The organism is Halomonas denitrificans (assembly GCA_019800895.1).
Taxonomy (GTDB): Bacteria; Pseudomonadota; Gammaproteobacteria; order Xanthomonadales; family Wenzhouxiangellaceae.
Genome location: JAHVKF010000002.1, coordinates 975,601 through 1,030,490 on the forward strand (window position 1 = coordinate 975,601; position 54,890 = coordinate 1,030,490).

General features: G+C 68.2%; 58 protein-coding genes and 1 pseudogene (2 of these 59 only partly in view). 18 read left to right on the forward strand and 41 right to left on the reverse strand.

Annotated elements, in window-relative coordinates; genetic code table 11:
* Positions 1-582, forward strand: the end of a protein-coding gene (locus KUV67_08360; GenBank protein MBY6204891.1) for an efflux RND transporter permease subunit. The gene continues 2,529 nt to the left of window position 1, outside the view; the window shows 582 of its 3,111 coding nt (coding positions 2,530-3,111); its start codon lies off the left edge, out of view; the stop codon is at positions 580-582.
* Between the two features lie 45 nt (positions 583-627).
* On the opposite strand, the gene KUV67_08365 is transcribed toward KUV67_08360, so the two are convergent.
* The 4 genes from KUV67_08365 to rlmJ form a co-directional block, all read right to left on the reverse strand.
* On the reverse strand, positions 628-2,043 hold the full coding sequence (locus KUV67_08365) for a zinc-dependent metalloprotease (GenBank protein ID MBY6204892.1): 1,416 nt from the start codon (positions 2,041-2,043) through the stop codon (positions 628-630).
* 142 nt (positions 2,044-2,185) lie between these two features.
* Complete coding sequence (locus tag KUV67_08370; protein MBY6204893.1) at positions 2,186-2,776, reverse strand: hypothetical protein; 591 nt, start codon at positions 2,774-2,776, stop codon at positions 2,186-2,188.
* Entirely contained in the window at positions 2,773-3,369 is a 597-nt protein-coding gene (locus tag KUV67_08375) for a hypothetical protein (GenBank protein MBY6204894.1), read from the reverse strand. The genes KUV67_08370 and KUV67_08375 overlap by 4 nt, the downstream gene beginning before the upstream one ends.
* Positions 3,370-3,430: 61 nt before the next feature.
* Positions 3,431-4,231: a 23S rRNA (adenine(2030)-N(6))-methyltransferase RlmJ gene (gene rlmJ / locus KUV67_08380; GenBank protein MBY6204895.1), complete on the reverse strand. Its 801-nt coding sequence runs from the start codon at positions 4,229-4,231 to the stop codon at positions 3,431-3,433.
* A gap of 143 nt (positions 4,232-4,374) precedes the next feature.
* On the opposite strand from rlmJ, the gene KUV67_08385 reads away from it, so the two are divergent.
* Positions 4,375-5,763: a TIGR00366 family protein gene (locus tag KUV67_08385; GenBank protein ID MBY6204896.1), complete on the forward strand. Its 1,389-nt coding sequence runs from the start codon at positions 4,375-4,377 to the stop codon at positions 5,761-5,763.
* 93 nt (positions 5,764-5,856) lie between these two features.
* On the opposite strand, the gene KUV67_08390 is transcribed toward KUV67_08385, so the two are convergent.
* Positions 5,857-6,939 (reverse strand): transporter substrate-binding domain-containing protein, encoded by a 1,083-nt coding sequence (locus KUV67_08390; protein ID MBY6204897.1) that lies wholly within the window; start codon positions 6,937-6,939, stop codon positions 5,857-5,859.
* A 219-nt stretch (positions 6,940-7,158) separates the two neighbouring features.
* Here KUV67_08390 and KUV67_08395 point away from each other — a divergent pair, with 219 nt between their 5' ends.
* The 3 genes from KUV67_08395 to KUV67_08405 all read left to right on the forward strand — a co-directional run bounded on the left by KUV67_08395 (position 7,159) and on the right by KUV67_08405 (position 10,227).
* Entirely contained in the window at positions 7,159-8,091 is a 933-nt protein-coding gene (locus KUV67_08395; protein ID MBY6204898.1) for a hypothetical protein, read from the forward strand.
* A gap of 182 nt (positions 8,092-8,273) precedes the next feature.
* Entirely contained in the window at positions 8,274-9,707 is a 1,434-nt protein-coding gene (locus tag KUV67_08400) for a diguanylate cyclase (GenBank protein MBY6204899.1), read from the forward strand.
* 49 nt (positions 9,708-9,756) lie between these two features.
* Positions 9,757-10,227, forward strand: coding sequence for a DUF1643 domain-containing protein (locus KUV67_08405; GenBank protein MBY6204900.1), 471 nt, complete (start codon positions 9,757-9,759; stop codon positions 10,225-10,227).
* Positions 10,228-10,359: 132 nt separating this feature from the next.
* On the opposite strand, the gene KUV67_08410 is transcribed toward KUV67_08405, so the two are convergent.
* The 3 genes from KUV67_08410 to KUV67_08420 form a co-directional block, all read right to left on the reverse strand.
* Positions 10,360-10,944, reverse strand: coding sequence for a DUF3501 family protein (locus tag KUV67_08410; GenBank protein MBY6204901.1), 585 nt, complete (start codon positions 10,942-10,944; stop codon positions 10,360-10,362).
* Positions 10,945-11,020: 76 nt separating this feature from the next.
* Complete coding sequence (locus KUV67_08415) at positions 11,021-12,346, reverse strand: Fe-S oxidoreductase (GenBank protein MBY6204902.1); 1,326 nt, start codon at positions 12,344-12,346, stop codon at positions 11,021-11,023.
* Positions 12,347-12,436: 90 nt separating this feature from the next.
* Positions 12,437-12,853, reverse strand: a complete 417-nt coding sequence (locus tag KUV67_08420) for a rubrerythrin family protein (protein MBY6204903.1) — start codon at positions 12,851-12,853, stop codon at positions 12,437-12,439.
* Positions 12,854-13,181: 328 nt separating this feature from the next.
* Between KUV67_08420 and KUV67_08425 the strand changes: the two genes are divergently transcribed.
* A complete protein-coding gene (locus tag KUV67_08425; protein ID MBY6204904.1) occupies positions 13,182-13,739 on the forward strand; it encodes a carboxymuconolactone decarboxylase family protein in 558 nt (185 codons plus the stop codon).
* 51 nt (positions 13,740-13,790) lie between these two features.
* Here KUV67_08425 and KUV67_08430 read toward each other — a convergent pair whose 3' ends face one another.
* Genes KUV67_08430 through KUV67_08440 form a run of 3 tightly spaced genes read right to left on the reverse strand, consistent with a single transcriptional unit; the run spans position 13,791 to position 17,463 of the window.
* Positions 13,791-14,168 carry a diacylglycerol kinase gene (locus KUV67_08430; protein MBY6204905.1) on the reverse strand — a complete coding sequence of 126 codons (378 nt, stop codon included), beginning with the start codon at positions 14,166-14,168 and terminating at the stop codon, positions 13,791-13,793.
* Positions 14,165-16,213 (reverse strand): M3 family metallopeptidase, encoded by a 2,049-nt coding sequence (locus tag KUV67_08435; GenBank protein ID MBY6204906.1) that lies wholly within the window; start codon positions 16,211-16,213, stop codon positions 14,165-14,167. The genes KUV67_08430 and KUV67_08435 overlap by 4 nt, the downstream gene beginning before the upstream one ends.
* Entirely contained in the window at positions 16,210-17,463 is a 1,254-nt protein-coding gene (locus KUV67_08440) for an aminotransferase class I/II-fold pyridoxal phosphate-dependent enzyme (protein MBY6204907.1), read from the reverse strand. The genes KUV67_08435 and KUV67_08440 overlap by 4 nt, the downstream gene beginning before the upstream one ends.
* 84 nt (positions 17,464-17,547) lie before the next feature.
* Here KUV67_08440 and KUV67_08445 point away from each other — a divergent pair, with 84 nt between their 5' ends.
* Together KUV67_08445 and xth are read left to right on the forward strand one after the other, a co-directional pair.
* Complete coding sequence (locus tag KUV67_08445) at positions 17,548-17,991, forward strand: SET domain-containing protein (GenBank protein MBY6204908.1); 444 nt, start codon at positions 17,548-17,550, stop codon at positions 17,989-17,991.
* A 271-nt stretch (positions 17,992-18,262) separates the two neighbouring features.
* Complete coding sequence (gene xth, locus KUV67_08450) at positions 18,263-19,030, forward strand: exodeoxyribonuclease III (protein ID MBY6204909.1); 768 nt, start codon at positions 18,263-18,265, stop codon at positions 19,028-19,030.
* 78 nt (positions 19,031-19,108) lie between these two features.
* On the opposite strand, the gene grxD is transcribed toward xth, so the two are convergent.
* The gene (gene grxD, locus KUV67_08455; protein ID MBY6204910.1) at positions 19,109-20,023 is read right to left on the reverse strand and encodes a Grx4 family monothiol glutaredoxin; all 915 of its coding nucleotides are present in this window, start codon (positions 20,021-20,023) and stop codon (positions 19,109-19,111) included.
* Between the two features lie 89 nt (positions 20,024-20,112).
* Positions 20,113-21,150 (reverse strand): hypothetical protein, encoded by a 1,038-nt coding sequence (locus tag KUV67_08460; protein MBY6204911.1) that lies wholly within the window; start codon positions 21,148-21,150, stop codon positions 20,113-20,115.
* Between the two features lie 20 nt (positions 21,151-21,170).
* Between KUV67_08460 and KUV67_08465 the strand changes: the two genes are divergently transcribed.
* A complete protein-coding gene (locus KUV67_08465; GenBank protein MBY6204912.1) occupies positions 21,171-21,644 on the forward strand; it encodes a GNAT family N-acetyltransferase in 474 nt (157 codons plus the stop codon).
* A 116-nt stretch (positions 21,645-21,760) separates the two neighbouring features.
* On the opposite strand, the gene KUV67_08470 is transcribed toward KUV67_08465, so the two are convergent.
* The 10 genes from KUV67_08470 to KUV67_08515 all read right to left on the reverse strand — a co-directional run bounded on the left by KUV67_08470 (position 21,761) and on the right by KUV67_08515 (position 30,511).
* A complete protein-coding gene (locus KUV67_08470) occupies positions 21,761-22,327 on the reverse strand; it encodes a DUF1232 domain-containing protein (protein MBY6204913.1) in 567 nt (188 codons plus the stop codon).
* 138 nt (positions 22,328-22,465) lie between these two features.
* On the reverse strand, positions 22,466-22,996 hold the full coding sequence (locus KUV67_08475) for a hypothetical protein (GenBank protein ID MBY6204914.1): 531 nt from the start codon (positions 22,994-22,996) through the stop codon (positions 22,466-22,468).
* Positions 22,944-23,948: an ATP-binding cassette domain-containing protein gene (locus tag KUV67_08480; GenBank protein MBY6204915.1), complete on the reverse strand. Its 1,005-nt coding sequence runs from the start codon at positions 23,946-23,948 to the stop codon at positions 22,944-22,946. Before KUV67_08480 ends, KUV67_08475 begins: the two co-directional genes overlap by 53 nt.
* Positions 23,945-24,925 (reverse strand): ABC transporter ATP-binding protein, encoded by a 981-nt coding sequence (locus KUV67_08485; protein ID MBY6204916.1) that lies wholly within the window; start codon positions 24,923-24,925, stop codon positions 23,945-23,947. Before KUV67_08485 ends, KUV67_08480 begins: the two co-directional genes overlap by 4 nt.
* Before the next feature lie 46 nt (positions 24,926-24,971).
* On the reverse strand, positions 24,972-25,886 hold the full coding sequence (locus KUV67_08490) for an ABC transporter permease (GenBank protein ID MBY6204917.1): 915 nt from the start codon (positions 25,884-25,886) through the stop codon (positions 24,972-24,974).
* The gene (locus tag KUV67_08495) at positions 25,883-26,845 is read right to left on the reverse strand and encodes an ABC transporter permease (GenBank protein ID MBY6204918.1); all 963 of its coding nucleotides are present in this window, start codon (positions 26,843-26,845) and stop codon (positions 25,883-25,885) included. The genes KUV67_08490 and KUV67_08495 overlap by 4 nt, the downstream gene beginning before the upstream one ends.
* Before the next feature lie 14 nt (positions 26,846-26,859).
* The gene (locus KUV67_08500; protein MBY6204919.1) at positions 26,860-28,698 is read right to left on the reverse strand and encodes a hypothetical protein; all 1,839 of its coding nucleotides are present in this window, start codon (positions 28,696-28,698) and stop codon (positions 26,860-26,862) included.
* A gap of 134 nt (positions 28,699-28,832) precedes the next feature.
* Complete coding sequence (locus tag KUV67_08505) at positions 28,833-29,009, reverse strand: PLDc N-terminal domain-containing protein (protein MBY6204920.1); 177 nt, start codon at positions 29,007-29,009, stop codon at positions 28,833-28,835.
* A 156-nt stretch (positions 29,010-29,165) separates the two neighbouring features.
* Positions 29,166-30,092 carry a transporter substrate-binding domain-containing protein gene (locus KUV67_08510; protein MBY6204921.1) on the reverse strand — a complete coding sequence of 309 codons (927 nt, stop codon included), beginning with the start codon at positions 30,090-30,092 and terminating at the stop codon, positions 29,166-29,168.
* Positions 30,093-30,154: 62 nt separating this feature from the next.
* Positions 30,155-30,511 (reverse strand): Rieske 2Fe-2S domain-containing protein, encoded by a 357-nt coding sequence (locus tag KUV67_08515; GenBank protein MBY6204922.1) that lies wholly within the window; start codon positions 30,509-30,511, stop codon positions 30,155-30,157.
* Between the two features lie 37 nt (positions 30,512-30,548).
* On the opposite strand from KUV67_08515, the gene KUV67_08520 reads away from it, so the two are divergent.
* Positions 30,549-30,785: a hypothetical protein gene (locus tag KUV67_08520; GenBank protein ID MBY6204923.1), complete on the forward strand. Its 237-nt coding sequence runs from the start codon at positions 30,549-30,551 to the stop codon at positions 30,783-30,785.
* 53 nt (positions 30,786-30,838) lie between these two features.
* Here KUV67_08520 and KUV67_08525 read toward each other — a convergent pair whose 3' ends face one another.
* The 9 genes and pseudogenes from KUV67_08525 to KUV67_08565 form a co-directional block, all read right to left on the reverse strand.
* On the reverse strand, positions 30,839-32,518 hold the full coding sequence (locus KUV67_08525; protein MBY6204924.1) for a Na(+)/H(+) antiporter subunit D: 1,680 nt from the start codon (positions 32,516-32,518) through the stop codon (positions 30,839-30,841).
* On the reverse strand, positions 32,511-32,822 hold the full coding sequence (locus tag KUV67_08530; GenBank protein ID MBY6204925.1) for a hypothetical protein: 312 nt from the start codon (positions 32,820-32,822) through the stop codon (positions 32,511-32,513). Before KUV67_08530 ends, KUV67_08525 begins: the two co-directional genes overlap by 8 nt.
* Positions 32,819-34,285 (reverse strand): monovalent cation/H+ antiporter subunit D family protein, encoded by a 1,467-nt coding sequence (locus KUV67_08535; protein MBY6204926.1) that lies wholly within the window; start codon positions 34,283-34,285, stop codon positions 32,819-32,821. The genes KUV67_08530 and KUV67_08535 overlap by 4 nt, the downstream gene beginning before the upstream one ends.
* On the reverse strand, positions 34,282-35,754 hold the full coding sequence (locus tag KUV67_08540; protein MBY6204927.1) for a monovalent cation/H+ antiporter subunit D family protein: 1,473 nt from the start codon (positions 35,752-35,754) through the stop codon (positions 34,282-34,284). Before KUV67_08540 ends, KUV67_08535 begins: the two co-directional genes overlap by 4 nt.
* On the reverse strand, positions 35,751-36,182 hold the full coding sequence (locus KUV67_08545) for a cation:proton antiporter subunit C (protein ID MBY6204928.1): 432 nt from the start codon (positions 36,180-36,182) through the stop codon (positions 35,751-35,753). The genes KUV67_08540 and KUV67_08545 overlap by 4 nt, the downstream gene beginning before the upstream one ends.
* Positions 36,182-37,233, reverse strand: a pseudogene (locus KUV67_08550) (DUF4040 domain-containing protein). Before KUV67_08550 ends, KUV67_08545 begins: the two are co-directional and overlap by 1 nt.
* The gene (gene mnhG, locus KUV67_08555; GenBank protein MBY6204929.1) at positions 37,203-37,538 is read right to left on the reverse strand and encodes a monovalent cation/H(+) antiporter subunit G; all 336 of its coding nucleotides are present in this window, start codon (positions 37,536-37,538) and stop codon (positions 37,203-37,205) included. The pseudogene KUV67_08550 and the gene mnhG overlap by 31 nt, the downstream one beginning before the upstream one ends.
* On the reverse strand, positions 37,531-37,815 hold the full coding sequence (locus KUV67_08560) for a pH regulation protein F (protein MBY6204930.1): 285 nt from the start codon (positions 37,813-37,815) through the stop codon (positions 37,531-37,533). The genes mnhG and KUV67_08560 overlap by 8 nt, the downstream gene beginning before the upstream one ends.
* A 5-nt stretch (positions 37,816-37,820) precedes the next feature.
* Entirely contained in the window at positions 37,821-38,297 is a 477-nt protein-coding gene (locus KUV67_08565; protein MBY6204931.1) for a Na+/H+ antiporter subunit E, read from the reverse strand.
* Between the two features lie 205 nt (positions 38,298-38,502).
* Here KUV67_08565 and KUV67_08570 point away from each other — a divergent pair, with 205 nt between their 5' ends.
* Positions 38,503-39,015, forward strand: a complete 513-nt coding sequence (locus KUV67_08570; protein MBY6204932.1) for a BLUF domain-containing protein — start codon at positions 38,503-38,505, stop codon at positions 39,013-39,015.
* Positions 39,016-39,039: 24 nt separating this feature from the next.
* On the opposite strand, the gene KUV67_08575 is transcribed toward KUV67_08570, so the two are convergent.
* Entirely contained in the window at positions 39,040-39,618 is a 579-nt protein-coding gene (locus KUV67_08575) for an NnrU family protein (GenBank protein MBY6204933.1), read from the reverse strand.
* 71 nt (positions 39,619-39,689) lie between these two features.
* A complete protein-coding gene (locus KUV67_08580) occupies positions 39,690-41,132 on the reverse strand; it encodes a PLDc N-terminal domain-containing protein (protein ID MBY6204934.1) in 1,443 nt (480 codons plus the stop codon).
* 148 nt (positions 41,133-41,280) lie between these two features.
* Between KUV67_08580 and metK the strand changes: the two genes are divergently transcribed.
* The 3 genes from metK to metF all read left to right on the forward strand — a co-directional run bounded on the left by metK (position 41,281) and on the right by metF (position 45,112).
* Positions 41,281-42,501, forward strand: coding sequence for a methionine adenosyltransferase (gene metK, locus KUV67_08585; protein MBY6204935.1), 1,221 nt, complete (start codon positions 41,281-41,283; stop codon positions 42,499-42,501).
* Positions 42,502-42,616: 115 nt separating this feature from the next.
* Positions 42,617-44,077: an adenosylhomocysteinase gene (gene ahcY / locus KUV67_08590; protein ID MBY6204936.1), complete on the forward strand. Its 1,461-nt coding sequence runs from the start codon at positions 42,617-42,619 to the stop codon at positions 44,075-44,077.
* Positions 44,078-44,221: 144 nt separating this feature from the next.
* Positions 44,222-45,112 carry a methylenetetrahydrofolate reductase [NAD(P)H] gene (gene metF / locus KUV67_08595; GenBank protein ID MBY6204937.1) on the forward strand — a complete coding sequence of 297 codons (891 nt, stop codon included), beginning with the start codon at positions 44,222-44,224 and terminating at the stop codon, positions 45,110-45,112.
* Between the two features lie 126 nt (positions 45,113-45,238).
* Here the strand turns inward: metF and KUV67_08600 are convergent, their stop codons facing one another.
* Both KUV67_08600 and KUV67_08605 read right to left on the reverse strand, forming a co-directional pair.
* Positions 45,239-45,421 carry a CPXCG motif-containing cysteine-rich protein gene (locus KUV67_08600; GenBank protein ID MBY6204938.1) on the reverse strand — a complete coding sequence of 61 codons (183 nt, stop codon included), beginning with the start codon at positions 45,419-45,421 and terminating at the stop codon, positions 45,239-45,241.
* Between the two features lie 7 nt (positions 45,422-45,428).
* Positions 45,429-46,466, reverse strand: a complete 1,038-nt coding sequence (locus tag KUV67_08605; GenBank protein ID MBY6204939.1) for an isoaspartyl peptidase/L-asparaginase — start codon at positions 46,464-46,466, stop codon at positions 45,429-45,431.
* A 134-nt stretch (positions 46,467-46,600) separates the two neighbouring features.
* On the opposite strand from KUV67_08605, the gene KUV67_08610 reads away from it, so the two are divergent.
* Positions 46,601-47,026 carry an MAPEG family protein gene (locus KUV67_08610; GenBank protein ID MBY6204940.1) on the forward strand — a complete coding sequence of 142 codons (426 nt, stop codon included), beginning with the start codon at positions 46,601-46,603 and terminating at the stop codon, positions 47,024-47,026.
* Here KUV67_08610 and KUV67_08615 read toward each other — a convergent pair.
* Positions 47,011-47,559, reverse strand: a complete 549-nt coding sequence (locus KUV67_08615; GenBank protein MBY6204941.1) for an NUDIX hydrolase — start codon at positions 47,557-47,559, stop codon at positions 47,011-47,013. The two genes, KUV67_08610 and KUV67_08615, sit on opposite strands and share 16 nt — an antisense overlap.
* A gap of 184 nt (positions 47,560-47,743) precedes the next feature.
* Between KUV67_08615 and KUV67_08620 the strand changes: the two genes are divergently transcribed.
* Positions 47,744-49,252 carry a hypothetical protein gene (locus tag KUV67_08620; GenBank protein MBY6204942.1) on the forward strand — a complete coding sequence of 503 codons (1,509 nt, stop codon included), beginning with the start codon at positions 47,744-47,746 and terminating at the stop codon, positions 49,250-49,252.
* Positions 49,253-49,308: 56 nt separating this feature from the next.
* On the opposite strand, the gene KUV67_08625 is transcribed toward KUV67_08620, so the two are convergent.
* Positions 49,309-50,214, reverse strand: coding sequence for a hypothetical protein (locus tag KUV67_08625; protein MBY6204943.1), 906 nt, complete (start codon positions 50,212-50,214; stop codon positions 49,309-49,311).
* Positions 50,215-50,376: 162 nt separating this feature from the next.
* Here KUV67_08625 and KUV67_08630 point away from each other — a divergent pair, with 162 nt between their 5' ends.
* Positions 50,377-51,132: an SDR family oxidoreductase gene (locus tag KUV67_08630; protein ID MBY6204944.1), complete on the forward strand. Its 756-nt coding sequence runs from the start codon at positions 50,377-50,379 to the stop codon at positions 51,130-51,132.
* A gap of 17 nt (positions 51,133-51,149) precedes the next feature.
* Here the strand turns inward: KUV67_08630 and KUV67_08635 are convergent, their stop codons facing one another.
* Both KUV67_08635 and KUV67_08640 read right to left on the reverse strand, forming a co-directional pair.
* Entirely contained in the window at positions 51,150-51,629 is a 480-nt protein-coding gene (locus tag KUV67_08635; GenBank protein ID MBY6204945.1) for a hypothetical protein, read from the reverse strand.
* A gap of 23 nt (positions 51,630-51,652) precedes the next feature.
* Positions 51,653-52,021: a SirB2 family protein gene (locus KUV67_08640; GenBank protein MBY6204946.1), complete on the reverse strand. Its 369-nt coding sequence runs from the start codon at positions 52,019-52,021 to the stop codon at positions 51,653-51,655.
* Positions 52,022-52,247: 226 nt separating this feature from the next.
* Here KUV67_08640 and KUV67_08645 point away from each other — a divergent pair, with 226 nt between their 5' ends.
* A complete protein-coding gene (locus tag KUV67_08645) occupies positions 52,248-54,161 on the forward strand; it encodes an acetyl-CoA hydrolase (GenBank protein ID MBY6204947.1) in 1,914 nt (637 codons plus the stop codon).
* Between the two features lie 6 nt (positions 54,162-54,167).
* Here the strand turns inward: KUV67_08645 and KUV67_08650 are convergent, their stop codons facing one another.
* Positions 54,168-54,890, reverse strand: partial view of a sodium:proton antiporter gene (locus KUV67_08650; GenBank protein MBY6204948.1) — the final stretch only. 1,167 nt of this gene lie beyond the right edge of the window; only the last 723 of its 1,890 coding nucleotides appear in the window; its start codon lies off the right edge, out of view; its stop codon occupies positions 54,168-54,170.

Genomic DNA, 54,890 nt, shown 5'->3' on the forward strand with positions numbered 1-54,890 from the left:
CAGGCGGTATCGGTGGATATTTCGGGCGCGAGCGACCAATTGACCGAAACCCGCGCAGCGCTGGCCGACAACTACATCGTTGCCATCGTGCTGAGCTTCCTGGTGATGGTGGCGATCTTCAACCACTGGGGCTGGCCGCTGGTCATCCTGACCGCCGTGCCGCTGGGCGTTGCCGGGGGCATTGCCGGGCTGGCCGCACTCAACGCGGTCGGCGTGCGTCAACCCTTCGACATGATCACCATGCTCGGCTTCCTGATCCTGCTCGGCGTGGTCGTCAACAACCCGATCCTGATCGTCGACCGCACGCTGAACAACCTGCGCGACGGCATGGACGACATCGTCGAAGCGGTGCGCGAAGCGGTCGAGTCGCGGATCCGGCCGATCCTGATGTCGATGATCACCACGCTGTTCGGCCTCGCGCCGCTGGTGTTCATCCCCGGCGAGGGGACCGAACTCTACCGTGGGGTCGGGGTCGTGGTTCTTTCCGGCCTGCTGTTCGCGACGCTGGTCACGCTGACGTTTCTTCCGGCGCTTCTGGTCACCCTCCTCGGGTGGATTCCCCGTCGCACGGGGCCCGGCTGACGGGTCCGGGCAACCGCGCACTGCGGCATCGCGGGGTGCCGGAGGTCAGTCGGTCGTCCCCGACTCGAACCCGTCGCTGAGCATGGGCCCGTCCAGCGTCAGCGGCGTGGTCAGGCAGCCCGGGAAACTCGATTCGCGCTGGATCACGTGGCCGAGCATGCGATCGGGCACCCGCTGCGGGGCGTTGCCGTACTGGTGATCGAGACCGAGGGTCAGCGCGATGTTGGACATGCCGCCGGACTGCAGGTGGCAGTAACTCATCAGGGTTCCACTACCCTGGCCGGCCGGGCCGGGCAGCGACGCCGGGCCGGAATAGCAGCCGGCCTGCGCGCCGTAGCACTGGTCGATGTCGTTCGGGTTGCCGTCGATGCCCGCGTAGCAATGGGTGTGCGGCGAGCTGAAGTTGTGGCCGATCTCGTGCGACGTGGCCACGATGTCCCACACCGATTGCGGATTGGCCATGTCGAAGTTTCCTGCCAGGTTGCCGGTGACCCCGTAGTCGCCGCCGTAGAGGCCGCTGGGCGCCATCCCGGGGCAGCTGGCGCCGGTGTTGAACGCCCCCTGGCAGAGCACGCCGACCCAGGCAATGCCGCCGCCGAGATTTGCGCCGCTGAGAAAGTGGGCGAGGGTCCGATCGACGTCGTTGTTGTTCTCGTTCCAGTACGCACCGAACTCGCTGAGCCGGCAGCTGGCGCCGGTCTGCACCCATGGATCGTCGCCGGTCGTCCACAGGGACAGCGAAACGAGGCCCAGCGCCGTGTCGGCCTCGGCCTGGTAGATGGTGGAGGCGAATGCGATCAGGTCGGCGGCGTAGGCGGCAGCATCGTCGACGTTGCCGAACATCGAGTAGTACTCATGATCCGTTTCGAGTGCGACGCGGGCGGTGAAGCCTTCGATCGGCACGTCCTGCAGCACCGGCGTACCCTCGCGCTCGCCGGGCAGCGGGGGAGGCGTCAGGCTGGCGTCGTTGCCGCAGGAAAACGCGTTGCGCCGCGTATCCTCCGCGGCCGCCTGCATCGACAAGCCCCCTTCGGCAGTGCCGACCAGTGCGCGCAGGCCGTTCGCTCCGCGGACCAGTCCCCGCGTTGCGCCGTCCCTGCCGATGGCCAGGGTCACGCGGCTGCCGGGTTCGCCGACGATCCGACCGGTCAACCAGGTGCGATGCATGCGCAGCGGCACGGCATCGCCGCCGTCGATGATCAACGAGGCGTTGTCGGCGACCACCACCAACTTCGTCAACTCCAGCTCGGCCGGCGCGCGGTTCGAGCCGGACTGGCCAACGCCGGTCAGACGCAGGCTGGCGCCGAGCGGCAGGGCGTGGACGGTCGTGTGCCAGCCGTGCTCGGCAGCGTTCCGCTCGAAGGTGCTGGTGGCGTGGGCTTCGGAAACGTGGGCGAGCACCAGCACCAGGGTGGCGAACAGCGTGGTGGCATTGGACGAAGGAAGCCGGTCGAACAGCATCGGAACGAACCCCTTGATTGAGCGTCGGGTTCGAGCATAGACCAGCTGAAAAAGGGCTCCCCGCAGGTTTGCCCGCGGTTCGGGAAACGTACCGCGCGTTCACGGTAAAACCTTGATTCAGTTCGCGAAAAAAATTTTCCGCTCAGGTCTCGAGGCGGTCGAATTCGCGAATATTTATCAGCATTTCATGTAGATACGCCTCGAGCGCGTCGCGGTCCCGTGCCTCCGAAACGCGTCGGATGCTGTCGACGATGGCGATCCACCAGTTCATGTGCGTCGCGCTGAGCTGCGCGGCGACGGCGACCAGGTCACGCGCCAGCGACAGGGTCTCGTCGGCCTCGCGCTTGAGGGCCACGAGGCTGTCGATGTCCGGGTGGCTCGCTTCCAGTCGCGCCAGCATCCGGTCGACGAGCTGGGGTTCGGTTTCCAGCTGCCGCGACGAGGCCGGCTCCGCGTCGGGTTCGAGGAACGCGACGTCGAGCAGCGACAGGAGGCTGCGGAACGAGCCGCGCAGGCTCAGCAGCAGTTCCTTGCGGCGCGCCGATTCCCGCGACCGCTGGACCAGGGTCAGCAGGCCGACCAGGATGAAGCCCTCGAGGGAAAACCCGATCAGCTCCGGCAGCAGCGAGTCGTGGAACACCCCGCCGCCTTCGGTCGCGTAGAGCATCCACAGCAGCACGAGGCCGATCAGGCCGAAGACCACCATCGGTGCGAGGAGGAAGAAGCGGCTCATGCGCGGTCGGATCCAGGAGCGGTGCGGGGCGCGTCACCGGCTCCATCGCTGCTGTCATCGGCAAAGGCGAGCACGATGCGCGCGATCTTCTGCGCTTCTGCCCGACTCAGGTCCAGCGGCAGGTTGTCGATGTAGACCACGTGGTCGTCGCGCACGGAAACCGGAACGATCCGGCTCGGGTTCTCGGTGGCCTCCAGGCGGATGCGCTCGGCCGCCTTCTGCTCCTCGTCCAGCGCCGGATCGGATTGCGTTCCGCGCGCGAAATTGCGGATCCGCTCGCGCGCGGAGGGCTTGAAGCGGGCCGGCGAATCCAGCCAGTTGAGGTAGTCGGCCAATCCCTTCTTCAACCGGTCGCCATAGACCTCCAGCGTCTCGGGCCGGATGCTGGAGCCTTCGAGCTTGTGGAACCGCGACACCAGGACGTCGACGTCGAGCTCGCGGACGTCGGCGCGTTCGGCCGCGGTCAGCTCCCCGGCCAGGTGCTCGAGCGCGTTGCGCCGGGCGCGTGCGGTGGCCGGGTTGATCAGTCCTTCCATGCCGGCCTGCTTCAGGAACTGGCCCAGGGCCTCGGCGCTGTAGTCGGTTTCGCTCATCGGTGTCGGGCGCGTCGATCGAGGGGCCTGCGAAGAATCATCCGTTCTGGGGCACGAACAATCAAGGCCTCGCCGACGGCGCGTCGCAGCAGGCATGGATTCCGGCCATCGCTTCGCGCGCGCTCCACGGCGGGTTGACCAGCGCCATGCCGCAGCCGCTCATCCGACCGAGGCGCTGTTCGGGCCGGAACCGCACGCGCAGGTCGAGCCAGGCGTCCGGGGCCAGGCCGAGCCGGTCGGGCAGGGCATCCGGCGTCGTCGATCGGCCCTCGATCACCGGGTACCAGATCGCGTAGACGCCGTGACCGAACCGGCGCAGGGCCGCACTCAGCGCGACGACCAGGTCATCCAGCTCGCTCTTGAGTTCGAAGGGCGGGTCGATCAGGACCAGGCCGCGACCGGTTTCCGGCGTTCGCAATCCGGCCAGCGCCGCGTAGCCGTCGCCGGCGTGGATCTCGACCGCGCGGTCGCTTCCGAAGCGCGCGGCCAGCGCCTTCTGCTCGGTCGGGTGAAGCTCGCAAAGGGTCAGTCGGTCGACCGGGCGCAGCCGGTCGCGCAGCAGCTGGGACGATCCCGGGTAGCGCCGCAGGGTGCCGTCCGGGTTGTGCCGTCGCACCGCGTCCACGTAGCTCGCCAGTGCAGGCGGCGGGTCGGCCCAGACGGCGCCGATCCCGCGCTCGAACTCGCGATTCTTGCGCGCGAAGTCGTGGCCGAGGTCGTAGAGCGCGGGGCCGGCGTGGGTATCGAGAATCGAGATGCCTTTGGGCTTTCGCTGCATCGCGTCGACCACCGCCAGCAGCACCGCATGCTTGAAGACATCGGCGGGATTTCCTGCGTGGAAGCCGTGACGGTAGCTGAGCATGACGATCCGGAGGCGGCGACGTGACCGCAGATTATCGTTCAGACCGACTCGTTCGTCCGAGCCGACGGTGCGCCGGGCGCCGGGGCATGGTCGCGGAACGAGCAAGTCCGCTATCCTGAGCCGTCCCTTCTCGACGCCCCGCGATGCTCTCTTCCCTCGGCACCCTGTTTTCGACCCGTCTGCGGCGCTGGATTCCCGAACCCTTCGTGTTCGCGCTGGTGCTGACGGTGCTGGTCGGGGCGCTGGCCTGGAGCGCGACGGACCACTCCGTGGTCGAGCTGACCGGGCACTGGTACGACGGCTTCTGGATGCTGCTCGAGTTCGGCATGCAGATGGTGCTGATCCTGTCGACGGGCTTCGCGATCGCCCTGTCGCCGCTCGCCGCGCGCCTGATCGACCGGGTCGCCGGGCTCGCGCGGACGCCGGGCGCGGTCTACGTCCTGGTGCTCGTGGTCGGCGGCGTGTTCAGTCTCGTCAGCTGGGGCTGGGTGGTGCTCACGGCGGTGCTGGCGCGCGAGCTCGCGCGGCGCGTCGACGGCGTCGATTACGCCTATCTCGTCGCCTGCGTGTACATCTCGGGTCAGCCCTGGGTCGGCGGCCTGTCGAGTTCGATTCCCCTGCTGTTGAATACGGACGGCAACTTCCTGATCGAGAGCGGCGTGCTGGAAGCCACGATCGCTGCGTCATGGACGCTCGGCAGCGCATTGAACGCCGCGTACGTGGCGATGTACTTCCTGGTCGTTCCCGCGCTGATGTGGGTTCTGCGGCCTCGCGGCGAGCATGTCCGCCCGGTCGAAGAGCTCGCCGACGAGGGCGCGCGCGACGAGCTCGCGGTGGACGAGGAAGCCCGGTCGCTGCGCCTGGGCGGGGGCAGCCTGTCGGATCGCCTGAACAACGGCTTCGTCCTGCAGGCCGCGGTCGCGCTGCTCGCCCTGGCCTGGGTGGTGCGGCATTTCGCGGTCAACGGCTTCGACCTGGACCTGAACATCATGATCTTCGCGTTCTTCGCGATCGGCCTGCTCGTCCACCGCACGCCGATGCGCTACGGCCTGGCCATGAAGCGCGCCTGCGCGAACGTGTCCGGCATCGTGTTCCAGTACCCCTTCTACGCGGGGATCATGGGGCTGATGATGTTCTCCGGCCTGGGGGCGCTGGTGTCCGACGGGCTGGCCGGCGGCGCGACGATGGCGACGCTGCCGCTGATCGCGCAGTTCGCCGGCGCGGTCGTCAACTTCGCGATCCCGTCGGCCGGCGGCGAATGGGCCGTGATCGGGCCTTCGCTGACCGAGGCCGCCCTGAACGTCTCGGCGCACCTCTCGCCCGACGAGCAGCAGGCCTTCGTCGCGAAGATCGCCATGGCCGTGGCCTACGGCGAGACCTCGACCAACCTGCTGCAGCCGTTCTTCCTGCTGATCGTCCTGCCGGTGATGGGCGCCGGCGTCCTCATCCAGGCCCGTGACGTCATGGGCTACCTGGTGATCCCCTTCGTCGCGGTCTATGCGATGACCGCAGGTCTGTTGGCCATCGGGTGATGCGATTCCGTCGAAACCGAGCGAGATCCACGCGCGGCCGAGGGGACGACGCCGTCGATCGTGGCCCGGGACGGCAGCCCGGGGCTGCGTCCATCAACGCTGCGGCAGGTAGCGGTCCAGCGCGCGCTGCCAGCCGGGGCTGCGGGTGGTTTCGAGCAGTGCGCGGTTGATCGGCTCGCGCAGGGGGCTTCCCTCCGGCAGCACGAAGGCGTAGTCGAGCCGCTCGACGCGCTCCGGCAGCACCCGGAGCGACGATTCCTCCATGGCCCCGATCCGATCGATCAGCAGCGGTGCGTCATAGAGCACGGCGGGCACCTGCTCGGCGTCGACTGCCTGGAGCGCTTCGTCCAGGCTCGCGAACTCGACGGTTCGGAACCCGTTGTCGGCCAGCCATTCCGCGCTGGCCGATCCGGCCAGGGTGGCGATCCGGCGGCCTTCGAGGTCGTCGACGGACTCGATCGACGAGCCGAGTCGACTGACGGTCAGGCTGGTCGTGATCGCTGCGGTAAAGCCCGAGATCACGATGATCGCGGCGAACATCCAGATCAGGGCCACGACGCGCCCGCCGAGCGAGCGGGGCGACTTGTCGCCGTAGCCGACCGTGGTCATCGTGACCGCCGCCCACCAGAAGCCGGCGCCGATGCCCGGCCCGACCCGGGCATCGAATTCCTCCGGGTTGACCCGGCGCTCGAACAGCCAGACCAGCACGCCGAAGATCAGCAGCAGTCCACCGAGCGATGCAGCAACGGTCAGGAACTCCAGCGACAGGAAGCGCGACAGGACCGTCCACCAACCGCTCTCGGGGGCGCTGCGCACGGCCAGTCCCAGCCCCGAGGTATAGAAGGGATGGCTGAAGTCGAGCGTGCGCTCCCGTTCCGCGGTCACGGTGAAGGCGCCGAGCCCGACGTCGAAGCGTCCGGTGCCGGTTCCTGCGAGGACCGCGTCGAGCCCGGCCGGAACGTAGCGGTACGTCCAGTCGTTGCGCGCCGCCACGTCTTCCCAGGCGCGGATGCTCAGCCCGCGCCAGTCGTCGCCGTCGCGCAGGGAGAAGGGCGGCGCTTCGCGCACCCCGACCACGAGCTCCGGCCGCGTCTCGGCCTGCACTTCGCCGTCGCCGGACTGCGCGGCGGAATCGCTTGCCGTGAACAGGCCGCCGAAGGCGAGAACTGCAATCATCGCGATCCGCATGCTCGTTTCCCGATCTGGACAGGTCCGGGAACGTAGCACCCGGGTGGGAGCGTCCCGTGCAGGCGCGCGGCGACCCGAGGGCGAATACCGCGATCCGTCACGATCCGGCTTGATCCGGCGCGCCTCCTCGCGTCGGCCGATGTGCGGTTTGCTGGCCCGGCAGCATTGCTGCACCCATCGAGGGAACATCGACACGGGAGAATCGAAGTGCGAACGCGACGAGGGCTCGAACTGCGATTCATCCTCTCCATGATTCCCGGCATCGTGCTGTTGTTCGGCATCTTCTTTCTGATGGCGGCCGCGGTGGAACGAAGCGACAGCGGGTGGGCCGTTGCAGTGGTCGTCGCCGGCGGGTTGTCGTTCGGCCTGGGTCTTCTCCTGCTGCGTGCCGTCGTCAGGGACTGGCGCAGCCTGCAGGGCATCCGGAGACACGGCTTCGCCCCGGGGGAGCGCCCGGTCGACGGGCAGCCCGTGGCAGTCGAAGGGCGATTGATCTGCGACGATCCGCTGCAGGCACCGATCTCCGGTGTCGCCTGCGCCGCGTTCTTCTTCCGCCTGTCTCAACGGAAGCTCCGCGGAACCGGCAGCGACGGAGGCTCACGCAGCGTGGTGACTGCGGCCGGGATCTCGGTCCGGTCGTGCCGCCTGCAGGGGGCCGCGGGGACCTTTCCGCTGGTCGGCTTGCCCGAACCGGACCTCGACATGCGATCCAGCGGCGACGGCTCGGCCTGTGCCGAGCGGATGGCCGCGCTGCTCGACCGCGTGGTGCGGCGAGCCGAACTGGATCGCGTCGAGGGCGTCGAGGAGGAGCGCCTGGCCCAGCGTGCCGGCGCATTCGTGCCGGTCGACGATTGGCGCAGGCGCTTCGAGCATGCGCCGCCGGCCGATCGGGTGCGCTTCGAGGAGGAACTCGTTCCGATCGAGCGAACGCTCACCGTCCTCGCGGTCTACGACCGGGACGCAGGCGCCCTCGCGCCTGGCCGTGGGCCGTTCGGGCGAGCCATTCACGCCTACTCCGGAACACGATCCGAAGTCATGGCCCGCCTGGCCGACGAGTTGCGCCGCTTCGGGTTTCCTGCCGTTGCAATGGTGCTGATCGGAACCGGGCTCCTGGCCGTTCCCTTCCTGCTCGGCGGTTGAATCCGCCGTGCGCATCGAACCCTCGAAAGCGGATGCGGAGGCCGATCATGGATACGGCTTGCGACCCCTGTCCGGCAAGGTAGGATAGGGGCGCCGGCCAACCGCGCTCCATCCTGCGAACTCGGCCGCCCGGCAGCTGTCCACGAACACGGCCGCGAATCGCGCTGACCCATCGCCTCTCCATGAACGCACAACCCGTCGCGAAGCCGGTCTCCGGCATCGGTGTCCGATTCGGCCTGGCGATCGCGCTGGGTTGGGTGCTGCTGTACGCGATCGGACTGCTGGGCAGCCAGGCCGAACACGCCAGCCTGTGGTTCCCGCCGTCGGCCCTGAGCTTCGTCGCCCTGCTCGTCGTCGGCGCGCGCGCAGCGCCGTGGCTGCTGCTCGGGATCGTGCTGGTCACCCTATCCCCGCTGTCCTTCGAATCTTCGGAGGTCGACTGGCTGCCTGCGATCTCCTCCGCGTTCGTGTTCGGCGCGGCCCACCTGGCGAGCTACGGCGCATCCGCGCTGGTGCTGCGCCGCCTCGCGCGTCGTGCCGACCACAAGTTGCCGATGATCGTGATCGATTTCCTGCTGGTCGCGGTGTCGGGTTCGTTGCTGGCCAGCCTGGTCGGTCCGCTGGCCCTGATCGTCACCGGCCTGATGGAGCCCGCGGCCTTCCGGGGTACCTGGCTGGCGTTCTGGGTCGGCGACATGGTGGCCCTCGTGACCCTTGCGCCGGCGCTTGCCGCGTTCCTGCTGCGCAGAACGCCGGCCCCCCGATTCCGGATCGACCCGCTCGAGACCGATGCGAGTTCCCGGCGCACCCGGTTCCTGATCCGGCTGCTGACGAATGCGCTCGTCATCTCCGCCGCGATGATGCTGCCGGGCTGGCTCGGTACGCTGGAGAGCACCTTCGCGATCTTCGTGCTGCTCCTGCCGCAGATGTGGTTGACCTTCTCCGAGCACCCGCGGCGCACGGCGCAGGCCATGGCCTTCAACAGCCTGGTCATCGTCGGCTGGCTGTTCGTGCTGGATCTCGATCCCTACGTGTTCGTCTACCAGTTCGCGATCGCCATCATCGCCACCGTGGCCTACTTCGGCGTCGCGATCCCGCTGCTGGCCGAAGACAACGTCCGCCTGCGGGAAAGCGTGATGGTCGATCGCCTAACCGGCGCCGCCTCGCGCGAATTCCTCGAGCGCCAGGTCGCGCTGGAACTCCAGCGGGCCGAGCGCAGCGGATCGCCGCTCTGTCTGCTGGTCATCGATCTCGATCGCTTCAAGTCGATCAACGACGAGCTCGGGCACGCCCACGGCGACCGGGTGCTCGCCGACGTGAACACGGTGGTCCGTGACGTGCTTCGCTCCGGTGACGTGCTGGCGCGCTTCGGCGGCGACGAGTTCGTGGCCCTGCTCACCGGAACCGGCCCGCAGATCGGCGAGGAGGTCGCCGAGCGCATGCTCCGCGCCATCGCCGAGGTCCGGGTGGTCGATGGGCGCGAACTGACCGCCAGCATCGGCCTGACCGCCTACGTGCCGGGCGACGATTTCGCCGCGCTGTTCGAGCGCGCGGATCGCGCGCTCTACGACGCCAAGCGGTCGGGCCGCGAGACGCTGCGGGCCCGCTACGCGTGATCGATTGTCGGCCTGCATCGAAGGACCGAGACAGGACGTGAGATCGGCCGTGAACTCCGGCGCCCGATTCAGTCGCTGTCGACGCTTCCGCTACCTGCTGTGGCGCGAATGGGCCCCCGAGCGACCCTCGGTGATGATGATCGGGCTGAATCCGTCGACGGCCGACGCGCAGCGCGACGACCCCACGATTCGCCGCTGCATCGGCTTCGCCCGCGACTGGGGCTTCGGTGCCGTGAAGATGCTCAACCTGTTCGCGTTCCGCGCCACCTATCCACGGGACCTGAAGGCCGCCGCCGACCCGGTTGGACCGCGCAACGACCGCTGGCTGAAGAGCGTGGCCCGGGACAGCGCGCGCGTCGTGGCCTGCTGGGGCAACGACGGTCGTTTCATGGACCGCTCCCGCCACGTGCGTTCCCTGCTCGGCAACCGGCTCGAGGTGATCCGGTTGAATGCGTCGGGTGAACCGGCGCACCCGCTCTATCTGCCGCGCGAACTCCGGCCCGGGCCCTGGCGCCGCTGACCTCTCGACCGCCCCGACGAGGTTCCGGTCTCACGTCGGTACGCAAGATGGCCGCACCGGACGCAGGGTGGCCGCCGTGCGCACCCACGAGGCACGCACGGCATGGGTCGTCGTGGAGTCCCGGGGGCAGGGTCAGTCGAAGTCGGCGATGAGGCTTCTGCGGACGTCGCCGGCGATCTCGGTCGGCTCGTGCGGGTATGCGTCGTGCCGTGCGCCGGCGAGAATCCTCGCGCCCTGTTTCATGGCGGCAATCATCTCCGGGCTGAACTCGAAGCGGGCGAAGTGGACCGCCGAGGTCTTGTCGTCGGTCGCGCGCTCGAGGTCCTCGTTGACGATCGCATAGACCGGGTCGAAGCCGTCGACGCGGATGTAGATCGTGTTCTCGATGCCGTTGAGCTCCTGCAGCCGACGCCGCCGCTCCTCGATATCGACGTACTCGATCATGACCGTGGCCTTCCAGTTGCTTCCGTCGGGAATCAGCGGGTTGTAGGCGGCGAGTTCCTGCTCGATCTCAGCGGGCTCGAAGATTCTCTCGATGCGCAGCATTTCCTGCACCTGGTAGCGCATCGTGATCGCGTCCTCGAAGTACAGCGCGAGGTGCTCGCCGATCGGTACGCGACGACGCTTCTTGTGCGCCATCACGGTCCGGCGAATGGCCGCGCGCTGTTCCGCGTAGCGTTCGAGCGAGAGCAGGTCCTGTCGTTTCAGCCTTGCCATGAGCGGGTTCCCCATCCGTGGCTCGAGCAGCCGCGGCGGGGGCCGGGCGCGCGGTCTCGATTACCGGTCTCGATCGTCAGATGCCGTAGGCGATCCTCAGCAGGGTGATCGGGTTCGTTTCGGGGTGCGGCAGTTCGAGGTCCTCGGCCAGGTGCGCGGCGGCCATCGGGCAGTCGCTGGCGAAGCGATCGAACTCGATGCGCTCGAGCCGGCGGAGGGTGCCGCGCGCGATCTTCTTCGATGCGGCGTAGCTCTCGACGCGCACGCCGTAGGTCCCGTCGTGGCCCGAACAGCGCTCGACCGGCGTGACCGTGGTGTCCGGCACCAGTTCGAGGATCTCGCGCGTCTTGCCGCCGATGTTCTGCACCCGCTGGTGGCAGGCCGCGTGCCAGGCTACGCGGCCCAGCGAATGCTTGAAGTCGGTGTCGAGACCGCCCGCCCTGTGGCGGAGCGCCAGGTACTCGAAGGGATCGAAGATGTGAGCCTTGACCTTCTGCACGTCGGCGTCCTGCGGGTACATCAGGGGAAGCTCCTGCTTGAACATCAACACGCAGGACGGGATCGCCGCGAGGATGTCGTAGCCCCGGTCGATCCGTTCGACCAGCTGCGGAATGTTGGTCCGGCGTGCCCGGTCGACCGCCTCGAGGTCGCCCTGCTCGTAGCGCGGCATGCCGCAGCAGGTTTCCCGGTCGACCAGGCGGACCGGAATCCCGTTGTGCCCCAGTACTCGCACCAGGTCCTCGGCGATGTCGGGCGCGTTGACCGAGCAGTAGCAGGTCGCGAACAGGGCCACCCGGCCGCGGGTCGGGGGAAGCGGTTCCGCCTCCATCTCCCTCCGCCTGCGCCTGTTCATCCGCTTCTTCAGCGTGTCGCTGTGGTACTCGGGCAGCCGGGCGTCGCGGTGCACGCCGAGGGTCTTCTCCAGCATCCGCCGCATCGACGGCGAGCGGTTCAGCGCATTGACCGTGCCGGCCACCACCGGGATGCTCGCCAGCCTGCCGACGGCCGTGGTCGCGCCCAGCACCCGCCGGCGCAGCGGCGGCTTCTTCCGCCGGAAGCGCACCGCCTTGGCGCGCAGCATCAGGTGCGGAAAGTCGACGTCCCATTCGTGCGGCGGCACGTAGGGGCACTTGGTCTGGAAGCACAAGTCGCACAGGTAGCACTGGTCGACCACCGCCCGATACTCGCTCGGATCAACGCCGTCGATCTCCAGGGTCGGGGATGCATCGACCAGGTCGAACAACGTCGGAAACGCCTCGCAGAGGCTGACGCATCGGCGACAGCCGTGGCAGATGTCGAAGACGCGTTCCAGTTCCTCGTCCAGCGATGCCTCGTCCCAGAAGGCACCGTCGGTCCAGTCCAGCGGATGCCGGGTCGGCGCGTCGAGGCTCCCCTCGCGCATGCGCCGGGAGGTGTTCGGTCCGGACGGCGAGCGGTCCGGGGACGGGCCATCGTTCGAGACGCGGTCAGACGGCACGCGGATCCGCAGGCGTCATTCCAGTTCGTCCAGCGCCTTCTGGAAGCGATTGGCGTGCGAGCGCTCGGCCCGGGCCAGGGTCTCGAACCAGTCGGCGATCTCGTCGAAGCCCTCGTCGCGTGCGGTGCGCGCCATGCCCGGGTACATGTCCGTGTACTCGTGGGTTTCCCCGGCAATCGCGGCGGCCAGATTCTTGCGCGTGTCGCCGATCGGTTCGCCGGTCGCCGGGTCGCCGACCTGTTCGAGGTACTCGAGGTGGCCGTGGGCGTGGCCGGTCTCCCCCTCGGCGGTCGAACGGAACACGGTCGCCACGTCGTTGTAGCCTTCGACGTCCGCGCGCTGGGCGAAGTACAGATAGCGGCGATTGGCCTGCGATTCGCCGGAGAAGGCGTCCTTCAGGTTCTGCTCGGTCCTGCTTCCTTTGAGTTCCATCGTGGTCCTCCGGGTGGGGTGGAAGGGATCCAGGCTCCTTCGAATATACGCTGGCTTGCGCGGAGGATAGAAATTGACGGCATCGATGGCTGCAATAGCCGCAGCCTATCGGCGCTGCGAGATGGTGGCCTGAAATCGCGGTCCGGAATCGCAGTCTGGAATCGCAGCCTCGAATCGCGGGCCGATGACGCGGCCCGATCCCGTTTCCTGCGGCTCCGGCGCTCCTTCGGGCGATGTGGCCGGGGTCGGCATTCACGTGCGACCCGCACTATCGCTCTCCAGACCCGCGCCCCGGCGCGGACCGTACCCGAACCGAAAGGAAATCAGCATGAAGATCGACGTACTGAATCGCGACCAGGCCCCGGACGACTCCCGCCCCCTGCTCGAGCAGGCCGAGCGCTCGTTCGGCTTCGTGCCCAACATCCTGGGCACCATGGCCCACGCGCCGGCCCTGCTGGAGGGCTACATGACGCTGTCCGGAATCTTCGACAAGACGTCGTTCTCGACGACCGAGAAGCAGGTGGTGCTTCTGGCCGCAAGCGCCGAGAACGGCTGCAGCTATTGCACCGCGGCCCATTCGGCGGGAGCTCGCCGACAGGGGGTCGACGACGCCATCGTCGATGCGATCGAACAGGCGGCGGAGACCGGCGAGTCCCTGCCCGACGACCGCCTCGACCGCCTCTACCGCTTCACGAGGACCCTGGTCGAGACGCGGGGACGTCCATCGGACGACGATCTCGACGCGTTCCTGTCCGCCGGCTTCGAGCCTGCCCAGGTGCAGGAAGTGATCCTCGGGATCGGGCTGAAGACGCTTTCGAACTACAACAACCACGTGGCCGAACCGCCGGTCGATGACGCGTTCAAGGGCGTGGCGAGTTCCCGATAGCTCCGCGCAGCTGCTGTGGCGCGGTGCCACAGGCGCCCCGGTGGCCGTGGCTCAGGCGCCGAGCCGGTCGGCGATCGTGGCTGCCCAGACCGTGACGGCCAGGAGCATCAGGGTCATGACCATTGCCGAGCCCGCGTCCTTGGCCTTGCCGGAGAGGTCGTGGACCTCGACGCCGATCCGGTCCACCACCGCCTCGATCGCCGAATTGCCGAGCTCGGCCGCCATGACCAGGCCCCAGACGAACAGCAGCCAGGCGAATTCCGACCAGCTTTCGGCCAACCACGCCGCGAGCGGCACCAGGCCGACCATCACCACGCTCTGGAAACGGAACGCTGCCTCGTCGCGCCAGACCCGGACGTAGCCTTTCAGCGAATTCCGGGTCGCGTAGACCAGGCGCTTGAACTCGTTCTTCGGCGTGCCCGGTTTCATGCCGCCACGCCGTACGCGTCGAGCAGCGGCTCGAGCGCGGCTTCCCGGCCGCGGAATGCCTGCCAGGACTCGGTCATCGTCCGGCTGCCGCCGACGGCGAGGATTTCTTCGCGCAGCAGGCGGCCGGTCCTGCTGTCGAGCAGGCCGCGTTCGCGAAACAGCTGGAATGCATCACGGGCCAGTCGCTCGGCCCAGAGGTAGCTGTAGTAGCCCGCCGCATAGCCGCCGTCGAACAGGTGGCTGAAGCTCATCAGGTAGCGGTTGAATTCGGGCAGCGGCGTGACCGCCACCTCGTCGTGCACGCGGCGCATCGTGACCACCGGGTCGGCGGCGCCGCCGCGGTGGAGGGCCAGGTCGGTCAGCGCGAATTCCAGCTGGCGGGTCAGGGCGATCGCTCCCAGGAACTTGCGATCGTCGTTCAGCGCCTCGACCCAATCGGCCGGGAGCGCCTCTTCGGTCCGATGATGGCGGGCGAAGGCATTGAGGAACGCCGGCTCCCAGGTCCAGCCCTCGAGCAGCTGACTGGGCAGCTCGACGGCGTCCCACTCCACCCCCGAGATGCCGGCCAGCGGCGGCCAGTCGACCCGGGTCAGCAGGTGGTGCAGGCAGTGACCGAATTCATGGAACAGCGTGACCACGTCGTCGTGGCGCAGCAGGCTGGGCTGTCCCGACCTGGGCGCGCCGAAGTTGCAGGTCAGGTAGGCGACCGGCGCGCGGACCTCGTCGTCGAGGGCGCTCCGCTGCCGGCAGACGTCCATCCACGCACCACCCTGCTTCCCCGAGCGCGCGTAGAGGTCCAGGTACAGGCCGGCATCGGGCGAATTCGACCGGTCCCCGTCTTCGCCATCGACGGGGCGGACCCGGTAGAAGCGGACGTCCGGGTGCCAGCGGGCCACCTCGTCGTCGCGTTCGAAGCGGATGCCGAACAGCGTTTCGGCCAGCCCGAACAGTCCGGTCAGCGTGCGCTCGAGCTCGAAATAGGGCTTGAGCTTGTCCTGGTTCAGGCCCAGGGTCGCCTCGCGCATCTTCTCCGACCAGTAGGCGATGTCCCAGGGCTCCAGCGGGGCGGCAGCACCGTGGTCGACGGCGAACGCGGTCAGCTCCTTCAGCTGCGCTGCCGCCGTCGGCCGCGCACGGTCGGCCAGGTCGCGCAGGAAGCGCTCGACCGCCTCGGCGTCCGGGGCCATGCGACGCTCGAGCTTCAGCGAAGCGGCGTCGTCGTAGCCGAGGAGGCCGGCCTGTTCGCGACGCAGCGCCAGCATGGCCTCGACGACCGGCCCGTTGTCGTAGCGGCCGGCCTGCGGCCCTTCGCTCGATGCCCGCGTGGCGTGGGCGGTGTAGAACCGTTCCCGGAGCCCGCGGTCGTCGGCATAGGTCACGATCGCGTGGTAGCAGGGGTAGGAAAGATCGGCCAGGTACCCGTTCCGGCCGGCCGCCTCGGCGCGCGCGCTCAGCGTATCCAGTGCCGATTCGGGCAGGCCGGCCAGCGGTTCGGCGCCGTCGAAGTGCTCCGTGTAGCCCTCGGTGGCGTCGAGCACGTTGTTGCCGAAGCGATTGCCCAACCGGGACAGCTCGAGACTGATCTCCGCGAAGCGTTTGCGCGGTTCGTCGTCGAGGTCCACGCCCGAGAGTCGGAAGTCGGTCAGTTCCTCGGCGACCATCCGTCGGAAGGTCGCGGGCTGCCCGGCGAAATCGTCGCGCCGGCTCACGGCCTTCCAGCACGCGTACAGATCGCGGTTGTGGCCGCGCGCGGTGTAGAACGCCGTGATCCGGTCCAGGCACTCGCTGTAGGCCTGTCGCCAGTCGGGCGTGTTGTTCACGGCGTGAAGGTGGCCGACCGTCGACCAGGCCATGGCCAGGGCGTCGTCGGCCCGGACTTCATCGGCGATCGTGTCCGGGGTGGGCGGCAACCGGCCTTGGCCGATCCCGTCGATCAGGCGCTGGTAGTCGGCCAGCCGGGCCTCGATGGCCGGGAGGGCGTGGTCCGGTCGCACATCGTCGAAGCGCGGCAGCCCGGTGTCGAGCAGCGGATTGTCGTCGGTCATGATTCGCGTCCTTCCCCGGATCGCTTGCCGAGCAGGTCGTCCAGCTGTTCGTCGATGGCCTCGATCGCGCGCGTCAGGCGCCGGGGCTCGGGCAGCAGGGTGATCCGGAAGTGGCGTGGGTCGGTGATATTGAAGCTCGTGCCCGGCACGACCAGGATGTGGTGGTGTTCCAGCAGGTCCCGGGCGAAGGCGTGATCGTCGAATCCCGTGTCGGTCCGGACCGACGGGAACGCGTACATCGCGCCGCCGGGGGCAACCAGATCGAGGTGGCGGGACGCGGCGACCGCGTCGATGACCGCGCGGCGGGCCTCGTACAGGCGGCCGCCCTCGTCGGTCAGTTCGTGGATCGACTGGTAGCCGCCCAGGGCGGTCTGGACGGCCCACTGGGTCGGGACGTTCGACGACAGCCGCAGCGCGGCCAGCTTCTCGACCGCCAGCCGGTAGGCTTCGGCGCGCTCGAGGTCACCGGTGAACACCAGCCACCCGACGCGCCAGCCGCAGGCGCGGTAGACCTTGGACAGGCCGCCGAAGCTGACGCAGAGCGTGTCCTCGACCAGGGTCGCCATCGGCGTGAATGCCGCCCCGTCGTACAGGATGGCATCGTAGATTTCGTCGGAAAACAGCACCAGGCCGTGGCGCTCGGCGATCTCGGCCAGCTTCTCCAGCAGCGCCTTCGGATACACCGCGCCGGTCGGGTTGTTCGGGTTGATCACCACCAGCGCGCGCGTCCGTTCGGTGATCTGCGCCTCGATCGCCTCCGGGTCCGGCAGGAATCCGCTCGCGGCCGGGCAGGCGTAGTGGACGGCCCGGCCGCCATTGAGCACGACGGCGGCGGTCCACAGCGGGTAGTCCGGCGCCGGGACCAGCACCTCGTCGCCGGGCTCCAGCAGCGCTCGCAACGTCAGGTCGACCAGTTCCGACACGCCGTTGCCGATCAGCACCTGGTGGAACCGGGTGTCGACGAGGCCGCGTTCCTGGAACTGGATGGCGACGGCTTCGCGGGCCGGGAAGATTCCCGTCTGCGGGCCGTAGGCATCGCTGGACTTCAGGTTGCGGACGATCGCCTCGCGCATCGTTTCCGGGGCGTGCAGGCCGAACGCGCCGGGATTGCCGACGTTGAGGTGCAGCACTTCGTGGCCCTGGGCCTCGAGCTCGTGGGCACGGCGGGCCAGCGGGCCGCGGATTTCGTAGCGGACGTCGGCGACCCGGCTGGCAGTCTGGATCGGCCTGGATGGGGAGGATGAGGTCATGGCCGTATGATATCGCCCGCATCGGCCGCTCACGTCCTGCCCGTACCGGTGGGTGGAGCGCCACCGGCGGTCGCGATCGACGTCTTGATCGACACCAGGGTGCCCGCCGAGGCCGCCATCGACCCGACGTATTCGAACGAACCCGATCGATCGGGCTCGATCAACGATAATGCGGCCATGAGCGATCGAGATTCCGCACAAGAAGACGACTACGACCGGAACCCGCGGGCGGTCGTCGGCGATTCACCGATTCACGGCAAGGGCCTGTTCGCCCGGGTCGATCTTGCCGCCGACGACTACATCGGCACCTACGAAGGCCCGGAGACCCTCGAGGACGGCATGCATGTCCTGTGGCTATGGAACGAGGAGCGCGAGCGCTGGGAAGGCGTCGACGGCCGCAACGAGATGCGCTTTCTCAACCACGCACGTCCCGCCAATGCCGAGTGGTACGACCTGGATCTCTACGCCCTGCGCGATATCGAGGCCGGCGAGGAGATCACCTTCGACTACGGCGAGGATTGGGATTGAGGTTCCTGTTCACCAACGACTGATGATCCGAGAAGCGCTCTCGCAGAGACGCGAAGACGCGAAGACGCGGAGCGAAGCGAGAAGAATGCGCGCCCATGCGCGGTTCCCAGATGTTCATCGGAGGATCCTCGGGCTCCTGATTTTCCTTGGATCTGCGTTCATCCGTATTCATCCGTGTTTATCTGCGGTAAATGCCTTTCGAATCACCGCCACCAGGTCTGACGCGGTTGCGCTACCCTCCTGATTGCGTTCAAGCCCCTGTAGACCACCCATGAAAATCACTTCCTGGAACGTCAACTCGCTGAAGATCCGGCTCGAGCAGGTGCTGGACTGGACAGAGGCGAACCGGCCCGACGTGCTCGGTCTGCAGGAAACCAAGCTGACCGACGACAAGTTCCCCGTCGAGGCGATCGAGGCCGCCGGGTATCACGCGGCGTTCTCCGGGCAGCCGACCTACAACGGCGTCGCGCTGCTGTCGCGATCGCCTGCCGAAGACGTGCGGACCGAGATCCCGGGCTTCGACGACCCGCACAAGCGCACGATCGCCGGAACCTTCGGCGGTGTTCGTGTGATCAACCTGTACGTGGTCAACGGCAAGGCCGTCGGCGACGAGAAGTATGAGTGGAAACTCGAATGGCTGGAGGCCGTGACGCGCTGGATCGAGGCCGAACTGGCCGAACACGACGAGCTGGTCGTGATCGGTGACTTCAACATCGCCCCCGGCGACGCCGATGTCCATGACCCGGACGAGTGGCACGAGAAGATCCTCTGCTCGACGCCGGAGCGCGAGGCGCTGAACCGCATGCTGGATCTCGGCCTGACCGACAGCTACCGGCTCTTCGACCAGCCCGAGCGGGTGTACTCCTGGTACGACTACCGCCAGCTCGCCTTCCGACGCAAGCGCGGCCTGCGCATCGACCTGGCACTGGTTTCCGACGCGCTGAAGGACCGGGTCACGGCGAGCACCATCGACCTGGAGCCGCGCGCGCTGGAGCGACCGTCCGACCACGCGCCGGTGACGGTGGAGCTGGATCGCTGAGAACGGCAAAAGGCCGCGCGGTGGACGCGCGGCCTTCGTGACGGTCGGAACCGGGCGAGCGGCGCTCGCCCCGTCCGCTCAGCCCAGCAGCGCGTCCACGCCGCCGGTCAGGTTGTAGACCTGTGTGAATCCCTGCTTGCGGTAGTGTTCGGCCACGTCGAGGCTGGAGCGACCCTGGTTGCAGACGAACACCAGTGGCGTCTGCTTGTCGGCCTCGTTGAGCTCGGCCATCAGTCCGGCGTCGAGCGGGCGCGCGAATTCCAGCGGAGTACGGTCCCGGTCCGATTCGCCGCGCACGTCGACCACCACGACGCGTTCGCCGCCGTTGATCTTCTGCTGCAGCTCGTCCGGCGACAGCTCGCGAACCGGCGGCGGCGCGCCCGGCAGGTCCAGCTTCAGGCCCTCGCCGTGCATGTTGGTGACCCAGTCGATCCGGGCACCGCGCGCGCGCTGAGCCGATGCGAGATCCATCAGGACGGTCAGGTCGCCGACACGCGCCTCGATCTCGGTGCCGTCCTTCGGGCCGACCGAGAACTGCGCGTCCCAGTCCGCGCCGATCGAGAAGTGCAGGAACTGGCCGGGATAGTTGGCCAGGAACTCACCGATCTTCGCGGCGGCCTCCGGGGTGATTTCCATATCGGGCGGCGTGCGATCCGGCGCTTCGAGACCGAACAGGTCGTGGAGTTCACCGGCGTTGAACATCTCCATGACGATGTCGCAGCCCCCGATCAGCTCGCCGTCCACGTAGAGCTGCGGAATCGTCGGCCAGTTGCCGTAGGCCTTGATGCCTTCGCGGATCTCGTGGTCCTCGAGGACATTGAAGGAGGCGTAGCCGTCGGGCAGCAGCGTGTCCAGCGCGCCGGCGGTACGGGCGGAGAATCCGCACTGCGGCATCTTCGGCGTGCCCTTCATGAACAGCATCACCTTGTTGCCCTTGACCATTTCGTCGATTCGGTCGCGGGTCGCGGGAGCGAGGGTCTGGGGATCGGACATGCGGAATACCGTTGGCGTTCGAGTGGGAAGGGTCCGGGGCGCAGGAACGCCCGGGGTCTTCGTCAGGGTGGGGCCGGAGCGCCGCGGAATCAAGCGCCGTCGTGCGGGGCGCTCGCGCCGCGTTCCTGCTCGAGCCGCGTGCGCAATTCGGCGATCGCGTCGGCGACCAGCGGCAGCGCCAGGGTCCGGCGTCCGGCGGCGACGGCCTCGAAGCCGACCAGGCCGACGTCGGGATGGTTCACCGGCTCGATGCGGTCGTTGCCGTCGTCCGCGCCGCGGTCGAAGCGCACCCAGCGGTTGTCGGGATCGAGCCTCGCGTCGGGGTCGCCGACCGTCGCCCGCCACGGAATCAGGTGCGTCTCCAGCAGCACGGTGGTCTGGCGAAACGCGCGCAGCCACAGGGCGTCGTCGTCGTCCGGCGGGTCGGCCGGGTTGCGCAGGGCCAGTTCCCAGCCGCGGTCCTCGACGCTCCAGTCGGCCCGCAGACCGGCCGGAAGGTCCAGGCGCGCCGGTTCGTCCGGGGCAAGCAGGGCGTGCTCCACCGGTGGCCAGAAGGGGTCGAGACCGGCGCCGGCCAGTTGCATCTTGACCAGCGCGGCGAGGTCGGTGAGCGTCATCAGCTGGCCGTGCACCGGCTCCAGGCCGGTGGTTTCGGCCAGAGCGGCCAGGCTCGGGGGGTGGAGTCCGCCGTGATCGAACAACTCGCGCTCCAGCGCCGTGTCGAGCGTCTCGCGTTCGCCCGGCGGAGCGAACAGCAGCATCGGCAGGCAGACGAACAGGCCGTCCGGGACGCCGCGGTACGGACCGAGCGTCTCGTGCGACAAGCGCCCGGAGGCCGCGCCGAGCGTGGTCAGCCCCGGTGCAGGTTCGCGCCGCGGTCCCGCGACGACCTCGATCGCGTTCCACGGGGAATGGTCCGGACTCAGGACCTGGCCGGGCTCCAGCAGCGCGGGCCCGGTGACCAGGTGCGCGCCGGTGACTGCGGGAACGCAGCGCGCCAGGTCGTCGCCGATCGCTCCGCCGACGCGCTCGGCGTGTTCACGCTCGAGGACGAAGCGCGCGTCCGGCGATGGCGGCCGGAGCTCGATGCCCGCGACGAGTCGGATAGGATTCGGGGATTCGCTCATCCGAGGGACACCACCAGGACATGGAAAAAGAAAGGATAGCTCCGGACCTCGAATGGCGCGTGCAGGACTTCGCCGAACTCGATGCCGCCACGCTCTACGCCTTGCTCCGGGCCCGCGTGGCCGTGTTCGTGGTCGAGCAGGCCTGTCCGTACCAGGAACTGGACGGGCGCGACGCGGGCTCCCTCCATGTCAGCGCGTGGCGCGACGGGGAACCCGCCGCCTACGCGCGCCTCGTGCCGCCGGGCGGTCGCTTCGCCGAGCCGTCGATCGGTCGGGTGCTGACCTGCGGGCGCCTGCGTGGCGCCGGCCTCGGCCGGGAGCTGATGCGTCGGGCGATCCTCGCAGTCGAGGACCGCTGGCCGGGCTGCGCGATCCGCCTGTCGGCCCAGGAGCACCTGCAGGCGTTCTACGCTTCGCTCGGGTTCTCGACCGATTCCGCGGTCTACGACGAGGACGGCATTCCGCATGTCGACATGGTCCGGGTGCCCGGCTAGGCAGGCCCGGAGCCGCTCCGCGCGGACACCCTCAGCGGGTCATCGGTGGATGCCGGAAACGATTCGGGCCCGGCTGGCCGGGCCCGATCGGCGCACTCCCGCGCGCGGGAGATCGCTCAGAACAGGCCGAAGGGCGACTTGCCGCCCCCGCCGCCCCCGCCGCCGCGCCGACGACGGCGCCGCATGCGCGAGAGCAGTTCGCGTTCGCGCTGCTTCAGGAAGTCGCCGCGGTTGAGCTCCTCGGCCGGCTTGCCGAGCCGCGCGGATTCGGCCTCGCGATACTTGACGAAATCCTGGTAGGCGTCGATCTCCGGCTTCAGTTCGCGGCACAGCAATTCGATCATGATCGCGTCGTCGAGAAAACCGATGCCGGGCAGGTGATCGGGGATCAGGTCTTCCGGCTGGTTGAAATAGGCCAGCGCGGCGAGGACACGCCGGCGGCCGACGTCGCCCAGGCCCCACCCCTCATCGGAGAGCATGTCGCTGAGAATCCGGATCTGGCCGATCTTCTCGCGGATGAAATCCGAGGTCACGCTCTCGTTGACCTCGTCGAGCAGCTTGTGCGCGCCCTCGATGATCCGTTCCTGCGAGTGCTTCTTCGACGACTCGACCGCCTGCTTGGCAAGTCCGCGAAAATGCTTCAGGTCGTTGTCGGACAGGTCCAGGACGATACGAATGCTCATGGGCGCTTCCTTTGAAATCGTGAAATCGAGTGAGGGGCTGGATCCGGTCCAGCGGTCCGGAAGGCGTCTAGGATAGCCAATTCGACCCGCAACTGCACCCGCCACAGGTCACGTCCGGCCCGGACCGGTGCGGTGAAATCAGCGGTAGCGTCCGGCGCGTCCGGGCACCGGGTGCAGGAAGCCCGCGCGGTCGATCCTCGCGTCGCGTTGCTCGGCGATTTGCAGTTCACCGACCAGCGTGTAGGGCAAGGACGCTCGCTGGCCGTCGTCCAGCTCGGCCAGTCTGCCCTGGACCGCGCCGCTGGCCGGCAGCCGGAGGACGATCGCTTCTCGATTGCGAGGTCCGATGACCAGGTCCAGCGGCCATTCGCGGCGTTCGAGCTCGATCGAGTCGAGCGTCAGTCGAAGCCGCGCGCCGGTCAGCGCCAGCGGTACGTCGTTGCGGTTGTCGAGCAACAGCCGGAGCGCCAGCGTATCGCCTTCGAGCGCCACCCCGTCCAGGTCGGTGCCCGGAGGCGCAGACCGCACCTGGACCGGACCGCACGCGGTCAGGACCAGCAGCCCCGCGATCAGCAGCCCCGCGATCGGCATCGCGAAGGCGCCCGGCAGCGAACGCCTAGCGCTCGTCGCCGGTGTCGACTTCGGGATCGTGCAGGTGGCATCGAACACGGTGCGGTTCCTTGGCAACGCCGAGATCGATCTCGCGCGGCGTCATGCTACGACAAACCGGCCGGGCCTGCGGGCAGCGCGTGTGGAAGCGGCAGCCGGCCGGCGGCTCGACCGGCGACGGCACCTCGCCACGCAGCGGCATGCGGTGGCCACGGTGACCGGAGTCGGCGCGCGGGACCGCGTCGAGCAGGGCGCGGGTATACGGATGGGCCGGTCGGGCGAACAGCCTGCGGGCCGGAGCCAGCTCCACGATCTGGCCGAGGTACATCACGGCGACCCGGTGGCTGACCTGCTGCACTGCGGCCAGGTCGTGGGCGATGAACAGGAAGGCCAGGCCGAGATCCCGCTGGAGATCCGCCAGCAGGTTGAGAATCTGCGCGCGGATCGACACGTCGAGGGCCGAGACCGGCTCGTCGGCGACGATCAGACGGGGTTCGACCGCCAGCGCACGCGCGATGCCGATCCGTTGGCGCTGGCCGCCGGAGAACGCGTGCGGATAGCGCGGCAGCGCGCCCGGGCCGAGACCGACTCGTTCGAGAAGCGCGCGAACGCGCGCGGACCGCTCGTCCGGGGCGCCGAGCCGGTGCCAGTCCAGCGGTTCGCGCAGGATCTGCTCGACCGTTCGCCGCGGCGGCAGCGACGCGTAGGGGTCCTGGAAGATCATCTGGATGCCCTTACGCCGGGCCGCGAGCGCGCGCGGGGGCAGTCCGGTCAGCGGCTGGCCGTCAAGGAGCACCTCGCCGCCGGTCGGTTCGACCAGGCGCAGCAACGCGCGGCCCAGGGTCGATTTGCCGCACCCCGATTCGCCGACCAGGCCCAGCGTCTCGCCCGGTGCGATCTCGAACGACACGCCGTCGACCGCCCGCAGCCAGCGCGGTGCCGGGCCCAGCCAGCCGCCGCGCAGCCGGTAGTGCTTGCTCAGGTGGCGGACCTCGAGAAGCGGCGCGTTCATGGTCGCGGTCCGGCCGGGTGGATGCAGGCCGCGCGGGAGTTGCCGAGGACTCGCAGCCGGGGCCGCGCGGCTCGGCAATCGCGATCGGCGTGCGGACAGCGCGGCGCGAATCGGCAGCCCTGCGGCCAGCTCCCGGGCTCGGGCACGCTGCCGGGGATCACCGGCAATCGCTCGATTCGCTCGGCGCGAATCCGAGGCACCGAGGCGACGAGCCCTTCCGTGTACCGATGGCGAGGCTGCTCGAAGATCGCGTCGACCGGCGCCTGCTCGACGATCTCGCCGCAGTACATCACGGCGACCCGGTCGCAGAATTCGGCGACCACGCCCAGGTCGTGGGTGACCAGGAGGACCGAGGTACCCAGCGCTTCCGTGAGGTCCCGGATCTCGGCCAGGATCTGGGCCTGGGTGGTCACATCCAGCGCGGTGGTCGGTTCGTCGGCGATCAGCAGCCGGGGCCGGCAGGCCAGCGCCATGGCGATCATGACCCGCTGCCGCAGCCCCCCCGACAGCTCGTGCGGATAGTCGTTCATCCGCGCCTTCGCGTTGGGAATTCCGACCCGGTGGACCATCTCGATCGCGCGCGTCCGCGCCGCTGTCCGGCCGAGCCGCTCGTGCCGTCGGAGCACGTCCACCAACTGTCGACCGACCGGATAGACTGGATTCAGCGCGGTCATCGGGTCCTGGAAGATCATCGACATCGACTTGCCGCGCATCGCCCGCAGGGTCCGTTCCGGGGCACCGATGCATTCGGTCCCGTCGAAGTTCACCGAGCCGCCGACGATGCGGCCCGACGGGGCCGGGACCATGCCCATCAGGGCGAGACCGGTGACCGACTTGCCGCAGCCCGACTCGCCGACGAGAGCGAGCGTTTCGCCGGGGGCGATCGCGAAGGAGACGCCGTCCACCGCGCGGACCGGTTGCTCGGTCGTCGCGAACTCGACGGTCAGGTCTTCGACGCGCAGCAGCGGGGCAGTCATGGCGCACCCACGCGCATGGCTCGGCGGCCGCTCGCGGCCCTGGACTTCATCGTGAGGATCCCCGCTGCGGATCCAGCGCGTCCTGCAGGCCGTCGGCGAGCAGGTTGAACCCCATCACGAGCACGAACAGGAAGCTCGATGCGGCAATGAAGTTCATGTAGTGGCCGGCCAGCACGTCCTGGGTCGACTCCGCGATCATCAGGCCCCAGCTCACCCCGTCCTGGATGCCGAGGCCGAGGAAGCTGAGGATGACCTCGGACTTGATCGCCGCAACGAAGGTGATGGTGGCCTGGACCAGCAGCACCGGCAGGGTGTTGGGCAGGATGTGGCGCGCCAGGATGATCCGGTCGGGGAGGCCGATCGCCCGTGCCGCGTCGACGAACTCGCGGTGCCGGAGGCGCAGGACTTCGCCGCGCACCAGTCGCCCGGTCGTGGTCCAGAAGGTCGCGGTCATCGCGATGTGCATGGCCCAGGGGTTGCCCTGCAGCGCGAAGGCGATCGCCGCGACCAGAAGGTAGAAGGGGATCGCGTCCAGGGTGCCCTTCATCCACAGCACCAGCGCATCGACCCAGGTTCCGGCGAAGTAGCCGGCGAGCCCGCCGAGCACGGCGCCGAGCAGGGTCGAGGCGGCGGCGACGATCAGGCCCACCTCGAACGCGGTCCGGGACGAGGCCACCGCCCGCTGGAAGATGTCCTGACCGATCAGGTTGGTGCCGAACCACGCATCGGGCGACGGCGGCGCCCAGCGGGTGGCGCCGATCTCCGACCAGTCCGTTGCCCACAGGCCGGCCCAGACCCCCGCGGCCAGGACCAGGTAGACCAGCACGATCAGCAGGCCGGCGACGGCCCACCGGTCGGCCAGCAATGCCGTGGTCGCGACCTGCCTCGGCGTGCGCGGGCTCCGACCCGGGCCGAGCGGCGCGTCGGCGCCCGGATTCAGCTCCGGCGGCGAAACCGTCACGCGGGCCCGGGTCGGTCAAGCGACACCCGGGGATCCAGCCAGGTGTAGAGGACATCGGCGATGGCCAGGATCAGCACGAACAGCAGCGCGGTGAGACCGACCACGGCCTTGAGCACCGGCTGGTCGCCCGACGTGATGGCCTCGTAGGTCACCCGGCCCACGCCCGGAATGCCGAAGTAGCTCTCGATCAGCAGGCTGCCCGACACGATGACCAGCGGAACCGAGAACAGGATGCGGGTGACGATCGGGATCATCGCGTTCATCAGCACGTTCCGGTACAGGATGGTCACCGGCGATGCGCCGTAGGCGCGAGCGGTCCGGACATGATCCCGGTTCAGTTCTTCGACCAGCACGGCGCGGAAGAAGCGGGTGTTGTAGCCGAGGGCCACGAACACCGTCGCCAGGGTCGGCACCGTGACGTAATGGAGGTAGCTCGGCAGGTCGTGGACGTTCCACCCGCGGACCGGGAACCAGCCCAGAACGACGCCGAAGATCGCCTGGAACGCGATGATCACGACCAGGAAGCTGATCGACATGCCGACCGTGGACAGGCCCATGATGAGCTTGTCGATCCAGCCGCCGCGGTGCCAGGCCGCGATCAGGCCGAAGCCGACGCCGAGCAGGTGGCCGAGGACGAACCCGGGCGCGAGCAGCGCCAGCGATACCGGCACGGTCCGGGCCAGCATCGACGACACGCGCTCGCCGGAGCTGAACGAGTAGCCGAAGTCCAGCGTGAGCAGCTCGCGGAGATAGTCGCCGTAGCGCAGCCAGAACGGCTGGTCGTAGCCGAGCTGGGCGCGAACGGCGGCGATCTCATCCGCGGTCGGATTCTTCGACAGCAGCGTGTAGGTCAGGTCCGGACCGAAATAGACCATCAGCAGGAAGCTGATCAGGGTCACGCCGATGATCAGCGGAATGCCGCCGGCCAGCTTGCGCAGGATCAGCCGCAGCGTGTCCACTCAGGGCCGTCCGTTCACCCGGCGTCCTTCTCGTCGTCGACTTTGTCGTCATTCACGGCGTCGACGTCGACGAAGCGGATGAAGTAGCCGCCGAGGATCTGCCGGTCGGGCAGCATCCGCACGTTGCGGTGCCAGAGGTGGATGCGGGTCCTGGACAGGCCGGCGATCGCGACGCAGTCGTCGACCACCAGGCGATTCATCCGTCGATACAGCGCGGTCCGCTCGGGGCCCGGTTGCATGGTCCGGCTGGTTTCGTAGAGGGCGTCGAACTCCGGATTGCGGTAGTTGAAGGTGTTCGACCCGGGCGAGGCGTTCGGTCCGTAGAACAGCTGGAGCGTGTTCTGGGCGTCCGGGTAGTCGAGGGTCCAGGCCAGGTAGAACAGGTCCAGCCGCGAGTTGCTCAGGGCCCGGCTGTAGTCGCCGAAGGTCGCGAAGGTCTCCGGCACCAGCCGGTCGACGGGGTAGCCGATGTCGCCGAGCTGCGCCCGCAGTTGCTCGAACATCTGGCGCTGCTGGACCGTGGCGATGTAGCCGTGGGTCAGCGTCGGCAGCGACTCGGTGGTCCAGCCGAAGGCGTCGAGCCGCTCCCGGGCCCGATCGACGTCGCGGGTGATCGAGGCATCGGAAAGGTCGGGATCGAACTCCGGCACCACCGGCGGAATGACCCCCGGGAAGACCTCGGCCAGGCCGTGATAGAAGGTCTCGTTGCGGGCCTGCCAGTCGAAGGCGTCGCGCACGGCGCAGCGGAACGCGCGATTGGCCGCATCGCGTTCCGGATCGTCGTGGTGGCCGAAGCGCGGATCGGCCATGTTGAAGCCGCCGTAGACGAAGCCGGCTTCCAGCCCGGAACTCGCGTGGTAACGGTCGACGATGTCGTCGGCGAACTCGATCGGCGACCGGCGGGCCAGCACCTCGTCGACCCGCTCGTTCGGCACCCGCAGCGTATGGATCTCGTTGCCCCGTACGAAGCTCGACCAGCGGGCCGCGTTCTCCTCGATGAAGTGCATCTCCATCGCGTCGAGGAAGGGATAGCGCCGCCCGTCCAGGGGCTCGAGCCCGAGGCCGCCGTGGCGAGCCGCATCGAAGCCCTCCGCCTGGAGGTCCAGCGGGTCGCGCACGAAGTGCGGGTTGACCTCGAAGGTCGCCTTCGAGGAGTCGAAGGACGTCAGCCGGAACGGGCCGGATCCGACCGGGCGGATGCCGAATTCGCGGCCGTAGTGCTCGACCGCTTCGCGGGGGACGATGGCCGAGAAGGCCGTGGCCAGGGTATAGGTCAGCTGCGGGTAGGGTTCGGTCAGCCGGATCTCGAGCGTGTGGTCGTCGACCGGCACGAGGCCGTCGACGGGTCGATCGTAGTCCGCGCCCGCGTCCGCCCACTCGGCCATGCCGACGATGCGGTCGGTCCATAGCCAGGCGCCCTGGGAGCGGACCTCGGGGTCGAAATGGCGCTTCAGCGAATAGACGAGATCGTGGACCGTGACCGCGCGGCCCGTGCCGCCCGGGAAGGCGGGATCGTCGGTGAAGCGCGCGTCGTCGCGGATCGTGAACGTGTAGACGAGCCCGTCCCCGGACACCTCCGGCATGCCGACCGCGAGGTTCGGCGTCAGCTCGTAGGGACGGGCAAGGTACTTGTAGCGGTAGAGCGTGTCGTACACGTTGACCACGACCGACGAGGAATAGATGGTCAGGGCCTGGGCGGGGTCCAGGCTCGTCGGCGTGCCGTCGATCGAGTGCCGGTAGACCTTGCCGTCCGGTGCCGGACTGCCGCCGCAGGCGGCGAGGAGCAAGGCGCCGCCGAAGGCGAAGGCCCGGGCGGCGAGCGCGATAGCGGAAGTCGACGAGGATCGGCGCATGGCGGATTCCCGGAAAAGAGCCGTGACCGGAGGTTAATCGATCCGGGCCATCGACGCGCGAGACGGGGGCTGCGACCGACGGAAACGATGCTTCGACCGCAGGACCGTCGCCCCGCGGGGGGCGTGCCCGGGTGCTAGCCCTTCGGGCCGAGGAACAGCCAGAACAGGAAGCCGATCACCGGAAACACGAGCAGGATGAGGATCCAGAGCACGCGAACGACCAGCCCGACGCGGGCCTGGGCGGTCTTGACGATGGCCCAGACGAGGATGATCAGCCAGATCAGGCCCAGCAGTCCGAATTCGATACCCATCGATCGCTCCGAGTTCGTGTCGAGGAGACGGATTATTCCACGGACCGGAGCGCGAGGGTACGGGGCGTTGGCCGGGCCTGCGCGCGCCGACGTCGTGAGCACCGTCCCCCGCCGCTTCGGGCACCGAGGTCGGCTGGACCGTGAGGGGTCGATCGATCAGGGCGAGTCGGCGGTCCCGTGATCCAGGTACTGGTCGAGCAGCGCCTGGTGCCGCCCCGATTCGCGCAGCGCCGAAATGCCGGCATCGAAGCGCTGGACCACGTCGGGATCGACGCTCTCGCGCGAAAACATGAACGCGACCGGACCCTCCGACAGTTCATCGGGCAAGGCCACGATCGGCTCCGCGTCCCGGCGCCGGCGTTCGATCGCTGCGGCGACGAACGGATCCTCGATGAAGCCGTCGATCTGCATGTCGAGCAGCCAGGTGAAGTTGAGCTCGCCGACCGGTGCTTCGAGCACCTGGTTCTCCAGCCCGGGTTGCTCGATCAAGCGGTTGATGTCGGGTCCGTAGTAGTAGCCCTGCGTCACGCCGAGGCGGAAGCCGTCGCCCAGCAGCGCCTCGAGATCCCGGTCGGCGAAGTCCTCCGAGCGCCGGTCGAGAACGTAGAGCCGGAAGCTTTCCGACCGGTACGGCTCGGAGAAGCGGGCCCAGTCTTCGCGCGCCGGCGTCCGCGTGGCGCCGAGCATCAGGTCGAGCTCACCGGCGCGCAGCAGGCGAAGCAGCGTGTCCCAACCGCCCTGCAGGAATTCGAGATCGCAGCCGGCGTGCTCGGCGACCGCGCCGACGATCTCGATATCGAGGCCCTGGGGCTGGCCGCCGATCGCCAGGTAGTGGTACGGCTCCCAGGGATCCCAGCCGACGGTCAGCACACAGGGCGCCGAGGCGTCGGCTGCCGCGGCATTTCCTGCCGCTGCGATGGCCGGGTCTCCTTCGGCGCGCTCGGCCGCCGGCGACGGCGCGGAACCGTCGTTGTCCGTGCCGGATGGGGCGGACTCCGAACCGCAGGCGGTCAGGACCAGAAGCAGCAACGCCGCGGACAGGATGCCGCCGCGTTTCGAAGAGGAAGAACGTGTCGCATGCATCAGCCAAGCCTCGCGAGACGTGTGACTTCACTCTACGCCGAAGCCCGGCGCTTGGCAAACGACTACCCGGATGCTGCGTCCAGCTCGATGCGGCCGTCGACTTCCCGCACCGCCACGGCGCGCAGCCGGTCTCCACGGCACGGGCCGGCGACGCAGACCCCCTGGTCCGGTTCGAAGACTGCCCCGTGGGCCGCGCAGACCAGTCGACCGCGGTCGTCGACGGCAAAGCGATCCGGGGCGAAATTGAGGCTTCGGCCCGCATGCGGGCAGACATTCAGCCACGCCCGTGGCGTACCCTGATAGCGGGTGACGACCAGCCACAGGGGCTGACCGTCCCGTTCGACCTGCGCCTCGCGGAACGCGCCCTCGGGCACTGCGTCGGCATCGAGCAGGAACTGTTCCGGCGTCTGGGAGGTCATGGAAGGTATGGCGAGATTTCAACAGACATTCTATCGCGTGCCGGAAAGTCCGATCGCGCGCTTCGGACTCGCGCTGGTCGGCCTGCTATTGCTGGTGCTGAGCTTTTTCGTCGGCATCGTGTTCCTGGCCGTCGGCGCCGGGCTGGCGGTGCTCGGAGGAGTCGCCCTGTCGGTTCGCCGCTGGTGGCTGCGGCGCAAGGGCGAACCCCGGCACGACGACGAGGATCTGGTCGAGGTCGAATACCGCGTCGTCGACCGCCGACGCGACCCCTGAACCCTTCGCGATCTCCTGCGCGACCCTGCCACGGCGCGCGCCGGGTCGCGGGCTCAGGTCAGGGCGAGGATCACTACCAGCGCGAGCAGCACGGCCATCCAGATCGCGGTCTGACCCATCGGGCTGCGGCTCGAGAAATACCGGATCGGTTTCTCGCGCATCAGCGCGTAGAGGTTTCGGCCGACCAGTGAAGCATTCGACGATGCCGAAGAGCGGACGCGGCCGACGGCCCTGTCGACCCGCTCGAGAATCACCGGAAGTCCACGACGCCACAGCCAGTCGAAGTCGAGGCTGAGCGTGTCCGTGCGCTTCATCAGCGGCAGCAGCACGAAGAACGCAAGGCCGGCGAACAGCAACAACTGCAGTTGGGTGACGACGTGGTCCGGCGTGTACGGAACGTAGTCGACCGGGTACGGCAGCAGGCCGTAGAGCAGGCCCGGGAACACGCCCAGCCCGATGCAGGCGATCGCGAACAGGATCATCGCCACCTGCATGTTCCACGGTGCTTCGGGCGGGCGCAGTCCGGAATCCTTCTGGAAGAACACGAACCAGGGGAACTTGATCCCGGCGTGCAGGAAGACCCCGGCCGACGCCGCCACCAGCAGGAACCAGACCAGCGTGAGGTGTTCACCGGCCGCGCTCGACGAGATCATCGACTTCGAGATGAACCCCGAGGTGTAGGGGAACGAGGAAATCGCCAGCGCACCGATCGTGCCGCAGAGCGTGGTCAGCGGCATGGTCCGGAACAGGCCGCCCAGCTCGGAGCACTTGCTGACGCCCGTTCGATAGAGCACCGCGCCGGCGCTCATGAACAGCAGGGCCTTGTAGATGATGTGGGTGAAGGCATGGGCCGCGGCGCCGTTCAGGGCGAGCTCCGTGCCGATGCCGATGCCGACGACCATGAAACCGACCTGGTTGACGATCGAATAGCTGAGAATCCGCCGCATGTCGTTCTCGAGCAGCGCATAGATGATGCCGTAGAACACCATGTAAAGGCCGATCCAGACCAGCAGCGGCTCACCCGGGAACAGCAGGATGAGCGACAGAACCGACGTCTTGGTGGTGAACGCCGACAGGAACACGCCGCCCATCGGGCTGGATTCGGGATACGCGTCGGCCAGCCAGGCCGACAGGGGAGGCGCCGCGGCATTGATCAGTACGCCGATGAAGATCATCCAGCTGTTGAAGTCGACCAGCGAGAGCGCTCGGATCTCGATCGACCCGGTCTGGATCATCAGGCCTTCGATGCCGATCTTCAGGATCAGGCCGCCCAGCAGGTGGATGATCGCGTAGCGGATGCCGGCGGCGCGCGCCGACTCGGTGCCGCCGCACCAGACCACCACGGTCGAGAACAGGGCCATCAGTTCCCAGAACAGGAACATCACGATCAGGTCGCCGGCGAAGCTCACGCCGATCGCGCCGGCGGCGTACATCAGGGCGGCCGAAAGTTCCCACCATTTCGACTGGCGGAACGCGAACAGCGCACCCCCGAAGGCCATCAGCGCGAAGACCGTCGCGAACAGTCGGCGCAGGGCGCTGCCTTCGACCAGCTGTACCTCGTAGCCGAGGAACGTCACGGTCTGCTGCACGCCGTCGCCGACCTGCCAGATGAAGTACAGGGTCACCAGCGGCGTGGCCAGCGCCAGCAGCGGCCGGAGCGCCGGCCGGCTGACGCCGATCAGCAGCGCGCCGATGATCATCAGGAACGCGGGCGGCAGGACGAACTCAATCATCGTCGTGTTCCGGCTTGTTCGGGGTCAGGCGCGGCTCGACGTCGTAGTAGTCGATCGGACGCTTCAGCAGGAAACCGAGCAACTTGGCGAAGACGACCATCGCGACACAGGTGAGGAAGCCGTAGACGGCATTGAAACCGATCCACTCGTCGACCACGAAATATCCGTGGACATGGACGAAGGCCTGGGCGATGACGGTCAGCGCGAGGATCGCGCCGAACACCCACCACAGGATGCGGATGGTCTTCGGACGCACCAGCCAATGGTCGTCGCCGGCCGGTCGCTGCGGGCGGGATTCGCTCACTTGGCCACCTCCAGGATGCGGGATTCGATGTCCACTACCGGCCCGTTGAACACGAAGAACAGGATCGTTGCCGCAGCGGTGAAGACCAGGGCGGCAACCATCGGCCAGGGCGCTTCGCCGTGGTCGCGCGCCGGCGCCTGGTCTTCCGGACGGAAGAAGGCGCGGAACACGATCGGCAGGAAGTAGGCCGCGTTCAGCGCGGTCGAAGCGCCCATCACGGCCAGCACGAAGTAGCTGTCGACCTGGAACGCGCCCGCGATGATGTACCACTTGGAGACGAAGCCGGCGGTCGGCGGAACGCCGATCATCGACAACGCGCCGATCGTGAACGCCACCATGGTCCACGGCATCCGATGACCGATTCCTCGCAGCTGGTCGACGCGCGTCTTGCTCGAGGCGATGTAGATCGCGCCCGCACAGAAGAACAGCGTGATCTTGCCGAAGGCGTGCGCGACGATATGTACCGCCGCGCCGATCTCGGCGAAGGGCGCGAGGACCAGCGCTGCAAGCACGATGTAGCTGAGCTGGCTGATCGTCGAATAGGCCAGCATCTTCTTGATCTCGACCTGCTTCAACGCAACGATGGAGGCGGCGACAACGGTAAACCCGGCCAGGTAGATCAGATACTGCTCGAGCGGTACGGCGGCCAGGAAGTCCAGCCCGAAGATGTAGATCACGACCTTGGTGATCGTGAACACGCCGGCCTTGACGACCGCGACCGCGTGCAGCAGTGCCGAGACCGGGGTCGGCGCGACCATCGCGGCCGGCAACCAGCGGTGCATCGGCATCACGGCGGCCTTGCCGATTCCGAGCACGAACATCGTCAGCAGGACGGCCGCCGCGGTCGGTCCGAGCTTGCCGAGCAGGACGCCGCCCGGCGTGAAATCCGTGGTGCCGGCAGCGACCCAGGTCCAGATGATGGCCGGCAGCAGGAAGCCGATCGACGTGAGCAGAAGGACGCCGAGGTAGGTCCGCCCGCCGGCCCGCGCGGCCTCGTTCTGCTTGTGCGTGACCAGCGGCCAGGTCGAGAGCGTCAGCACTTCGTAGAAGATGAACAGGGTCAGCAGGTTGGCCGACGTTGCCACGCCCATGGCGCCGGAGATCGCGATGGCGAAGAAGGCGTAGAACGGCGTCTGGCGCGGTTCGCGCGCTCCGCGCATGTAGCCGATCGCGTAGACCGAGGTCACGAACCAGAGCAGGCTGGCCAGCAGGGCGAAGACCAGGCCCAGCGGCTCCACATCGAAGGCGATCGACAGGCCGGGCAACGGCTCGGCGAGGACCAGCGAAGCGCCGTTGCCGTTGACTACGGGATCGATCAACTGGGTCGCGATCCCGAACAGCGTGGCCGCGGTGACGAGCGTGATGCCCTCGCGCAGGTTCGGCCAGCGGCCCGCCAGCGAAATCAGCAGGGCGCCGATCAACGGCACGGCGATGAGCAGCACGATCACGGTGGCCGGACTCACGGCGCACCTCCGACCAGCAGTTCGGCACCGCGGGTCGCGATGTCCAGGGTCAGGCGGGTGTCGATGCCGAACCAGAAATTGGCGGCGATCAGGACGTACATCGGCGCCAGCAGCGCCAGCGGCGCTTCACGAACGGGTGTTTTCCGCTCCGGCGCAGGCTTGAGGTAGGCCGCCTCCGCGACCCGCCCGATGTACAGCAGGGCCAGGAGCGACCCGACCAGCACCACGACCACGGCAATCCAGTTGCCCTGGTTGATCGACGCGGCGATCAGGGCCCACTTGCTGATGAATCCGGCGGTCAGCGGAACCCCGATCATCGACAGGCCGGCCAGCACGAAGGCCAGCATCGTCCATGGCATCGATCGCGCCAGTCCGGCCAGGTCCTCGATCCGGTCGGCGCCGAGCCGGTAGATGATCGCTGCGGCGGCCATGAACAGCGCGCCCTTCATCAATGCATGGTTGAAGATATGGACCAGGCCGGCGGCGACGCCGTCGACGGAAACCAGGCTGATGGCCAGCGCGATGTACCCGATCTGGGCCACGCTGGAGTAGGCCAGCATGCGCTTGACGTTCGGCTGGTCGATGGCGGACACGGAGGCGAACAGGATGCCGAGCGTACCGAGCACGAAGAACACCTCGCGGTACGGCATGCCCAGCGCGAACTCCAGGCCGAACACCGTGAACACCATTCGCAGCAGGACGTAGACGGCGACCTTGGTCGCGGTGGCCGCCAGGAAGATGGTGACCGCCGAAGGTGCATTGGTGTAGGCGCCGGGCAGCCAGCGATGGAGCGGGAACAGCGCCAGCTTCAGTCCGATGCCGATCACGATGAACGCGAAGGCGGCCCGCACGGCATTGGTTTCGGCGACCTCGGGGATGCGGTCTGCGAGGTCCACCATGTTGAGCGTGCCGGTCATGATGTAGAGCAGGCCGATGCCGATCAGGTAGAAGGTGGCCCCGAGCGTGCCCATGATCAGGTAGCGGAAGGACGACAGCAGGGCCGCGCGCTTGCGTCCGTGTGCAATCAGCGCATAGGTCGACAGCGAGGAAATCTCGAGGAACACGAACACGTTGAACGCGTCGCCGGTCAGCACGATGCCCATCAGACCGGCCATCGCGAGCAGGAACAGCGCGTAGAACGGGCCCTGGCGCTGCGGGACTTCGCGGTCCACGGTGAGCTTGGCGAAGGGCAGGATGATGATGCCCATCCAGGCGATCAGCAGCGCGAGCAGCGCGTTCACCGCGTCGACCCGGTATTCGATGCCGATCGGTGGCGGCCAGTTGCCGAACGCGTAGCGCAGCGGTTCGTCCAGCGCGGCCGGGAGCACGAAGGCGGTGATCACCGCGGACGCGGCGACCGAAAGAAGGGTCAGCGACCAGGGCAGCCAGCGACCGGGAAGAAGTGCGCAGACCGGCGCGGCGATCAGCGGCAGCAGCACGCTGAAAGGCATCCACTCCAGTACGCTCATGAGCGTGACCCGTCCGTTCCGGTCTCGGCCGCGTGATCGGGGTCGGGCGACCGGTCCTGGTGGGTACCTTCCGTATCGACCACGTCCTCGGCCTCGATCAGCAGGTCGTCTTCGATGCTGCCGTAGGCTTCGTTGATCCGGACCGCCAGCGCCAGTCCCACCGCGGTGGTGGCCACGCCGACCACGATGGCGGTCAGGATCAGCACATGAGGAAGCGGGTTCGAATAGACCTCGACGCCGTCGCGCAGGATCGGCGTCGCGCCGCCGAGAATCTTGCCGGCCGAGATGAACAGGATGAACACGGAGGTCTGGAACAGGTTCAGGCCCATGATCTTCTTGGCCATGTTGCCCCGGGCGATGACCGCGTAGAAGCCGATCATCATCAGCACCACGACGACGTAGTAGTTGTAGTGGCCGAGCAGGTCCATCAGCGCATTTCCTCCACGCGGTCGTCGGGGTGGGTCAGCGCGCGGCGCTTCGCGAACATCACGAAGATCAGCATGACCACGCTGGCCACCGTGACCCCCACGCCGAACTCGACCAGGATGATTCCGGCCTGCTGCGCCTGCTTCGGGTCGTCCAGCAACACGGCGAACTCGAGGAAGCGGCCTCCGAAGGCCACGCCGAGCAGGCCGATGAAGGCATAGAGAAGTGCGCCACAGGCGCTGAGGCGGAACATCATGGGCTCCGGAATGACTTTCAGCCCGGCGTCCAGGCCGTAGATCAGCACGAACAGGATCCATGCCGCAGCGAAGATCACGCCGGCCTGGAAACCGCCGCCCGGAGAATAGTCGCCGTGGAACTGCACGTACAGCGCGAAGAGCATGATCAGCGGGATCAGGAATCGCGCCACGATGCGCAGGATGCCGTTGGCTCTCATCGCGACGTCTCCGATCGATCTTCGCGGGCGGGCGATTCGCCCGGGTCGCGGCGACGGCGGCGAGGCGCGACGGCCAGCAGCGCGAACACGCCGAGACCTGCGGTGAAGATCACGATGACCTCGCCGAAGGTGTCGATCGAGCGGTAGCTGGCCAGAACGGCTGCGACCATGTTCGGAATCCCCATGTCGTTGTAGGTCTGCTCGACGTAATACGGCGCGACGTGGGTCTGGACCGGATTGTCCGCCGCGCCGAATTCGGGAAGATCCGAAACCGCCCAGATCAGGCAGGCGCCCGTCACCGTGACCACGCCCAGGGCCGGCCAGTTCAGCGCCTTGACCGGGTGCTCGTAGCGTCGCGCAAGGGTCAGGACCGCGAGAATCAGGATGGTCGAGATTCCGGCGCCGACGGCCGCTTCCGTCAGCGCGACGTCGCCGGCGTCGAGGAGAACGAACAGTGCCGCCGAAAGCAGCGAATAGATCGCGAACAGCATGGCGGCCGAGAACAGGTCGCGCGCCGCGATCACCGCAACGGCGACGACCACCAGAAACGTCAGCAGGGCGATGTCGATCAGGAATTCGATGACGGCTCTCCGTTCGATTCTGTGGGCGTCGGGGCGTCCTGTTCGACCATCGCCGCCCGGGCCAGGGCGTGGCTCGCGGTCGGCGCGGTGAACAGCAGGAACAGCAGGATCAGCAGCAGCTTGATGCTGATCAGCGCCAGGCCCGCCTGGATCAGCAGACCGAGGATGATCAGGAGCGCGCAGAGGGTGTCGGTGATGCCGGCGGCATGCAGCCGGCTGTAGAAATCCGGAAAGCGCAGCAGTCCGATGCCGCCGAGGATTCCGAACGCGCCACCGGTCAGCAGGAAGACGCCCGATAGCCAGGTGAGGATCGTCTCAGCCATCGGTGATGTCCCCTTCGCCGGCGCCGGCCAGGTCGCGCATATGGGCCAGCTTCAGAACCGCGACGATCGCGATGAAGTTGATCAGGGCATAGACCAGGGCGACGTCGATCAGGTCGTCATTGCCGCTGATGGCGGTGATCAGGGCAACGATGAGCACGGTCTTGGTCCCGAATACGTTGACCGCGACGATCCGGTCGTACACGGAGGGCCCGCGCAGGGCCCGGATCAGTGCCAGCGCCATCGTGACGAAGATGGCCAGCGCGGTCAGCACGAGCACGGAATTCAACGCCCGCCCTCCAGCCACGCGATGCGCCGCTCCATGTCGCCGGCCTGAAGGCTGCGAGCGGTCGAGTCGAGCAGGGCATGAGCCTCGATCCAGTCCCTTTCGAGCTGCAGCGTGACCGTGCCGGGGGTCAGCGTGATCGAGTTCGCATAGGTGACCTTCGCGATCGGCGTGCGAAGGCGGACCGGGACGCGGACGACCTGCGGGCGAACCCGGTTGCTCGGGCCGAGCGCCGCGCGTGCCACTTCGAGGTTCGCCTTGACGATTTCCCAGATCAGCCACGCCCAGTACAGCGGGAGACGCCACGAATACAGCACGGGATTGTGCTCGACGCCGACGACGTCCATTCGCCGGGACATCCAGACGACGAACAGCACGGAAAGGCTGCCCAGAGCGAACAGCAGCGGCTTGTAGACGCCGGAGATGCCCAGCCAGAGCAGGGCCAGCAGAAGACTGAGGGAAACGACGTATCGCATGGTGGCGGGAATACTACCAAACCGTCATCGTGCGGGGGTGGCACGGCGGTTCCTTCGGTCGCCGGTAGCGCCCATTCGCGCCGGTTCGCGCACCGGTCGCCGGAACCACCCGTCCGACCTCACATGGAGACGTTTCCGCGTTGACAAATCCTGCAGATCGGCAGGGTAGTGTGCGCTGCGTACTGACCCGCATTTCCGACACCCGATGGACGGCGCAAACGAACTGATCGGAATGAGCTATTGCTCGAAAGCCGCGTTTCCTGGCGAAGCGCGGTCGATCGGTGTACATCACGAAGTGGCCCGAATCCTGACCGTCTCGCGCCGCAACAATCGCAATGGGTCGATCAGCGGGCTGCTGCATTTCGCCGAGGGTCGATTCTTCCAGTACCTCGAGGGCCCGGCCGACGAAGTCGATGCGCTCTACGCCCGGATCTGCCGCGACGACCGGCACACGGAAGTCCGGCGGCTGACCCGACGGCCGCTGGCCCGGCGCCGCTTCGACGGCCTGCCGATGAAGTTCGTCGCGCTGGAAAAGCAGATTCAGCGGGTTCTCGACCGCCACGGGCTGGCGAAGTTCGAGCCCGAGCGCTTCACGCCGGCGCTGATCGAAGACCTCGTGATGCGCTCGATTCCGGAGCGCGAAGGGGCACCCGAAGCCGACCCCGATGGGCCGGCGTCCCGATCCGGCGGCCTTCTCCAGCGCCTCCTCCGTCGCTGAGCCTCCGGCGGCAGGCCCGCTCGCTCAGCCGCCCATCACCGCCACCCCGATCCACGCCGGGTGGAGCCAGAGGGCAAACGCCAGGTAGGCGGCCAGGCCCCCGATCACCACGATGGCGTCGTTCCATGCGCGGCGCGGAAAGGTGGGCGCGGCAGACGGAAGCGGGCGCCGCTTGGCGGAAATCCGGTCCACGACCGCCCAGGCCAGGAAACTCCCGAACAGCACCACCGCGGCGAGCGTGCCGTTGACCAGCAGATGGGCCAGAGCCCACGCCTTCACCGCGACCAGCGTCGGGTGCTTCAGCACGTCGGACAGGCGTCCGGGAAAATAGGTGGAGAAAAAGCCGGGAAACACGATCAGCATCAGGAGCATCGTCAGGTGGCGGGTCCATTCCGGTGGCGCGTAGAGCACGGTGGGGTCGAGCCGAGCTTCGCCGTAGCCGACGATCAGCAGCACGAAGCCGACCAGCGCGACGACCGAGTAGGCGAGCTTGAAGGTCGTCACGCCGAGCCGTGCCGCGAGCCGGTCGCGGGTGGGGCGAGCGACGATCGACAGCGAATGGATGCCGAGAAACAGCACGAGGCCGAGAACGAGCAGGGTCATGCGATTCTCCCGATGCGTAGGGTTCAACGCGCATTAGACCCCTCCGCCGGCTTCGCGTCAAAGGACGATCGCTACAGGTACGGCGTGAACAGCCAGCAGACCGCGTCGCGAAGGCGCGCGGGGAGACTGCGGCCGTCGACTTCGGCGAGCGTGATCGGGCGCGCGCCGTCGAAGGTGCGGTCGAAGCGCTCGCGAAGCGCTCCGGCGAGACCTTCGTCGAACAGCTCGACCTGAAGCTCGAAGTTGAGCCGGAGCGAGCGGCAGTCCCAGTTCGTCGAACCGACCTGCATGTAGGCTTCGTCGATCAGGAGCAGCTTGGTATGGGCGAATGGCGGGGGCTGTTCGACGACCTCGATGCCGTGGAAGAGAAGTTCCCAGAGCATGTTGCGGTTCGCCCAGTGGACGAACGGCAGGTTGTTCTCGGCGGGCAGTACGAGTCGCACGCGAACGCCGCGCAGGGCGGCGGCCTGCAGCGACGCGACGATCTCCCGCGGCGGCAGGAAGTACGGCGTCATGATGTCGATTCGCTCGCGGGCCGCTGAAATGGTCGAAGCCAGCAGCATGGTCAACTGGTCGAGGTCTTCGTCGGGGCCGTCGGTGATCGCGCGGGCCGCAACCGGCCCGGCCGGCAGGGCCAGCACCGCAGGAGGCGGTCGATCGTCGCCGGTGCAGAAGGCCCAGGTGCGCAGGAATTCCGATTCCAGCTGGATCGCGGCCGGCCCCACGATCCGGAAGTGCAGGTCGGCCGCCGCGCCCCGGCGACGCTCGAGCTCCATCACGTGCCGGTCTCCGATGTTCATTCCACCGGTGAACGCCGTGTGGCCATCCACGACCAGGATCTTGTGGTGATTGCGCAGGTTCAGGGAAAGCTGGGGCGGCAGCAGCCGCGGCGGGATGAAACGCGCGAACGGCACACCGGCGCGGGCCAGCAGTCGTCCGATCCGGGGGCGTCCGTAGAACTCCCCGATTCCGTCGACGACGACCCGCACGTCCACGCCGCGCTCGTGCGCCTGCTCCAGCGCGCTGACGAAGGTCCGGCCCGTGGCATCCCCGTCGAAGATGTAGCTGCAAAGGTACACCGAGCGCTGCGCACCGTCGATCGCGTCGATCATCGCCGGATAGGCCTCGTCGCCGTTGGCCAGCGGTTCGACCGCATTGCCCCCGGTCAGGCGATGGCGGCTGAGGCGCTCGCCGACCGCGGCCAGGTCACTGGCGTGCCCCCTGACCGCGTCGGGTGGTTCGACGTCGGATCGGCTCGGCCGGCCGCGCTCGTGGCCGATCCGGAGCCGGGGCCAGTCCAGCCGTCGCGCGCGCCTGCGAATCCGGTTGATGCCGAGCAGCATGTAGAGGATCGGCCCGGCCACGGGCAGAAGCACGCACATCGCGATCCAGCCGAACGCCGCCCGCGAGTCGCGCTTGTACAGCACCGCGTGCAGGCCGGCGGCAGGCGCCAGCACGACGTGGAACAGCGCGATCAGGAGACCGAGATCCAGCAGTTGATCGGGCGCGGGCATGAACGCCTCCGGTGCAGGCCTGCGGGCCAGCATAGCGCCGCTCGTCGGCGCCGGTTCGGTGCGCTTCCACGCCGGGTCGGGATGCATTTCCACGGAGGATGCGGTACACTTCGATATCTTTCTATCCGCATCAAGAGATATAAACCCGATGAGCGAGTACCTGTTCACCTCCGAGTCCGTCTCCGAGGGCCATCCGGACAAGCTGGCCGACCAGATTTCCGATGCCGTGCTCGACGCGATCCTGACCCAGGATCCGCATGCGCGCGTCGCCTGCGAGACGTTCATCAAGACCGGCGCCGTGATCGTCGGCGGAGAAATCTCGACCACCGCATGGGTCGACCTCGAAGACCTCATCCGCCAGGTGGTCGTCGACGTCGGCTACGACTCCTCGCAGGTCGGATTCGACGGCAGGACCTGCTCGGTCATCAACATGATCGGCAAGCAGTCGCCGGACATCGCCCAGGGCGTCGACCGCGAAACGCCGGAAAGCCAGGGCGCGGGCGACCAGGGGCTGATGTTCGGCTACGCCGCGAACGAGACGCCGGAGTTGATGCCGGCGCCGATCTTCTACGCTCATCGGCTGGTCGAGCGCCAGACCCGCCTGCGCAAGTCCGACGACAACCCGCTGCCGTGGCTGCGGCCGGATGCCAAGAGCCAGGTCACCCTGCGCTACGGCGACGACGGAAAGCCGGTCGCGATCGACGCGGTCGTGCTGTCGACCCAGCACGACGAAGGGGTGTCGCTGGACGAAATCCGCGAAGGCGTTCGGGAGCACATCGTCAAGCCCGTGATTCCGGAGGAATGGCTGCACGACGAGACCCTGTTCCACATCAACCCGACCGGCAAGTTCGTGATCGGCGGACCGGTCGGCGACGCCGGGCTCACCGGCCGCAAGATCATCGTCGATACCTACGGCGGCATGGCGCGTCACGGCGGCGGCGCCTTCTCGGGCAAGGACCCGTCCAAGGTCGACCGCTCGGCCGCCTACGCGGGCCGCTACGTGGCGAAGAACATCGTCGCGGCGGGCCTGGCCGACAAGTGCGAAATCCAGATCAGCTACGCGATCGGCGTCGCCGAACCGACGTCGATCTCGGTCACGACCTTCGGCACCGCCCGCGTTCCGGAGGACAAGATCGTCCGCCTGGTGCGCGAACATTTCGACCTGCGGCCCTACGGCATCCTCAAGATGCTCGACCTGCTGCACCCGATGTACCGCCAGACCGCGACCCACGGCCACTTCGGCCGCCCGCCGGAAGAACTGACCCGGCAGGTCAAGCGCGACGGCAAGCAGGTCGACGACCGGTTCACCAGCTTCAGCTGGGAGAAGACCGATCGCGCCGACATCCTGCGCGAAGCCGCGGGCTTGTGACCGCCCGACCGACAGCGAATCAGGGGAGCAAGGCGAGGCCGCCCACCGACGGCCGCGCCGTCCGCTACGAGAACGAACTCCGTTACGAAACCAACATCATTCGAGGTTGTATCCAATGAGTGCCAAGCCAGAAGACGTACGAAAGGGCGTGCTGTTCGATTCCGACATCGCGTCCACCGAACACGACTACGTGATCGCCGACCTGTCGCAGGCGGCGTACGGACGCAAGGAAATCGCGATCGCCGAAACGGAAATGCCGGGCCTGATGCAGACGCGCGAAGAATACGCTGCCGACAAGCCGCTGGCCGGTGCAAGGATCGCGGGATCGCTGCACATGACGATCCAGACCGCGGTGCTCATCGAGACCCTGATCGAACTCGGCGCCGACGTGCGCTGGGCATCGTGCAATATCTATTCGACGCAGGACCACGCCGCGGCCGCGATGGCCGAGCGCGGCGTGCCCGTGTTCGCGTTCAAGGGCGAAACGCTCGACGAGTACTGGGAGATGACGCATCGCATCTTCCAGTGGCCGGATGGTGAGACCGCCAACATGATTCTGGATGACGGCGGCGATGCGACCATGCTGCTGGAGTTGGGCGCGAAGGCCGAAAAGGATGCCTCGGTGCTCGACAATCCCGGCAGCGACGAGGAAGTCGCCCTGTTCAAGGCCATCAGGAAGCGCCTCGAGTCGAATCCGGGCTGGTACACGGAAGCCCTGAACAATATCCGCGGTGTGACCGAAGAAACGACCACCGGCGTCAACCGCCTGTACCGCATGCAGAAGGACGGCACGTTGAAGTTCCCGGCCATCAACGTCAACGACTCGGTGACCAAGAGCAAGTTCGACAACCTCTACGGCTGCCGCGAATCGCTGGTCGACGCCATCAAGCGCGCCACCGACGTCATGGTCGCCGGCAAGATCGCCATCGTGTGCGGCTACGGCGATGTCGGCAAGGGCTCGGCGCAGTCGCTGCGGGCCCTGTCGGCCAATGTCTGGGTGACCGAGATCGATCCGATCTGCGCCCTGCAGGCGGCGATGGAAGGCTATCGCGTGGTCAATCTCGAGGACGAGGGCGTGCTGGAGCAGGCCGACATCATCGTGACCGCGACCGGCAACTACAACGTCATCCGGCACGACCACATGGAGCGGATGAAGGATCAGGCGATCGTGTGCAACATCGGTCACTTCGACAACGAGATCGACGTGTCGAGCCTGCGCAAGTACGACTGGGACAACATCAAGCCGCAGGTCGACCAGATCACCTTCCCCGACGGCAAGCGCATCACGCTGCTGGCCGAAGGGCGCCTGGTCAACCTGGGCTGCGCCACGGGTCATCCGAGCTTCGTCATGTCGAACTCGTTCACCAACCAGACGCTGGCCCAGATCGAGCTGTTCAAGTATCCCGAGCGCTACAAGAACGAGGTCTACGTCCTGCCGAAGCACCTGGATGAGAAGGTCGCCAAGCTCCATCTCGAGCGCGTCGGTGCCCGCCTGACCGAACTGACCGAAAAGCAGGCCGACTACATCGGGGTCACCGTCGAGGGTCCGTTCAAGCCCGAGCACTACCGCTACTGATTGCAGCAGGCAGCCGGCCGCGTGGCGCGTTCGCGCGCTCTGCGGCCCCCTCGGGGTCGGCCGTCGGCCCCGGGGAAACCGGTTTCCATACCCGGGCGGAACCGCCTCGCCGTTCACCTCTTCTCATCGCCCGACAGGTGCCTGATGATGAACCGATCCGCGCAATCCCCCCAGCTCAGCTTCGAGTTCTTCCCGCCCAGGAACGACGAGCAGGCCGACGTGTTCCGCCGGACCCGCGACCGGCTGGCGGCCCTGAACCCCGACTACATGTCGGTGACCTTCGGTGCCGGCGGATCGACCCGATCGCGGACCCGCGATGCCGTACTCGACATCCAGCGCGAGACGGGCGTCCCCGCCGCACCCCACATCTCGTGCATGTCGGAGGACACGGACGGTATCCGCGAGTTGCTCGACGCCTATCTCGATGCCGGCGTCGACCGGCTTGTCGTGTTGCGCGGCGATCGGCCCTCGGGTGGAGGCAGCGGCGTGTTCGACCACGCGATCGACCTGGTCCGCTTCGTCCGCGAACACTACGGTCGGCGTTTTCACATCGAGGTCGCGTGCTACCCGGAAATGCATCCGGAGGCGAGCAGCCCCGACGCCGACCTGCGCCACTTCCGCGACAAGGTCGAGGCCGGAGCCGATGGCGCGATCACCCAGTATTTCTTCAGCTTTTCGGCCTGGGAGCGATTCATGGACGATTGCGCCAGGATGAACATCGATATTCCGATCACGCCGGGCATCATGCCGATCACCAACTTCGCGCGGCTGAAGCGATTCTCGAAGATGTGCGGCGCCGATTTGCCCAAGTGGATTTCCAAGCGTATCCGCGCCTGGGAGCGGGAAGACGACCTGCGCTCGCTCCGGGCCTTCGGCGAGGACGTGGTCACGGACCTGTGCCGGCGCCTCCTCGATGCAGGGGCGCCCGGTATCCATTTCTATACCCTCAATCGTGCCCGGGCGACCCTTCGCCTGTGCCGCAACCTCGGCCTGGACGAGCAGCGGGAGTCGGCCGGGCAGCGCGCCGCGTCCTGATCCGGGCCGACGGGCGGCGTCCCGTCGCCGGCGATCCGGTTCGTGTCTCCGGTTCCGGTCGCGTCCGGTCCTGAGGCGCAATCGAGAGCGGGGCCGTCGAGGCGACCGCAGCGAATCGCATCGACGTCAGTCGCCGCCCTCCCGGCGAACCTCGAGAACCCCCAGGTCGCCGGGCAGCCGGAGCTCGATCGGCCGGCAACAGACGGCGCAGTCCTGGACCAGCCACTGCCCGGCATCGCCGGGTTCCTGTTCGACGAAGTTGCGCTCGCCGCACCAGGGGCAATCGAACTCCAGCGTGCTGGTCAGCATCCGCGGCTCACTCGTCGCCGTAGATCGCGACGTCGAGGCTTCCGTCCGTGCCGATGCGGGCCCGGTACATCCCCGGGGTATTGAACGGCATCGCGATGTTGCCGTCGGCATCGATCGCGATCACGCCGCCGTCGGCGCCGGCATCGACCAGCACCTTGCCGACCACGTGATCGGCCGACTCCCGGAGCGAGACGCCGGTCAGCCGCATGCGTTCGCAGATCTGGAACGCGACGACATGACGGATGAAGAACTCGCCGTGGCCGGTCGCCGACACGGCACAACTGCGATTGTCGGCGTAGGTCCCGGCGCCGATGATCGGTGAGTCGCCGACGCGGCCGAACCGCTTGTTGCTCATGCCGCCGGTCGAGGTCCCTGCGGCCAGGTTGCCCTCGGCGTCCAGCGCCACCGCGCCCACGGTGGAATACCAGTGCGGCTCCGGGTCCACCGATGCCTGGCCGTCGGCCGGGCGCTCCTGCTGGATGCGGCGGAGCTGCTCGGCCCGGAACTCGGTGATGAACCACGCCTCCGGCATGAACTCCAGGCCGGCCTCTCGCGCGAACCCCTGCGCGCCCTCGCCGACCAGCATCACGTGCGGCGAGCGCTCGATCACGGCCCGGGCGGCCAGGATCGGATGGCGAATGCCGCGAACGCTGGCCACTGCGCCGGCCTGGAGGTCGTGACCGGTCATCAGCGAAGCGTCCAGCTCGACCCGGCCCTCGGCGGTCAGCACCGCACCCCGGCCGGCGTTGAACTCGGGTGCGTCCTCGAGAACGGTGATCGCTGCGGTGACCGCATCGACGGCCGGTCGGCCGCGGAGCAGGGCCGTGTGCCCCTCGCGAGCGGCCCGCTCCAGCGCAGACCGGATCGCGGCTTCGCGCTCCGGGGTCATTCGATCACGGGAAATCGTGCCGGCGCCCCCGTGGATCGCCAGGGCCACCCGCGCTGCACGGTCCGTGGATCCGACATCGTCCGACGACCGGGGCGCGGCGCCGGCCAGGGACGCAGCGGACAGCAGGAGAACGGCAGCAAGGCGACGTGGGGACATGGAAGGGCTCCGGGATCGGGCGGGTCAGCGGTAGAGTGTAGGCCAGCGGCGTGGGCGGAAGGACGTCATCGGCCAGCGCGGTCGGCGTACACTCGCAGCACCGCGACACCCCCGTCACGACAAGGAACCCGTCGATGATTGCTTCGATCACGTTGTTCTACGCGAGTCTGCTGGCGCTTCTGCTGCTGGGGCTTTCGGCCCGCGTGGTGATGCTGCGGCGACGCCACCAGGTCGGGCTCGGTACCGGGTCGGTCGGCGCGCTGCAGCGTGCGGTCCGGGTCCAGGCCAACTTCGGCGAGTACGTACCGTTCGCGATCCTGCTTCTCGCGCTGCTGGAATGGGCCGGGGCGTGGACGTGGCTGCTCCACGCGCTCGGCGCGGTGCTGGTGCTCGGACGCGTGCTGCACGCGCAGGGCCTGTCCAAATCCGGCGGCGTGAGTTCCGGGCGCTTCGTCGGCACCTTGCTGACGTGGCTCGTGCTGCTGGTCGCCGCGCTATCCGGTATCGGGCTCGGCATCGGCTTCGGTCTCGGGGGTGGCCCCGGTCAGTCGCTAGCCTGAGTCACGCCCGACCAGTACAGCGCGAACCAGATCTTCGGATCGACCGGCTGGCCCGAGCGCACCCGCTCGATCAGCCAGGCGTGCACCTCGGCCCGGCCGACCCGATGGACCGTGATGTCTTCGCTGCTGTCTCCGCCGCCGTCGGAGACGCGCTCGAGTCCGGTCGCGCGAAAGAACACCGCCGTTTCGTCGGTCATGCCGGCCGACGTCGGGCACCGCATCAACTCCACCAGCTGGCCGGCCCGGTAGCCGGTCTCTTCCTCGAGCTCCCGGGCGGCGGCATCGCGGGCGGCCTCGTCGGCATCACCCGGGCGATCACCGACCAGTCCGGCCGGTAGCTCGATGCATCGTGCGCCCACCGGCTCTCGGTACTGCTCGACCAGCAGCAGTTCGTCGGACTCGGTCCAGCCGATCAGGACGACGACCGTCGGGTGGACGCGAGTGGCGAACTCCCAGCCGTTGCGCTCGACGAGCTTGAGATATCGCCCCGAGTGCAGCATATGTAGGGAGTCGTGACTGGAGTCGCGCGCCATGGCCGTGCATCCGTTCCGGAATCCGGGGAACATTGTGGCACGCGCGGGGTCGCACTCCCGTCGCCGCTCGCGCCCGGTGGGCCCGAACCGTGCGGCCGTCACGGCATCCGCGGCCCGGGTCCCGGAGCCTGGCCGAAGCCACGAAACGCATCCACGAAACGAATCCCAGAAGAGACCTCGAACGATGTCCCAAGCCGTACGCCTGATGTTCGCCAGCCTGATCGTCACCGCCGTCGCCCTTGCCGGCGCCACGGCCCTGGCCCAGGATCCGCCGGCGTCGATCGCCGCCCCGGCCTCTTCGGCCGAGCCGCCGCGACCGGCCGTTCCGGTGCCCGCCGACGACCGGGCCGAGGTCGCCCGGCTGATGACGCGCGCCGCCGAGGCCTACGCCGCCGAAGATCACGCGGCCTGGGTCGCCGCGGTGCAGCGCCTGCACGAGCTCCGGCCCTACAACGCCGATTTCATGCGCCAGCTGGTGGAAGGCTACGCGCGCACCGATCGCCTGTCGCAGGCGTTCAACATCATGCTGAAGATGCAGCAGCAGGGCCTGACGGAAGACTGGGATGCGGTCGAGGGCCTCGACGCCATGCGCCAGTACCCGCTGTTCGAGCACCTGACCACGCTGATGGACGAGGCGGGCCGGCCGTTCGGCGAGGCCCGGGTCGAGCAGGAGCTGCCCGGGCGCATCGCGATGCCGGAAGCGCTGGCCTTCGATGAATCGACGGGCCGCCTGTTCGTGGGCACGGTCCATCGCGGCGAGATCCTGGTCCGGGGCGGAGAGAACGAGTCGGCCGACGCTGCGCTCGAGACCTTCGCCTCGCCGCAGACGGTCCCCGAGCTGATGGCGGTCTTCGACCTGGTCGCCGATGCCGAGCGCGGTCACCTCTGGGTGGCCACCGGCAGCACGTCGCAATTCGCCGGAGCAACGCCGACGAACTTCGGCCGGACCAGCCTGATTAAGCTCGACCTGGCCAGCGGCGAGAAGCTGGGCGAGTACCGCGTGCCGCCCGACGGTCGGCCCCACCTGCTCGGCGCGCTCGCGCTGGCCGACGACGGCACGGTGTACGCCGCCGATACGGTCACGCCGTTCATCTACCGCCTCGAGCCGGACATGGAGCGGCCCGAGCTGTTCATCGGCAACCCGATGTTCACCAGCCTCCGGGGGCTGGCGCTGTCGCAAGACGAATCGATGCTCTACGTCGCCGACTACGAGCGCGGGCTGTTCGTGTTCGAGACCGCCGAGTCGCGCCGCGGCCTGCCCCTGACCGGCCCGGACACGCTCAACCTCGGTGGCATCGACGGCCTCTATCGCTGGCAGGACAGCCTGGTGGTGATCCAGAACGGGATCAGCCCGGACCGGGTGCTGCGCCTCGACCTCGACGAATCCGGCGGCCGGATCGAGAACGTCGCCCCGCTGGTCGTCGCCCACCCGCGCTTCGACACGCCGACCTTCGGCGCCCTGGCCGGCGACGATCTGCTGTTGCTCGCTTCCAATCACTGGGACGACGTGCGGCCCGACGGCCGGCCGATCGCCGGCCCGTTGCCGGCCAACGCCGTGCTGCGATCGCCGGTCGACGAGGCCCAGACCCTGGTGGTCGGGCGCGAGATGCTCGAGCGCATGAAGCAGCAGGGCCGGCCCATGCAGCTCGGCCCGGATTCGGGCAGCGAGACCGACGGCGACGGCGAGGGCTGAGCCGGAGGTCGAACCGGCGCCGCGCGGGTCGCGGCGGACGGATCGGGCGGCCCCGATCAGACGGTTCCGGTCAGTCGGTGCAGGCGCTGCCTGAGGGTCTGACCGAAGCCCAGCCCGTCGAGCAGGGCGTCCATGCCGTCGGGGTCGGCCCGGCGGCGTTCGACGTCCGGCGCGGCGTCGACCTTCTCGATCACCGCGTCCAGGCCGGTCAGTTGGCGCGCCAGGCGCACCGTTTCCTCGTGCGTTCGCAGGCGGGGGATCAACGACTTCGCGCCCCGCAGCTTCAGGAACTGCAGCTCGTCGAGCCGCGCGTAGAGCGCATCCAGGGTCCGGAAGTGGCCGAGCAGGGCCGCCGCGGTCTTCGGCCCGATGCCCGGCACACCGGGAATGTTGTCGACCGCATCGCCGGTCAGCGCCAGGTAGTCGGCGATCTGGTCCGGCCGAACCCCGAAGCGCGCCTCGACCCCGTCGGCGTCCAGCCGGTTGCGGCGCGCGAAATCCCACCAGGCGTCGTCGGGCCCGAGGACCAGCTGGGCCAGGTCCTTGTCGCCGGTGACCACGCAGACCGGGTGGCCCCGCTCACGCCAGCAGCCGGCCAGCGACGCGATCAGGTCGTCGGCCTCGAAGCGATCGTCGACGTGCACGGGCAGGCCGAGGCAGCGGGCCAGATCCTTGCACCACGCGAACTGGCGTTCCAGTTCCGGCGGCGCCGGCTCGCGGTTGGCCTTGTAGTCCGGATACAGCTCGTTGCGGAAGGACGAGGCCAGCGACTCGTCGAAGGCAACGGCGGTGTGCCGGGACCCGGTCTCCTCGAGAAACTCGCACAGGAAGCGGGCGAAGCCGTAGACCGCATTGGTCGGCCGCCCGGCCGGGTCGCTGAAGGCATCCGGCATCGAATACCAGGCGCGGAAGATGTAGATGCTGGCGTCGATCAGGTGAACGACGGGCTTGTCGGTGCTCATCGGCGCATTATGCCCGGGCCGTCGAGGCGCGATGCAGTGCGCGGGCGCATTGCCGCAGCCTTGGCGACCTCGCGGCTATTCTTCGGCCTGGACCGCAGGCCGATGATCCCGATGCCCGAACCCGACTCTTCTCCGCTGTCCCGGTCGACGAGCCCGTCCCCCTTGTCCTCGTTTCCGGGCGATGGCGCCGCCCTGGTCCAGGGCGCCAGCCGCGGCATCGGCCTCGGCTTCGTCCGCCGCCTGCTGGACTGCGGACGCTTCGAGCGGGTCTTCGCGACCTGCCGCGATCCCGCCTCGGCGGACGCCCTGAACGGCATCGATGATCCGGCCCTGACCGTCCTGCAACTCGACGTGACGCGGCCGGCGAGCATTCGCGACGCCACGGCCGAGGTCGAAGCAAGCGGTATGCCGATCCGCCTGCTGCTCAACGTCGCCGGCCTCCTCCACGACGAGCAGCAGGCGCCCGAGAAGCGGCTGGAAGATCTCGATGCGGATGCGCTGGCGCGGTCGTTCGCGGTGAATTCGATCGGGCCCGCGCTGGTGCTCGAAGCCTTCCGACCGCAGCTGGCGCGGCGCGGACGCACCGTGGTCGCGGCGCTGTCGGCCCGGGTCGGCTCGATCGGCGACAACCGCCTCGGCGGCTGGTACGCGTACCGCGCGTCGAAGGCGGCGCTGAACCAGCTGATGCGGACTGCGTCGGTCGAACTCGCGCGCCGCAACCGCAACGCGTTGGTCGTCCTGCTGCACCCGGGCACCACCGATACGGGCCTGTCCGAACCGTTCCAGGAGAACGTGCCCGACGACCAGCTGTTCCCCGTCGATCGGGCCTGCCGTCAGCTGCTCGACGTCATCGACGGGCTCGGCGAGGGTGACAGCGGGGGATTCTTCGCCTGGGACGGCCAGCGGATCGAGTGGTAGGCCGCCGGCCTCGACGCTCAGGCCAGCGGTGCGTCGTCCGCCGGCAGCGGTGCCTCGGCCCGCTCCGCGGGGCAGAGGAAGGGTGAACCGGACCGGCCGCCGTGGTAGTCGAAGCGGCGGTCGCCGATCGCGAGCCGGATCCAGACACCGGGCACCAGGGCCTGGGTGTACATCATGTCGGGTTCCGGGCAGCCCATCGCGCCGTTGCGCCAGGTCACGTAGCGGCGTTCGACCACGTCGATGTCGGACGCGTCGATGTCCATTCTTCCCGCCAGGTCGGCCCGGGCGGCATCGGTGGCCTCATCGAGCCGGTCGGGACCGCCGGACGGCGGCGTGGAATCCTTCATCACGGGTACCTCCATGTCGGGGCCTGGGGCCGGGTCGTCCGCGGCGGACTCGTCGTTGCCGCCTGGCGCACAGCCGGCCGCCAGCAGCAGGCTCAGGCAGGCGCCGACCAGGGTCGGTCCGAGCGGGGTGCGAGGTGTCGTTGCAGGCATGTCGAGTCTCCGGATGTGGGCGATCAGAACGGTTTCGACAACGCCAGCAAGGCGATCGCCAGGAATACCAGCAGCGCTGCGAGATAGGCCAGCACGCCGCGATCGCGGCGCTTGGAGCGAAGCGCGGCCACGCCGAGCAGCACGTAGACCACGACCAGGGCCAGCTTCAGCCCCAGCCAGGCGCTGTCGACCGGGGAGTAGCGGAAGTGGAACCACAGGCCGATCCCGGACATCAGCAGCAGCGTGTCGATCAGGTGTGGTCCGACCCGGACCAGCGGACCGGCCAGCGGTCGGTCCAGGATGCGCACGACGAACCCCCGAAGCGCGAAGCCCAGTCCGCTGATCAGGGCGAGGGCGACGTGCAGGCGCTCGAGAAGGACGATCGTGCTCATGCGGACTCTGACGAACGGGGTCGACGCCGCATTCTAGCGCAGCGTTTCCGGCCGGGCGTCGGACGGAACCCGCCCGGCGACGCGCCGGTGACGGACCTGTGCGGCAGTGCGTGGAGGTGGGACAATGACCGGATGTGGACACGTGGCCAGGCGAGGCAGGGAGGCGCTCGATGAACACGATCATCCTTCACCGGTCGGCGGCCTGCGGCGCGGCGGGGCGCGACCGATGAGCGACACGGGGGCGTTGGACGCCGTCGTCGACGAGATCATCGATCGGGTCGGGCGACGCCTGGTCGTCGGCCTGCCGCTTGGACTGGGCAAGCCGAACCGGTTGGTCAACGCCCTGTACCGGCGCGCCCGCCAGGAGCCGGATCTGGAACTGGAGATCGTCACCGCCCTGTCGCTGGATCCGCCGCGGCCCCGTCACTGGCTCGAAGCGCGCCTGATGGAGCCGATCCTCGACCGGCTGTTCGGTGATGACTACCCGCGCCTCGACTACCTTGCCGACGCCCGAGCCGGGCGCCTGCCGGACAACGTCCGCCTGACCGAGTTCTACTTCCAGTCGGGTGCGGCGCTCGGCCGCCCGTCGCTGCAGCGACATTACATTTCCGCGAACTACACGCACGTGGCGCGCGACCTGGTCGATCGCGGAGTCAATGTGGTGCTCCAGCTCGTCGCCCGGGATGCCGACGGGCGGATCAGCCTCGCCTGCAATCCCGATGTCACGCTGGACCTCATGCGCCGCCTGGCGAGCGACCCGGCCGGCCGCTCGCGCAGCGAGCTCTTCGCCGTCGGCCAGGTGCATCCGGCGCTTCCGTTCCTGCCCGGCGATGCGGTGGTCGAGGCGGACTTCTTCGACCGTGTCGTCGAGGCCGATCCCGACCAGCGGTTGTTCGCACTGCCGCGTGCGCCGGTCTCGCTGCAGGACCATGCGGTCGGGTTCCACGCCTCGCGCCTGATCGCCGACGGCGGAACGTTGCAGATCGGCATCGGCAGCCTGTCCGACGCGCTGGTCCATTCCCTGGTGCAGCGTCACGGCGAAAACGCCCGGTACCGCTCGGCGGTGGACGCGTTTCCATCGGCCGAGTCGGCGGCGCTGGGCGACGACGGGCCCTTCGCGCTGGGCTTGTTCGGCGCCAGCGAAATGTTCATGGACGGGTTCATGCACCTCTACCGCGCCGGCATCCTGACGCGTGAAGTGTTCGATGACCTTTCCGAGATGCGTCGCGCCAACGCGGGCGTGACGGTCGAGAGCGCCGGCCGGGGCGCGGTGATGGAAGGCGGGTTCTATCTCGGCAGTTCGGACTTCTACGCGTTTCTCTCCGAACTGGACCCCGAGGCGCGGGAGCGCTTCCGGATGCACGGGGTGAGCCGCATCAACCAGCTCTACGGCGGCAACGAGACGCTCGAGATCGAGCAGCGCCGCCACGCGCGCTTCGTCAACACCTGCATGATGATGACCGCCACCGGTGCGGCGGTCTCGGACGGCCTGGCCGACTACCAGGTCGTCTCCGGCGTCGGCGGCCAGTACAACTTCGTCGCGATGGCGCATGCGATGGACGACGGACGCTCGGTGCTGATGCTGCGGTCCACGCGGGAGAAGAACGGCCGGGTCTCGTCGAACATCGTCTGGCAGTACCCGCACCTGACCATTCCGCGCCACCTGCGTGACCTCGTGGTCACCGAGTACGGCATCGCCGACCTCCGCGGCCGAACCGATGAAGAATGCATCCAGCGGATGCTCTCGATCACCGACGCCCGCTTCCAGGACGAGGTGGCCGAGCAGGCTCGCCGGGCCGGCAAGCTCGATCCCGCCTGGACGATTCCCGACGCGTGGCGCGGCAACACGCCCGACCGGCTGGTCGAGCGCTTCGAGCAGGCGGGGTATCCAGTTCCGACCTACCCCTTCGGCAGCGACTTTACCGGCGAGGAGCAGCGCCTGGTCCCGGCGCTGCAGTGGGTCAAGGAACGCTCGCAGAACGAGCTGGGACTGGTGCTCGACGCTGTACGCGGCCGACCTCAGGATCACCCGGACGAGCTGGCCCGTCTCGGCCTGGATCGCCCGCGCTCGATCGGCGAACGGATCATGGCCAGGCTGGTCGCCCGCGGTCTCGAACGGACCGCGGGGCAGCTTCGCTGAGAGGCGTCAGTCGCCTGGTGTGCGCGAGTCGGACTCGCCGGGCGCGAAGTACAGCACGATCCATTCCTTGCCCGGTTCGAACGCCTGTTCGCTGGAATAGAGCCTGAGCTGGCGCTCCGGGCCGACCGCTCCGAGCAGCAACCAGTCCTCGGCCGGCTCGCCCATGCGCTCGACCAGGTTCTCCAGCCGGTACTCGTCGGTCAGCCGGGTGGTCTGGATGGTCCAGCCGTCCTCGAGGCGCCGCTGCAGATCCTCGAAATGCGCCTCTTCATCGAATGCGATCTGACCTCGTTGCTCGACGGTCAGCTGTCGCGACTCGTGATCGCCGGGCTCGTGCGGTGAGAGCTGGAACGTGCGATGGCGCCCGAATTCGTGGCCCAGCGCCTTGCAGACCAGTGCGTTGTAGAAATCGTTGTCGGTGGCGCAGAGCAAGTGGCCGAGGTGCTGATCGTCGAGTTCCAGCTCGGCGTGCTCGGACAGGATCTCCCCGTAGTAGGTCTCGATGCCTTCCATTCGGGCAGCCTTCAGGCGCTGAAACGCACCGTCGACGATCAGGACGTCGAAGTCCATCTGTCGGAGCTTGCTCGCCAGCATGACGGTCCAGTCCGACGCGCCCACGATCAGCAGCCCGTTGTTGTGCTTGGCCGCCAGCCCCAGCTTCTGGCCCATCCATCCGACCGTGAAGCCGTGCGCCAGCACCGTGGCCAGGATGACCGCGAAGATGACCGG

What these genes read in the sequence shown, in the direction of transcription:
- rlmJ (MBY6204895.1), bottom strand. Translation starts at nt 4,231, where the DNA reads ATGCTCAGCTACCGTCACGGCTTCCACGCAGGAAATCCCGCCGATGTC.
- xth (MBY6204909.1), top strand. Translation starts at nt 18,263, where the DNA reads ATGAAAATCACTTCCTGGAACGTCAACTCGCTGAAGATCCGGCTCGAG.
- KUV67_08435 (MBY6204906.1), bottom strand. Translation starts at nt 16,213, where the DNA reads ATGACCGACGACAATCCGCTGCTCGACACCGGGCTGCCGCGCTTCGAC.
- KUV67_08390 (MBY6204897.1), bottom strand. Translation starts at nt 6,939, where the DNA reads ATGATTGCAGTTCTCGCCTTCGGCGGCCTGTTCACGGCAAGCGATTCC.
- KUV67_08580 (MBY6204934.1), bottom strand. Translation starts at nt 41,132, where the DNA reads ATGCCCGCGCCCGATCAACTGCTGGATCTCGGTCTCCTGATCGCGCTG.
- KUV67_08615 (MBY6204941.1), bottom strand. Translation starts at nt 47,559, where the DNA reads ATGGCGCGCGACTCCAGTCACGACTCCCTACATATGCTGCACTCGGGG.
- KUV67_08570 (MBY6204932.1), top strand. Translation starts at nt 38,503, where the DNA reads ATGGACGGCGCAAACGAACTGATCGGAATGAGCTATTGCTCGAAAGCC.
- KUV67_08375 (MBY6204894.1), bottom strand. Translation starts at nt 3,369, where the DNA reads ATGAGCGAAACCGACTACAGCGCCGAGGCCCTGGGCCAGTTCCTGAAG.
- KUV67_08485 (MBY6204916.1), bottom strand. Translation starts at nt 24,925, where the DNA reads ATGACTGCCCCGCTGCTGCGCGTCGAAGACCTGACCGTCGAGTTCGCG.
- KUV67_08525 (MBY6204924.1), bottom strand. Translation starts at nt 32,518, where the DNA reads ATGATTGAGTTCGTCCTGCCGCCCGCGTTCCTGATGATCATCGGCGCG.
- KUV67_08420 (MBY6204903.1), bottom strand. Translation starts at nt 12,853, where the DNA reads ATGGAACTCAAAGGAAGCAGGACCGAGCAGAACCTGAAGGACGCCTTC.
- KUV67_08625 (MBY6204943.1), bottom strand. Translation starts at nt 50,214, where the DNA reads ATGAGCACCGACAAGCCCGTCGTTCACCTGATCGACGCCAGCATCTAC.
- KUV67_08470 (MBY6204913.1), bottom strand. Translation starts at nt 22,327, where the DNA reads ATGAGCATTCGTATCGTCCTGGACCTGTCCGACAACGACCTGAAGCAT.
- KUV67_08400 (MBY6204899.1), top strand. Translation starts at nt 8,274, where the DNA reads ATGAACGCACAACCCGTCGCGAAGCCGGTCTCCGGCATCGGTGTCCGA.
- KUV67_08415 (MBY6204902.1), bottom strand. Translation starts at nt 12,346, where the DNA reads ATGCGCGAGGGGAGCCTCGACGCGCCGACCCGGCATCCGCTGGACTGG.
- KUV67_08480 (MBY6204915.1), bottom strand. Translation starts at nt 23,948, where the DNA reads ATGAACGCGCCGCTTCTCGAGGTCCGCCACCTGAGCAAGCACTACCGG.
- KUV67_08645 (MBY6204947.1), top strand. Translation starts at nt 52,248, where the DNA reads ATGAGCGACACGGGGGCGTTGGACGCCGTCGTCGACGAGATCATCGAT.
- KUV67_08385 (MBY6204896.1), top strand. Translation starts at nt 4,375, where the DNA reads ATGCTCTCTTCCCTCGGCACCCTGTTTTCGACCCGTCTGCGGCGCTGG.
- mnhG (MBY6204929.1), bottom strand. Translation starts at nt 37,538, where the DNA reads ATGGCTGAGACGATCCTCACCTGGCTATCGGGCGTCTTCCTGCTGACC.
- KUV67_08365 (MBY6204892.1), bottom strand. Translation starts at nt 2,043, where the DNA reads ATGCTGTTCGACCGGCTTCCTTCGTCCAATGCCACCACGCTGTTCGCC.
- grxD (MBY6204910.1), bottom strand. Translation starts at nt 20,023, where the DNA reads ATGTCCGATCCCCAGACCCTCGCTCCCGCGACCCGCGACCGAATCGAC.
- KUV67_08635 (MBY6204945.1), bottom strand. Translation starts at nt 51,629, where the DNA reads ATGCCTGCAACGACACCTCGCACCCCGCTCGGACCGACCCTGGTCGGC.
- KUV67_08515 (MBY6204922.1), bottom strand. Translation starts at nt 30,511, where the DNA reads ATGACCTCCCAGACGCCGGAACAGTTCCTGCTCGATGCCGACGCAGTG.
- ahcY (MBY6204936.1), top strand. Translation starts at nt 42,617, where the DNA reads ATGAGTGCCAAGCCAGAAGACGTACGAAAGGGCGTGCTGTTCGATTCC.
- metK (MBY6204935.1), top strand. Translation starts at nt 41,281, where the DNA reads ATGAGCGAGTACCTGTTCACCTCCGAGTCCGTCTCCGAGGGCCATCCG.
- KUV67_08500 (MBY6204919.1), bottom strand. Translation starts at nt 28,698, where the DNA reads ATGCGCCGATCCTCGTCGACTTCCGCTATCGCGCTCGCCGCCCGGGCC.
- KUV67_08565 (MBY6204931.1), bottom strand. Translation starts at nt 38,297, where the DNA reads ATGCGATACGTCGTTTCCCTCAGTCTTCTGCTGGCCCTGCTCTGGCTG.
- KUV67_08640 (MBY6204946.1), bottom strand. Translation starts at nt 52,021, where the DNA reads ATGAGCACGATCGTCCTTCTCGAGCGCCTGCACGTCGCCCTCGCCCTG.
- KUV67_08510 (MBY6204921.1), bottom strand. Translation starts at nt 30,092, where the DNA reads ATGCATGCGACACGTTCTTCCTCTTCGAAACGCGGCGGCATCCTGTCC.
- KUV67_08610 (MBY6204940.1), top strand. Translation starts at nt 46,601, where the DNA reads ATGATTGCTTCGATCACGTTGTTCTACGCGAGTCTGCTGGCGCTTCTG.
- KUV67_08410 (MBY6204901.1), bottom strand. Translation starts at nt 10,944, where the DNA reads ATGGCAAGGCTGAAACGACAGGACCTGCTCTCGCTCGAACGCTACGCG.
- metF (MBY6204937.1), top strand. Translation starts at nt 44,222, where the DNA reads ATGATGAACCGATCCGCGCAATCCCCCCAGCTCAGCTTCGAGTTCTTC.
- KUV67_08545 (MBY6204928.1), bottom strand. Translation starts at nt 36,182, where the DNA reads ATGGACCTGCTCGGCCACTACAACTACTACGTCGTCGTGGTGCTGATG.
- KUV67_08575 (MBY6204933.1), bottom strand. Translation starts at nt 39,618, where the DNA reads ATGACCCTGCTCGTTCTCGGCCTCGTGCTGTTTCTCGGCATCCATTCG.
- KUV67_08600 (MBY6204938.1), bottom strand. Translation starts at nt 45,421, where the DNA reads ATGCTGACCAGCACGCTGGAGTTCGATTGCCCCTGGTGCGGCGAGCGC.
- KUV67_08370 (MBY6204893.1), bottom strand. Translation starts at nt 2,776, where the DNA reads ATGAGCCGCTTCTTCCTCCTCGCACCGATGGTGGTCTTCGGCCTGATC.
- KUV67_08465 (MBY6204912.1), top strand. Translation starts at nt 21,171, where the DNA reads ATGGAAAAAGAAAGGATAGCTCCGGACCTCGAATGGCGCGTGCAGGAC.
- KUV67_08460 (MBY6204911.1), bottom strand. Translation starts at nt 21,150, where the DNA reads ATGAGCGAATCCCCGAATCCTATCCGACTCGTCGCGGGCATCGAGCTC.
- KUV67_08540 (MBY6204927.1), bottom strand. Translation starts at nt 35,754, where the DNA reads ATGAGCGTACTGGAGTGGATGCCTTTCAGCGTGCTGCTGCCGCTGATC.
- KUV67_08440 (MBY6204907.1), bottom strand. Translation starts at nt 17,463, where the DNA reads ATGACCTCATCCTCCCCATCCAGGCCGATCCAGACTGCCAGCCGGGTC.
- KUV67_08620 (MBY6204942.1), top strand. Translation starts at nt 47,744, where the DNA reads ATGTCCCAAGCCGTACGCCTGATGTTCGCCAGCCTGATCGTCACCGCC.
- KUV67_08605 (MBY6204939.1), bottom strand. Translation starts at nt 46,466, where the DNA reads ATGTCCCCACGTCGCCTTGCTGCCGTTCTCCTGCTGTCCGCTGCGTCC.
- KUV67_08425 (MBY6204904.1), top strand. Translation starts at nt 13,182, where the DNA reads ATGAAGATCGACGTACTGAATCGCGACCAGGCCCCGGACGACTCCCGC.
- KUV67_08430 (MBY6204905.1), bottom strand. Translation starts at nt 14,168, where the DNA reads ATGAAACCGGGCACGCCGAAGAACGAGTTCAAGCGCCTGGTCTACGCG.
- KUV67_08505 (MBY6204920.1), bottom strand. Translation starts at nt 29,009, where the DNA reads ATGGGTATCGAATTCGGACTGCTGGGCCTGATCTGGCTGATCATCCTC.